Origin of the sequence: Paenibacillus amylolyticus, from assembly GCF_051136285.1 — a bacterium.
GTDB classification, from domain to species: Bacteria; Bacillota; Bacilli; order Paenibacillales; family Paenibacillaceae; genus Paenibacillus; species Paenibacillus amylolyticus_F.
The window spans coordinates 2,651,443-2,709,113 of sequence record NZ_CP194938.1 but is presented as its reverse complement, the minus strand read 5'-3'; the positions used below and the strand labels follow the sequence as shown (position 1 = coordinate 2,709,113).

The window sequence follows — 57,671 nt, the reverse complement described above, 5'->3', positions numbered from 1 at the left end:
TCCGTGGATGAGCAGGGCCAAGGCATGTTGTTCCATGATCGATTCGCTCATGCGGACGGAAAGGCTACGTTTACTCTGGGATCAAGCCAGGGCTGGGATGATGTCTCGGACGCTTTTCCCCTGATTCTAACCAATGGCCGGATTCTTCCTCATTACCTAACCGGTGTGCAGACGCGCAGAAGTCCGGCGCTGGCGTCGCGGGAGTTAGAAAACTTCGTTGAGATTCACCCGTCAACGGCAGCCCGTCATCGCATTCGTGAAGGTGAGTGGGTAGAGGTTCAGTCGGCCTATGGCAGCTTTACTGTTCGTTCACGAATCAAAACATCCATTCGGGAGGATACGTTGTTTGTGCCTATGCACTGGGGTGGAATCCAGAATGTGAACCGGGCGACAAGACCTGATCTGGACCCCTTCTGCCGAATGCCTGGATTCAAGACAGCGGCGGTAAAGATTCAGCCTTTACGACTGGTCTAATAAATTATATTTACGTATCATTTAAACATGGAATAGCTGCACATCTCATGATGTTTCGTGGGGTGGAGCGGCTTTTTGCGTTATATGTGCAAATGGGCTTTAGTTCGCTGGTTCGATGGAAACATGAACATTGGCCCATGAAAGAGACGAACAATTTAGTTATGATGTTCATCAGGGGTACATATGTACGTATTTGGTTTGTTTTGCAATCTAACACTTTCGGGTATTAACTCTTGATTGATTAGGATTTAGACATTTGTAATAAATTGTTTTTTTATGGATGGAGCTATGAATGAAGCAACGAAAGGAGGCACGATGCATTGAATGTATGGATTACGGTGAAAAGTCTGGGCAAACGTAAGCCGGCTCTCGCCAAACAAGCAGCGGAACTTCCGGAAACAACCCGCACGCTTCGGCTGCTTATCGAGAATATGGTTGTACAGCAGGTGCAAGCTTTTCGAGAGAGGAAAGATGCGGCGGCGATGCTTGTTTATCTTATGCCCGAAGATATCGACGCGCAGGGGGCTGCGGGAAAAGTGGGTTTTGGCACGGTGCATGGCGAGGGCATCCCCGATCTGAGAGAGGCGAAGGAAGCTGCGATACTTGCCTATGAGGACGGGCTGTACAAAGTATTCCTGAATGATGAAGAGCTGGCAGATCTGGATAATGCGATAAGTATTGAGGACGGAGCTCATGTGATATTTATCCGCTTCACAATGTTAGCCGGACGTCTGTGGTAGGGAGAAGCAGGATGATGAGGAGGAGAACAGGATGAATCAGGAAGATCAGGTACAAGCGTATATTGAGGGATTGCAGGAGAGCGCAGGTACGCTTACAGGCACTAAGCTGGAAATAGCGAAATACATGGTAACATTGGCAGAATCAACCTACTTGCGTGGGGATGAAGGGGACTATTTTAATATAGAAAGACAGCTTATCAGCCTTGCGTTGGAGACGCAGCAACCATTATTCCAGCCGATTATTGAGGTGCTTCAGCACCTGACTTCTGACGGGTTTGTTGCCAGATTCCGCTATATTGCTGAAGGTGCGACGCTTTACCCTTATAGTACAAGCTATGAACGTAGACCTTTCCGGACATCCGATCCAAGGCAACATGTCGTTCATGTGCTGCGCAAACTGCTCGGTTTATTCCGAATGGAGGCCAGAGGGTTTAGTTTGAAGGAGTATTTGACCGTTCGTGAGCCTAATATGCTTCATCAGCATGAATTCCGCTCGGTACTGCCGGACTGTATCGCCTATGAACTGGATCATTCGAACGTTGAAGTCAGGCAGGCGCTGCACGATATTATCTATGGGGATAATCAGGTTGCGTTACTTACTAACGAGATGATTAAAGGGATTTTTATGAGTGAACAAGCGGATGCATATCATATGATTGGAGAGCTGCTGATTGCTGCAAGACTGCAGGAAGGTCTTCGTCAGAGCATTGTAGAACGAATGGACGAGGGCACGCTTGAAGCGTATATTTACATATTAAAAATTATCCTGGACAACAATCTGATTCGGTTCAGTTCGGTTGTAAGAGCCTTGGGGGTATGGACAGGGATCGGGATTGAAGCGGCTAACCAGCGTGTGGCGACACAATTAATTGAACAGGCCTATGAGGCCCTCGTGAATGAGGATGTTCGTGAGGCGTGGCAACAGGAGAAGAATGCCAATAAACTCTACATTAGCCTGTGGGCAACAGCGGTAATTGAAGAAAATGATTTGCAGCATAAAATTGTAGAGATTATGGATCAGGGTGAGTTGTATCAGCAGATTGTAGCCCAGTACGTTCTGGCAAACAGTCAGTATCTGGGGCTTCGTCTTGCAATGGCGCGCAATCATCTGGGTGTGCAACATCCGGAATTGATGCACTGGGTTGTGCAAAATTATACGGCGGCATATGCGCATAATTGGAGTTTTGAAGAGGGGGAGCACCAACGAAGTGTCTATGTGCCTCGCTGGGATGTGCTTGAAGATAAACAGGCACGCCGTCATGACTTTGATCAATTTAAACAGATGCTCGATTTCATTCCAAAGGGCGGTTCAGGCGGGCCTTCAAGTGTACTGGATTTCGTGCAGTATCGGATCGACGGTGATGACGTCATTAAAAAAATGTTATATTTGGCCGCTTATGATATGGATGCCGAATGGATTAGTGAAGTGATCGCTTTCAAAGATCGCTTAAGCCCGGAGCTGCGCGGGGAGCTATTGTCCCAGTTTGTGCAAGAGCCGGATCACGAGGTACAACGTCAGTTTGTGTTTGAAAGTTTATCTGACAAAAGCATGAGTAACCGTGAAAGTGCTCTGCAAAAAGTGAAGAAGTTGACGTTAACCGCAGATGAGCTGCAACAGTTGGAAGTGCTGCTGAAACTCAAAACGGGTTCGCTCCGGCAAAAGGTAATTCAAGTCCTGTTGCTACAGCCGGTTGAGAAGTTGAAGGATTCAGTTCAGCGTTTGCTGAAGTCCAAGAGTGAGCTACAGCGTCTGGGCGCGCTTGAACTGTTAACGGAGATCAAAACGGATGCAGAACGAGCAGAGCAGCTGGAACACCTCAAGCCATTCGCAGAAGAACTGGAGAAGCCTACAGCCAAGGAACAGAAGCTGCTGGACAAACTGCTGGATGAAGGAAGCCGTTACACTTCCGTTAATGGATATGGTTTATTTGATCCGAATCAACGGCAACCGCTGTTGGATGAAGAACGCGATCTTACTGGGAACAAGCCAAAGGATATATTCCAATTAACTCTGGATAAGATCAATGTTTTTCTGCAAGGATTGAATGAACTGGTTCATGAGCACAGGGATCATGAATATGTTGTGGAGTATTATGCAGGTTTCAAAGATACGCTGCTTGTGGGGACAAGTCTTCGTTCCAAAGTTCCTTATGGAGAGCGGTCAAACATGAAACAGCTGGATCAATTTCCACTGCATGAAGTATGGAAGCAATATTTCGAGCAGAGCGGACTTAGCGGTGTTGAACTGATGCAGCTGTCTGTTGAACTGCAATTAGGTAGGCTGAACGGCAAACTGGATGAACATTACTCTTTTTATCGAGAGCAGTACGAATACGATGAATTAAGAAAGATTCCGTTACTGGAGGGTTGGCGCAAAACATTTGCCCAACAAACCTATCCGTTGAAAGACATAGTGAAGCTGCATGAGATGATGCAGGCCCTTCCTTATAAGGATCAGGTTCATGCTTTGATCTCGGCTGCTTTCCTGGATTGTGATTCGGCTGAAATCTTCGAGGCTGCAGAGAAGGCATGGGCTTCAATTATTTTAAGTATGCCAGCAGAGCAGATGGAGAAGGAAACGGGTATGCTTCAGATTCTTACAGATCCGTGGAAATATGTTGTCCAGAATGCGGTGTATGACAATGAGAGCTTCAAGCGATATTTCCAGACAGCATATCAATTCTCTCATCTTGTGGAGCCTTATCTTCCGCTGTCTCTCCTGTCACTGGATGATTTCTTGCGAGCCTATCAATTAGACCTGATTAATGATCAGGAGATTTACCGTCAACTGATGGTTGGACAGTATCGTTATCTGTTTATCCGTGATATGACATCGGCCCGTACAGAGCGAATTAAAGATGATCCTAAGCTGATTCATATGCGGGACACGGTCGTGGATCGTATTCTGGAGATTGAGCTGACCCGGGGAGAGTTGTCCACCGAAGTTAGTACGTTATCCATGAAGCTGGAACGAATTGAGGGCATGGAACATTGGGTGCATCTGGTCTCTGCCATGGATCAGGATACTTTTGTAAGAGGTTATATCTATAGCTATGGTGAAGGCAACACGACCCGTAAAGAAACGTTTAGCTATCTAATTAAGCATTGTCATCCTCGGGCCCAGGAGGATGAACAGCTGCTGGCAGAGTTGCTCCAGAAGTATCCGGTCAAGGAGAAAAAGCTGCTGGAGGCCGCAATGTATGCGCCGCAATGGATGGAACTTGTGGCGAAGAATTTGGGCTGGGAAGGGCTTCGTAGTGCTGCGTGGTACTTCCATGCACATATCAATGAACAGTTCAGTGCGGAGAAAGAAACCATTGTTGCGCACTACTCCCCAATTACACCGCAGGACTTTAATGATGGAGCCTTTGATATCGCTTGGTTCGAGGAGGCTTATGCTGCGGTTGGAGAAGAACGATTCAACCTGCTGTATGATTGTGCCAAGTACATCTCCGGTGGAGCCAATCATCGAAGATCACAATTGTTTGCTGATGCGGCACTTGGCAAACTCAGTCTGAAGGAAATGTATGATTCGGTTGCAGATAAGCGCAACAAGGATCATTTATTGACCTACAGTCTGATTCCACTGGCAGAGGAACGGGATCAGGATGTAAGAGAACGGTATGACTTTATCCAGAAGTTCCAGCTTCAGAGCAAGCAGTTTGGAGCGCAGCGACGTGCTAGTGAAGGACTAGCATCCCAGATTGCACTGGGTAATCTTGCACGGAATGCAGGGTATGCTGATGTAACCCGTCTGATGTGGGACATGGAGGCGCGCAAGCTGGATGAGGTGAAATCCTATTTCGAACCACATGCACTGGATGAAGATACGACGGCTCATCTTGTGATTGATGAGGAGGGGCAGTCCGATCTGGTTATTGTCAGCAAAGGCAAAGTGCTGAAATCAGTACCAGCTCGTTTCAAAAAGGACGGATATATTGCAGAGTTGAAAGAGTTGAAATCCGATCTAGTGGATCAGTATCGACGGGCCAGACAGGAATTGGAGCGCTCCATGATCGCAGGCACGGCATTCACACGTCAGGAGATTGCTAGTCTGATGAACAATCCGGTTATCCGTCCGTTGTTGAACACATTGATTTTCAAATCGGGTGAACAGCTGGGAAGATTCGATGCCGCATCCGGTGGATTGATTGCTCCGGGAGCTGAAGAAGTTATTTACGCCTTGAAGGAAGAGGATCAGCTGCTGATTGCACACCCGCTGCATCTGTATCAGAGTGGCAAGTGGAGCGAATTTCAGCGGGATCTGTTCAATCGTCAGGAGCGTCAGCCGTTCAAGCAGGTTTTCCGCGAACTGTATCTACCTAATGAGGATGAGCTTGCTCAGGGTACGGTATCACGCCGTTACGCAGGCTACCAGATTCAACCGAATAAAACGGTAAGCTTGCTGAAAGGCCGTCAGTGGACGGTAAGTTATGAAGAGGGACTGCAAAAGGTGAGTTATGAACATAACTTAATAGCCAATCTGTATGCGATGGCTGACTGGTTCTCTCCGGCGGATACCGAAGCACCTACGCTGGAGACGGTTCAATTCTATGATCGTCGTACCTATAAACCAGTGGAATTGAAGGATGTACCGGAAGTGTTCTTCTCCGAAGTCATGCGTGATGTTGATCTGGTGGTTAGCATTGCCCACGTGGGCGGAGTTGACCCAGAGGCAAGTCTTACAACCATAGAGATGCGACATGTTATTGTGAAGGAGTCACTGCGTTTGCTCAAAATCGATAATGTGCGGCTGGATGGGAATTACGCACGAATTGATGGTGAACTAGGTGAATATGCCGTTCATTTGGGAAGCGGCAATGTCTTCAAGCAGGCCGCTGGTGCGCTGTATATTGTGCCCGTGCATAGCCAGCATCGTGGACGGATCTTCCTGCCGTTCCTGGATGAAGATCCAAGAACCGCCGAGATTCTGTCCAAGATTGCACTGCTAGCTGAGGATAAGAAAATCAAAGACCCACAGATTCTCGCACAGTTGCAGCACTAACGATACATGTAGAGGAGTCAGAGGCCGTCTCATTAGGGACGGCCTCTTGAGTATTACGTTGAGTTATATGAGCCAGACGGTATGATCGGAGGATTAGCCAACCATGTACTGACATTGGTACGTTGATGCCTGTGGAAGCTGCACATGTTAAGATATACACAGGATTATCAGGTGTAACCTGCTCCGTACATTAGAACGGATCAGGAATTTGCACCCACATCAGGTTTTCTGGCAAAGGAGAGTGCATAAGATATGTTAATGATACCTTATCGGGATCAGGATCACGCGAAGTTGGTCGCGATCTGGGAGCGTGCTGTTCGAGCGACACATACATTTCTGGAGGAGCATCACATTTTATTTTATAAAAAGATGGTCAGTGAAGCTTTGGAATCCAAGCAAGTTGAGGTATGGGAAGTGCTGGATATCGAACAGGAGCCGATTGGCTTCATTGGTTTGGATCATAGCTTTATCGAGATGTTGTTTGTGGACGAGCACTTTCAGGGACAAGGCGTCGGCCGATTTCTGATCCATCAAACGATGAAAATCAAAGGCACAGAACTTAGAGTAGATGTGAATGAGCAGAATGAGGATGCAGCGCGGTTTTATAAAAAGCTGGGTTTTGTGCAGACCGGACGATCTGAACTGGACAGTTCGGGCAATCCTTTTCCGTTGCTGCATCTGGAGATGAAGCGAGCAGGGACTTAATTAGGAGAGGCGTTATTATCTCTAGAATGACAACAGGTAAACTAAAACCCCCGGTGGTATCTCCAGAGTATGGGAGATGTTGCCGGGGGTTTTGGGTTGCCCCTTACCGTAGACCTCTGTCGTTAGACTGGGCAGGAAGGGGGGCTTTTTTGGGAAAATTAATGTGTTTCTTCATCCAGGAATGGTTTGTTGACTGCATGATACATAAAGCCCATCAACAATACGCCACCTACCAGATTGCCTAAAGTTACTGGTACCAGGTTGTGAATCACGCCGCCAAAGGAGATCGTGCCTGGGTGATTTAATACAAGCGCGATGGCAAACGTACACATATTCGCAATGCTGTGCTCGTATCCCGAGATGAAAAAGCAGAACACAAAGAGCATCATGGCAAACATTTTGGCACCATTTTCCTTCATAAACATTGGAACGAAGAACGCCAGGCACACGAGCCAGTTACAGAGAATGCCGCGGAAAAAGAGTTGCATCGCTGGAGCTTCCATTTTGTGCTCGACCACACTCAGCAGAAAACCGTTTACCTGTGCCGAATCGAACAGCCCCGTCAGATAGATCAGCAGGGCAAATACCGCCGCGCCCATCAAGTTTCCACTGTAGCTCGCAATCCAGAGCTTAACCACTTCAAACCAACGCAGCTTTTTGCGTAATGCCGCATAGGTGTAATAGAAGGTATTACCTGTAAACAGGTCACCGCCGCCATAGGCAATCAGAATAATTGCCGCACCGAACGTAATGGCTGCCATAGGGTATGTAAACGGGGAATCTTCCATGTAGAAGAAATTACCTGTCTTAAATGCCACAATTACGCCGAAGCCAATGAACATGCTCGCTAGCATGGAACGCGCCAGATATCGAATCAGGCTCTGTTTGTAGATTTTATGTTTCTTGAGAGCAAGCTGCTCGACACCGCGTAAACCTTCCGTTTCCATAATTCTCCTCCTGTATGCAATGGATCTACCAACTTTTCTACATTATACCTGTAATTTGCTTCAATAGTTGACCGAAATGAAAGAATTTAAACTATACATCATAAGTTATTCGAGAATACGTGGGAGCCAGCGTATGTATGATCTGCAGAAAAATTCAACAAGGAAAGCTTAACGAGGAAAACTGATAACAAGGGATGCCCTTCGTTAAGGTAGAACTTTGATTATTTCGGATCAGAGTCTTGTTTGTATGGGTCTACGGGAAAAGGGAACATTCAACTCTGCCAAATTTCATTCAGCTGTGCTTCTGTCCGTTCATGTGGAACATGCTCTTCGGCGTAAGAGCGCTCTAGCTTTTCACGCATAAATGCTTCTGCATGAGGATTAGGGCGAGAGTGGAACTGTTTGGAAAACTCGCCGTTAATGTCTGCTTCTCTCAGCTTGCTAAGAGTACTATTTAATAAAGGACTGCCCGCATACAACAAAGAGGCGGTCTCTTCGCATTCAAATTTGAGAAAAAGCAGGGCCTTCTGAATGGCATGAATCTCACCTTGAGTAAGATGCACCGCCTGGGTAGTTTTCTCGGTTAAATGTTCACCAGCTTGTTCTGGTGAGTACTGTTCATCGTTTGAGCTCATTGATGTTCACGTCCTGATCCGGATTGAAGTTCCCGTTTGGCCGAAGTACCGAACTCGGGATGTGTTTGCAGGGATTCCAGCGAAAGTACAGCTCCGGGAAGTTTTTTGTTTGCTTTTAAAATAGCGAAAGCGGCACTCTGCACCAGTATGTAGGCGTCCGATTCAATCACATCCTGAGCCAGCTGGATTTCAGCTTCGGTAACGGGGAGCAGGCTTAGCGCCTGTAAAGCATAAATTTGCACATCCTCGTCTTCTTCCGAATTGCGTACAAGTTGTGCTGCTGCTTCAAGAATTTCGTTCAGAAGTGGGGAAGTTCCCGCCATACCGAGAGCTCGCCAAGCTTCAATACGTACCAAATCGTGCTCCTGTGCGTTCATACCAAGAGCAAGGATTTGCTGAGTTAATTCTGCGTCATGTAAGTCGATGATCTGGCGGAGCGCTTCCTGTTTTTCCTCTGAAGTGGCTGAGGAGAAATCAAGAGCCTCCATTTGATAATCTTTTTCTTCATTAGACATGTATATTATGTACCTCCTGAATAAGTTCAAGATTGGGGCGGGAGCTGTATTGGGCGGGCTTGAAGTGCTTCTTCTACGATCTGCTCCGCAGTTAACTCACGTTCATCCCAGAAAATCAGATTACTGACCTCCGCATAAGGAAGAGCCTTCTGCACTTCTGTCAACATATCATCCAACTCTTGCTCAGTTCCTTCCGCGTTCATAATTTTGCGAACGAATAAGACGAGATGTTCATGATTGGACATTACTGTACCTCCTGAATAATGATTTGAACAAATAAGGTGATGCAGGCCCGTTAGTCTGACATGGGCTGATCCCATGGATCATATTTTACGAATATGGGTAGCATTTTTGGTGTTAATGTGAGCCCTGTCCCATCTCCTTTTGACGTCGAATAAGAGACGGTATAGTCTCCAAAGTGCGGCTCATATTCAAAATGTTCAAATGTGATCGTTTGATCTGGATATTTGACAGCTACGTATAAAGTTGTAGCTCCTCTAGCCAGCAATTCCTTCACCACAGGGATCTGAGCAGCAAGCAAAAATACAATCAACACAATGATAGCGAGTTTCATGTGACGTTTAAGAAACCGATTCAAGACAAATCCCCCTATCTGATGACCATGTCTAAGCATTAGTCTATCATTGATAAGGGGAAAGTTCATGGTAAAAAGGTCGTTGTTTACTTTACCTGAATAGCAATATTGCCGAACTGTTCGCCATTTTTCATACGCTCAAATGCCTGTACCGTATCTCGCAATGAATAAATGCTGTCTACCACAGGATGAATCTGATGTTTCTCCACCCATTCCAACATCTGTACAAACTCTTCACGGCTGCCCATGGACGTGCCAGTCAAGCTGATTTGCGGAAAAAAGATCGAACGAATCGGCAGATGCAGGTCATCGCCTGAACTTGCACCAAACATCACAATTCGCCCTCCAGGTCTGATGATCTCCTCGTATTTGGGAAACATCACTTGTCCAATGCTGTCCAGAATGATATCTATAGGCTCATGACTATTCATCGTGCTCTTCCAATTGGCATGACTGTCCAAAGCTTGATAAGCCCCGAGACGTAAAGCCTCAGCTCGTTTAACCTCACTTCTGGATGTTACGGTGACCTTCGCTCCTGCAGCTACAGCCATAAGCAGGGCATACGTTGCGACACCACCTCCGATTCCAGGAATCAGAAGATGTTCGCCTGCTCTCAGCCCGCCACGAGTGAACAAGGCCCGATAAGCTGTCAGCGCGGAAAGTGATAACACACCAGCTTCGATCCAGGAGAGATGAGTGGGCTTGGGCAGCACATTGCTTGCAGGCAGTGCGATATATTGTGCGAGTGTTCCATCCGAAGGACCGCCAACAATGCCCGGAACCACTGGCACATCTGCGGTATGTTCCCAGCCGAGCGTAGGATGGATAATTACCTCGTCACCTGCGGAAATATGATGCACACCTTCCCCAACCTCTACCACAATGCCTGCGCCATCCGATCCGGGAATGAGAGGAGTGTCTTGAGGCGTTCGATCTGACATAATGAAGAGATCACGATGATTAAGCCCGGCGGCGCTAAGCTCTATAACAACGTGGCCTTGTTCTGCACCAGGCAACGTACAGGTTGAATATTGGAGACCTTCAAGGTCGCTATGACCCGAATGTATGATGGCGTTCATGGTTTTGGTTACGTACATGGATGTTACCTCCCTGTATAATATAGGTTAAGTTGTCATCGTAGTGTTCTTGTGAAATAGATAGACTACGTATTACCGAGTCATTGTACAGGTGAGATGGAAACACGTAAAATAAACAAAAATGAAGGTCAGTATCATGAATAATGATAGATAAGAATAGGTGAAGAATTGAAGAGCATTTAGCTTGATGTACGACATCTCAATAGGGCATAAAGCTTTCATATAACGAATAAGCAGGTGAAGATTTTGGATGCTGGTGATTTGAAAATATTTCAGGCGGTTGCCCGCGAAGGCAGTATCAGCAAAGCTGCAACTGTACTTAATTATGTGCAGTCCAACGTAACTACACGGATCAAACAACTGGAAGCCCAGTTGCAGGTGCCTCTGTTTCATCGCTCCAATCGGGGGATGTTACTCACTCCGGCAGGGGAGAATCTGCTAGGATATGCAGATAGAATATTGGAATTATTATCTGAAGCAGAGCAGGCTGCACAGGATGGAAGTCCACCAGCTGGCAATCTTCGTATAGGCTCAATCGAGACAGCAGCTTCCCGTTTCCTGACACCACTTCTGGCGGAGTATTGTGCCAGTTATCCGAAGGTACATTATTCCCTTGTTACAGGGGGGACTCACGAGCTGAATCAGAAAGTTATCGAGCATGAATTACATGGTGCTCTGGTCTATGGCCCGGTCGAACATGCGAAGTTGAATTATATGAAAATGTACGACGATGAACTGGTTCTCATTGTTAAGCCGGGCGAACATGACATGTCTGTGTTGCTTAACAGACCGATGTTGTTTTTTGAGGTTGGATGCACGCATCGAACTCAGGCGGAGGAATTTTTGAAAACCCAAGGGGTGCGTTCATTAAACGTCATGGAATATGGAACATTGGGCACGATTATCGATGGAGTTACTGCCGGTTTAGGCGTGTCCTTGCTGCCTCGTTCCTCGGTGGCTCAAGCTGCATCCAGAGGTGAGGTAGACATTGTATCACTGCCTGATCCGTATTCTCGTCTGGAAGTAGGATTTGTATATGCTCACGGTGAACATAGTTCTAACGCACTTCGGGCGTTGGTGGAGATCATGACCGTACTGGAATAATTAAAGGAGTGATTGGTTTTGTATAAACGTACAGGCACTCAAAAAGATAATGATGTAGAACAAAATAACAAAGTATCACTTGCCGACGCATTCAATCAGGCAACGTACATTATAGGCGGTCACGGCAGCCGCAAAGTGAAAGTGCTACAGGAGGTGCTGGAGCAGATTGATGCAGAGACGTTCAGTGACCACTACGGGAATGGCTCAATCATTGATGAATTTCAGCAGGAGATGGCAGAGGCGTTAGGTAAAGAATCAGCCGTATTTTTTCCAAGCGGCACGATGGCACAGCAGATTGCTCTTCGCATCTGGTGCGATCGGGCAGGTATCAAGCGAGTAGCGTATCATCCGTTGGCTCATCTGGAGATTCATGAGGAAGACGGGTTAAAAGAGCTGCATCAGATCGAAAGTATTTTGTTGGGTGAAGTGGATCGGTTGATCACTCTTGACGATGTTAGAGGGATCAAGGAGAAATACGCCTGTCTGTTACTTGAGCTGCCACAGCGAGAGATAGGTGGGCAATTGCCGGCTTATGAGGAACTGGAGGCGATCTCGGCATACTGCCGTGAGCGCGGGATCAAGCTGCATCTGGACGGAGCACGCCTGTTTGAGATCACCCCTTATTACAAGAAAACACCAGCGGAGATCTGCGGTTTGTTTGATAGTGTGTACATCTCTTTTTACAAAGGCATTGGCGGCATTGCAGGTGCGATTCTGGCTGGGGATACGGACATGATGCAGGAATCCAAGGTATGGAAACGGCGGCATGGCGGTGATCTCATTGGGCTGTACCCTTACATTCTCAGCTCCCGGTATTATTACAATGAACGTGTTGGCAAAATGGGACATTATTACGAGCAGGCCAAGGAACTGGCCTCACTGTTTAATGCATGCCACGGGATTCGCACGGTTCCCGAAATTCCCGTGTCCAATATGTTTCACGTTCACTTTGCACTCGCAGCTTCCGAGGTTGAACCCTTGCTCGTGCAAATGGCGCAGAAGTTTGATATCGCCATTACATCGTATCTGAACAAAACCGGAGGCAACAGCTGCTCATTCGAAATGTCGACAGGGGATCGATACGATACGGTGCCGCAGGACAAGCTGCGAGATGCACTGACTTGGCTGGACGGGGGGTTGCAAAACAGATGAAATCTACGGAACTGGAGCCAATTCGGGATTTGTTGGTGCAGGCATATGGTACAACAATGGGGAGTGGCAGTAAACCTGAAACCGTGCAGGATATCGAGAGTTTCGAGCAAAAATACCAAGTGAAGCTTCCAGCGGTATATCGCGCGCTGCTGCTTGAATTTGGAGCATGTAACTTCGGTGATCCTGCCTTATTTTCTGCTAAAGAGCTGGACTGGGCGTATCCCGAGTTTATGGATGCATATCGAGAGTACGAGCAAGAATACGACATGCAAGGCGGGCTTCAGCTTTTTCCAATCGGTGGATTCGGTGAGGGCAGCATAGCCGTTCTGGATGAGACCTCTGGCAAAGTGATGATTCTCATTCATGACGACGCGAGTGATCTTCCTTTGCGTGAGCTAGAGCCAGACTTTTATGCATTGATGATGTTACTGGCAGAGTCCGCAATCTGGGTGGAGGAGCAGATGAAGTAACGGGGAGAGGGGAGTGGGAGGTGTATCAGGTGTAATGGATATTCGAAAGTTACGCTACTTTATCGCCGTTGCAGAGGAACTGCATTTCCATCGTGCGGCCGAAAGATTAAATATGACTCAGCCGCCGCTGAGTCAACAGATTCAAAATTTGGAAGAAGAACTTGGCGTAAAGCTGTTGGAACGTACGAAAAAGATGGTTAGGCTAACACCTGCGGGAGCCGTATTTCTAGATCAGGCAAGATTGATTTTGGCTCAGCTTGAACGATCTATCCATCTCACACAGAAGGTTGACCAAGGCATCGTTGGTCAAATAACGGTAGCTTTTGTGGATTCGGCTTCAGGTAGTATGATGGTCGATGTGTTAAGGCGATTTCGAGCAGCGTACCCACAGATCGAAATTACACTGCGTGAGATGACATCTTCTGAACAGCTGCAGGCACTGCAAGATGGACAAATCCATATTGGATTTTTACGATATCAGGAGCATACGCCAAATGTATCCTTCCAGGTCTTCCAGGAAGAAACGTTAATGGTGGTGGTTCCAGACGATCACCCTTTGGCAGAGCAGATTCAAGTGTCGATTACTGACTTGGCGGAAGAGGATTTTATTTTGTTCCCTAGCCATCTGGGCTCACCGTTTCATCGTCTCGTTCGGGAGTACTGCAGGGAGCATGGGGTAGAACCGCGAATTACGCAGGAAGCAATCCAGATGTATACGATTGTGAACCTCGTTGCTGCAGGTATGGGAGTTTCCATTGTTCCTTCTTCGGTGGAGGTGTTTCAGCGCAGAGGTGTGGTATTTTTACCTTTAATAGAAAAACCGCCCTCCGTACCCTTATACATGGCATGGCGGACGGACATTAATCAGGGTGTGATCACCCGTTTTATAGACATGGACAAGAGCGACTAATCTACATTAACCTGTCAGGACAGGATTCCTCTCAATCCATTTTCCTAATATTTCATCAATTCGAGTGAGGATATCCTGATCCAGTTTCACACCGGAAGCTTTTACATTTTCCAGTACTTGTTCTGGCCCGGATGCCCCAATAATCACTGAGCTGACATAAGGATGATGAAGAACCCAGGCAACAGCGAGTTGAGGAAGAGTCAGACCTAGTTCCTCCGCTAGAGGAAGAAGCTGTTGTACAGCAGTCAGCACATCATCGTGCAACCAACGACCGGCGAGCTTGTTGAAGAATGGTTTCCCTGCTTGGGCTGATGCCCGCGATCCGGGTGGCACTGCTGAATACGGAAGGTATTTACCCGATAGTATGCCTTGAGCGAGTGGAGACCATGTAATCTGTCCCAGACCTGCCTGTACACTTGCGGGCACAACTTCTTGCTCAATTACACGCCATAACATCGAATACTGCGGCTGACTCGCGATGAAAGGTACACGCAACTTTTTAGCTAGTGCGGAGCCTTGCTCAATCTGAGCAGCTGTCCATTCACTAACCCCAATATAATGAACCTTGCCTTGACGAACAAGATCAGCAAACGCAAGGAATGTCTCTTCCAGTGGAGTGTGTGTATCATAGCGGTGAGCGTAATAGACATCGATATAATCCGTTTGCAATCGTTGTAATGAAGCACTGCAGGCTTCCATAATATGTTTGCGGGAAAGTCCTCTGTTATTGTGACCTGGGCCGGTTGGATGACAGACTTTGGTGCATAGTTCAATACTCTCTCTTGGTACTCCCTTGAGAGCCTGTCCCAGCACAGTTTCCGCCTTGGTATCCGAATATACGTCTGCCGTATCAAATGTCGTAATACCTGCCTCCAATGCAGCTTGGACACAAGCTTGTGCTGTTGGATCATCAACTTGTGCTCCATGTGTAATCCAGTTGCCCAGCGAAATCTCACTGACGGTTAAACCGCTGTTTCCCAATTTGCGATATTCCATTTCTCATGCCTCCTTACTCATCTGGACTCCATTGTAGCAAGTGCAGATGATCAGGTGAAATATCTATTAAGCGCATGATTGATATGAAAAACATATCACAGGTTAATCAGCTCTCCTGAATATATTTACGATAGAGAGCAGGCGTGATTTCTTCGAACTTTTTGAAAATTTTAATAAAATACCCGGCTTCATTAAAACCCAGCTCATCGCTGATCTGTGAAACGGGCATGTCCGTCACCTCTAGCAGCTGCTTGGCCCACTTGACTTTGAGCTTGGCGAGATAGGTGGTGAAGTTTTCACCTGTCTCCCGGGCGAATAACCTGCTGAAGTAGCTTGGACTCAGATGGCACAGATCTGCTGCTTGTTTTAGCGATACTTGTTCGCTCTTGTGGCTATGAATATATTCAAAAGCAGGCTGGAGTACGGGATTCACAGTTTCCGTATCACTTGGGCTATTTTTGAGATAGGCATCTGCGATAGCATTGGTCATTTCCTTTTTAATCGACTCGATGTTGCGAATAGAGTAACCGGGCAAAATCGTAGACAAGTTCACCGACTCCTGATTGCCGGAAGCCTTCTCAAACATCTCAACTAGCAGATTTTTATTCAAAGCTTCTTCTACAATATAGTTGCACAGTAGCGACAACATATTCGAAATTTTTACAATCTCCTCATAGGTCATGACGGGCAATTGATCATAATCTGCCTGTAACTCCTTCATTTTTGCATCATGCAGAGGTACATTTTTGGACGTTACGATCTGCTCCAGTTCGCTTCCCTTTTCGGGATCAGCGAGCTTGACTTGTCCAGCCATGACTGCGCCAATATATTTTCCATCAATCGTAATTGGAATTGCTATATCAATGATATTGAAATGACAGAGATAAACGTAAGGTTCATTAAGGCGAACAGCCTCCAAACCGCCGCGAGAATCACACTTTTGGCAGTAGGGAAGAAGCTCGGGATCTTTGCGAACGTTCTGGCAGAATGCCTGACAGCTGCTATGGCTGGTCACGGGTATACCTTTATAATCAACGGTAAGAATGGCAAGTTTGGTAACGGTGGCAAGGGAATCTTGAAGGCGTTTCCACTTGTCCAGATCCAGTATTTTATTGATGTGCAGATATTCTTTAATCATGTGATTATCCTCCGTTGCAGACTGAATTCATAGATCGGAGAGTCGTTAAAAAGTTGAAAGTTGTACATATTAAGACGTGAACACAGCGGGTAATGGAAAATGGGAGGTCAAAATTCAACCATCTCATGACAATAACATACCACGATTATGCGAAAAAGCAAAAAATTACGATTGCAAATTATAATAATTTGTTATCAAAGTCCACTGTAAACCTCTTGGTTCTGCGTTATATTTAGGTCAATTGCAACAATTAAAATTTGATGTAACAAGGTGCAAGGTACCTTCACATCTGAATGTCAGTCAACAAGGACAAGCGTTGATACGCACACTATTCTACCGAATCTACTTTTAGGAGGCATATCATATTATGAGAAAAGCATTTATCAGCCCAACCAAGTACGTGCAAGGCGAAGACGAATTGTTGAACCTCGGGTATTTCGTAAAATCCTTCGGAGATTCTGCATTGCTGATTGCACACCCGGATGATGTACAGCGTGTAAAGGCAAAGCTGGATGCAACGGCAGCCAAATTTAACATCACTTTTGTTGAAAGCGGTTTTAGAGGCGAATGTTCACGTGAGGAAGTTGCTCGTTTGCAAGAGATTGCCAAAGAAAAAGGCTGCACATGCACCATCGGCCTCGGTGGTGGTAAAGCTATTGACGCCGCGAAATGTGTTGCTGAAGGTGATGCACTGATCATCTGCCCAACGATTGCAGCAACAGATGCACCGACAAGTCACTCTGCGGTATTGTACACACCAGAAGGTTCTTTTGACGATTATGCATACTTCAAACAAAGCCCAAGCGTGGTGCTCGTAGATACAACCGTTATTGCTAATGCACCAACTCGTTTCCTCGTATCCGGTATGGGAGATGCACTGTCTACTTACTTCGAGGCAAGAGCAACAGCGAAATCCTATTCCCGTGTGAATGCAAGTCTGCCAATGGGCTCCCGTGAGGGGTACACGCCTTCGGCTGTAGGAACCAACGCAGCACTGGCTCTTGCTAAATTATGTTACGAGATGTTGCTGACGGACGGTGCCAAAGCGAAAGTAGCCAGTGATAGCAATGTAGTAACTCAAGCCCTGGAAAACATCGTTGAAACGAACATTCTGTTGTCCGGACTTGGATTCGAAAGCGGAGGTTTGGCTGCAGCTCACGCCATCCACAACGGTCTGACGGTTCTGGAAGGCACACACCACTATTTCCACGGTGAAAAAGTATCCTTCGGTACGATTGCACAGCTCGTTCTTGAAAATGCACCAACCGAAGAGCTGCATCAGGTTATGGACTTCTGTCTCTCCGTTGGATTGCCTGTAAGTCTGGCAGATATCGGTGTAGAAACAATTACACAAGAAGAACTGCTGAAGGTGGCAGAGATCGCTTGTATCCCGGAAGAATCCATTCACGCGATGCCATTCCCGATTACAGTTCCTGAAGTGGCAGCAGCCATTGCGGCAGCAGACCGAATTGGACGGGAGTACAAAGCTCGCCAGGAGGCAAAATAAATGAAAAAAATAATCAACCAAGCTGAACATGTTGTCATGGAAATGTGCAACGGGATTGCGCTTGCGCACCCGGAGCTGGAATTCCTGAAAAAATATAAAGTGATCAAGCGCAGAGAGATTCAGGCAGATAAAGTCAGCCTGATTAGCGGCGGAGGTAGCGGTCACGAGCCAGCACATGCAGGTTATGTGGGTAAAGGTATGCTGGATGCGGCTGTGTGCGGAGATGTATTTGCATCGCCTTCCCAAATTCAGGTGTATCAAGCGATCAAAGCCACGGCTAGCAACAAGGGTACACTGCTTATTATCAAAAACTACAGCGGCGACATGATGAACTTCAAAAACGCCGCGCATCTGGCTGAGGAAGATGGCATCAACGTACAGTATGTACGTGTTGAGGATGACATCGCTGTGCAAGACAGTCTCTATACTGTAGGACGCCGTGGTGTGGCTGGAACGGTTCTTGTTCATAAAATTGCCGGTGCAGCAGCGGAAGAGGGACGTAGTCTGGAAGAAGTGAAGTCTGTTGCCGAAAAAGCAGCACAGAACGTGCGCAGCATCGGTTTTGGATTCACGTCCTGTACGGTTCCTGCCAAAGGAACACCGACTTTTGAGATTGCAGAAGACGAGATGGAGTTTGGGGTAGGTATCCACGGTGAGCCAGGCATTCGTCGTGAGAAAATCGTATCTGCAGACGAACTTGCAGGGCGTATGGTTTCCGCTTTGCTCAAAGATATGAAGCTGGATCAGGATGCGTCTGCCGAGATTGCTGTGCTTGTGAACGGTTTTGGTGCGACACCTCTGCAAGAGCTCTACTTGCTGAACAACTCGGTTCAACGTGAGCTGGCAGGACATGCAGGTCTGAATGTGGCCACAACATTTGTAGGCAACTACATGACCAGTATCGACATGGCGGGTGCATCGGTGACGATTCTGAAGCTGGATGAGGAACTAAAAACGTTGTTGTTCAAGGAAAGTGACACGCCAGCATTTAAAGTGTCCGGCCCTCCAGTGGCACAAGTTGCTTATTCCGAAGCGCTCGAAGCAGTTGTAACGGAGGATGTTCCGGTATCCTACGAGGTGCAAACGGATGCTTCAGCGGCTGTAATTAACAACAATCAGTTCACGCTGGACAACGTAGTCTACCTGATCGATAAAATGGGCGAGATCATCATCAAGAACGAAGTACCGTTCTGTGAACTTGATTCCCATGCCGGTGATGGCGACTTCGGGATGAGCGTAGCCAAAGGCTTCCGCCAATTGAAGCGTGAATGGAACCATATCATGAATGATGAGAAAAAAGATATCGGTTCATTCCTGGACGCATGCTCTCTCGTCATTATGGAATATTGCGGCGGAGCATCCGGCCCAATATGGGGTTCAGCTTTCCGCGCGGCTGGCAAAGCAGTAGGCGAGAAACAGAACTTGAACGTAGCTGAGTTTGCTGAAATGTTGCAGGCAGCCGTGCAAGGCATTCAATCAACAGGTGAGCGCTCCTTCGGACGTGGTGCTGTTGTAGGTGACAAAACGCTGATCGATGCACTCGTACCATGCGCAGATGCTTGGGTGCAAAGTGCGGATTCTGGGGAAGACTTCAAAACCGCATTTGCGAAAGGTGCAGCAGCAGCGGTGGACGGTGCGAAGAAAACGGAAGATATCGTCGCGCGTATGGGTCGTGCGGGTACGGTCGGTGACCGTAGTCTGGGATATCCGGATGCTGGCGCGTATGCACTGGGTGTTATTTTCACAGAACTGTCCGAGTCATTGAAGTAGGATAGAATTTATTGAAATTTGCTTGGATGACGATATAGATGTACAGGACTATACAGATATGAACTGACACAGGTGACGGCGTCGGAGTCCGGCGTCGTTATGTGTGCTTTTTTTAGGCCATATTGAGTCAAAATTTACATGTACTCATTTACACTGAATTTGAATAATTAAAAACAGATCTATGGTTTGGCTTGTATTGTTAGCTGCATTATGACATGCTGTTTTGCTCATTTCCTTGAGGGAAGCGTATGCATAGTGATATCTATCTATCTATATAATTTGAACTATTAAAGGAGCCAACCAATGAGAACAGTCACATCATTCTTGAAAAAACCACAGGGGTTGCTGGTTTTATCACTCGTTCTGGTCATTTTCGGCAGCTTGTTTGCCGGTATGTTCAACACATCCTTCTATTCCGTCAAGGTAAAAGAGATCAAATTCCAGGCCGACCACGGAACGCTGTCGGGTCTGCTGTACATGCCAAAGGGAGCGGGTGCTGATGACAAAAGACCGGTTATTATTACAACGCATGGTTATTTGAACACCAAAGAAATGCAGGATGCACCTGCCATTGAAATGTCCAGACGTGGTTACATCGTGCTGGCGCTCGATATGTATGATCACGGGGACTCCCGCTGGAGTGCACCTATTCCGGTGAAAGATATGTTCGGCACATTCTGGATTTATTCTCAATTCGATGCAGCTAAATATATTTATGATCAGGATTTCACCAAAAAAGATGATAAAGGCAATGCATACGTTGCTGTGAGCGGTCACTCCATGGGTGGATTCTCAACGCTGCTCTCCATGTACATGGATGAGATGACTTCGTTGCAAACAGGACATCGTATGATCTATACAGGAATCTCTGTAGGGGCAGATTATTCGTATGCCGCTGCGGTAGCTCCGCAGGATCAGCTGCAAGCTGCTTTTGGTAGCCGTACAGTAGGTATGATTGCGGGTAAGTATGACGAGTTTTTCTTCAATAAATCCGACGAAGAGAAGACAGCCGCTGAAAAAGAAATCAAAGGTACCGTGATGCGTAAGGATTTTGCTGCAACGATTTCAGGTAAAGCATTCCTCGGACTGGCGGCAGACGCGCCAAGAGCGGAAACGGACAAGTTCACAGAAGTACCGTCCGGTGACCTGATGGTTGATGGCAAAGTGGTACGCCCTTCGCAGACGGGTGAGCACATTATGTTCACACCGAATCAGACTCACCCGTGGAACCATTTCTCGCCAACCACGACAGGACATCTGATCGACTTTTACGCACATGCTTTCAATGGTGTAACGTCACCAAACCAGACGAATGTGGATCTGGGATCGGGCAATCAAATCTGGTGGGCGAAGGAAGCTTTTAACTTCGTAGCATTGATCGGTTTCTTCCTGATGATCGTGCCTTTGATTACGTTGTTACTCAGACTGCCATTGCTTCGTAAGGCGGTTAGCAACGAGATTGCAACAGTATCCGCAGCCGTAAGCGGCAAGCAAAAAACGATCTACTGGCTCGCGATTGCGTTCAGCACGTTGATCCCGGCTATTCTTTTCCCAACGCTGATGGATAAATCGGCTGACGGACTGAATGTATTGCGTATCATTGCTCTGATCCTGTTGATCGCAAGTGTGCTTGGTGCAGTGATTGGATTTGTCTTGGCTGGAAGCAAAAAGAATGATTATGCGGCAAGCCGCCGGATGAAAAACATGGGCGTAGGCAGCGTATTACTGGCTGTTGTATCCCTGGTGATGTGGATTGTGTTCAACTATGCAAGCAAAATTGTTGTTACAGGCACATATTTCAATGAACCAACCACGAACCAGATTGTATACTGGGCGCTGGTATCGGCGTTGATTATGATTCTGGTGACCTTTGCTTTCCACTATTTCTCCAAAAAAGATGCGGGTACCCGTTTCAGTGATTACGGTATTAGTTTGAATATCGGAACGATTATTGCCAGCCTTGTAACAGCTGTACTCGCTATTGTCATCGGGTATGCACTGTTGTTCGCGGTGCAGGCCATCTTCGGAACGGACTTCCGAATCTGGACGTTTGCGGTACGTACGTTTGAACAGGAGCATTTCGTGACTGCACTGCGTTATGCACCACTTTTCCTGATCTATTACTTCGTGAGTGCTGTTGCCCTGAATGCAAATACCCGCGGCAAACGCGGCGGTATGTTCCTTGCCATCGTCTTGAACGTTGGTGGCTTGGTATTGTGGATGCTGGCACAGTATGGCAAAGACTTTATGACAGGTGTGGCGCTGTATCCAACTCAAGCACTGAACGGCATCCTGTTGTTTGCGCTGGTACCATGTCTGATCATCGCTGCGGTGTACGCACGCAAATTGTTTGAAAAAACAAACAATGTATGGCTTGCGGCATTTGTAAATACGTTGCTGTTTACGATGGTGACGGTGGCGAATACGGTGCTGTTTTGGAACTTGGTTTAATTTTTAAAAAAAGATATGGCCGTGGCTGATGGATTACACTGACCACTCCGATGACTGACTATGCTTTCGATCGCTGTTATCCCCCAATTTTTATTGAACTTTTTCCTTAGGGGAAAATCGGGTGATAAAGGCGAGCGCTCCGCTTCTCCAGCATTAGTCTGTCATCTCCGTTCCGGTGTAATCTATCGGGACGTCCATATCCAACGTTTGTTACATCAAACGTTGGATAGAATATAGACCGCTCTGTAGGCTGTGGCTTACAGAGCGGTCTTTTTATATTGGGGCGTGCCCAGCAAAGCACGCATCTTCTAGCCGGTGAAAGTCCGGTCGCAGGAGGGGCCAAGCCCCTGCGTAGCTAGGATACTTGCGTATGGCGAAATCTGTACGTAAAAGCGTATCGACAAAAGTACCTGTCAGAGACAGGGCGAGCGACATGCCAGGCCGTAACATCAAGTGAATTCTGCCGCGTCGTCAAAAAGGCCTCGCAAGAGGGACAAGAGGAAGCCGAGTCGCGCTCATATCGACGAAGGCCAAGGAAACTGTTTGGAACTTGGAGCGACAGCGAAGAATCCTCCGGCGTAAAGGGAGCGGCATGGTCTGAAAGAGGATGCAGTGAACTGGGGAGACCCTCCCCCACACGGGATTTTTTTTTTTAAACCCCCGTAAAGAGACGCTCTATAAGTCCAAAAGACGAAGTGAAACGTCTGTGGGAAGGGAGTCCGAGGGGCTCATAGTACCGAAGAACCCAAGGACAACATAACCTTGGGGAGGGAAGGGGCTCTGCTTTGTTTATGCTTTTGGAGGAGGTACGAGTGAGTGAATGCCAACCGGCTAACAACACCAAAGGAAAAAGTTCAACAACTCCAAGAAAAGCTAGGTCATGTGGCCAAGGAGAACAAGAAGCGTAAATTTCATGCTCTGTACGACAAAGTCTACCGCTGGGATGTGCTGTGTGAAGCCTGGAAACGGGTGAAAGCGAACAAGGGAACTGCGGGAGTAGATGAGGTGACGTTCGCACAGATTGAGGAGCAAGGAGAGACACGTTTCCTTGCGGAATGTGAGCGAGAACTGAAAGAAGGCAAATATCATCCGCAGGCTGTAAGGCGGCACTATATCCCGAAGAAAGATGGGAAGCAAAGACCGCTAGGCATCCCCACCGTGCGCGATCGAGTCATACAAATGGCAACCAAGCTCGTGATTGAACCGATCTTTGAAGCAGATTTCGAGGAAGTATCCTTCGGATTTCGTCCGAAACGAAGTGCAAAAGGAGCGCTAGAACGAATTCGGAAAGCCTGCAACCGCAAAGGAAATTGGGTAGTCGACGTCGATATCCAAGGCTACTTCGACAATATAAATCAAGAGAAGCTCATGAAACTGGTGGAAATGCGTATCAATGACAGGCGAATCTTGAAATTAATACGGAAGTGGCTTCAAGCGGGAGTGATGGAAGAAGGAAAGGTGAGGCGATCCGACTTAGGAACACCGCAAGGTGGCGTGATTTCACCGCTTCTAGCGAATATCTATCTGAACTACTTTGAACGGCTATGGGAGAAACACGGAAGTGGGTTGGGAGAAATGACAAGGTATGCAGACGATTTTGTCGTGGTCTGTAAAACCAAAAAGGATGCGGAACATGCATTTGAACTTATACGCAGAATCATGGAACGTCTGGAGCTCACGTTACACCCGACCAAAACCCGGATTGTCGGTCTATGGACAGGAGCCGAAGGATTCGACTTTCTAGGAATGCACCACCGCAAAACGAAAGCAGAAACGTCGCAAGGGAAGGTATATTACACCACGCAGCAATGGCTAACCAAAAAGGCGGAAGAACGTATTCGTGGAGTCATTAAAGAGCGATTATTCCCACCGAGTATGCGATCCAGATCATTTGCGGAACAAGTGAAATGGCTCAATCCGAAGATTCAAGGGTGGAGAAAATATTACTACACGAGCTACAGCCAAAAGAGATTAGCGAAGCTGGACTGGTATATGTTGCAACGGTTAACCCGGTGGTACGCGAAGAAGAGACAACGCAGAAAATGGATAGGTTCAATAGCCGAGGTGAAGTACATCGCCAGTCAATATGAATTAAAAACGCTATTGTAAAATCTGCACGCCCATGAATGACAAACATCGGAAAGCCGTATGAGGGAAAACCTCACGTACGGTTTGATGAGGAGAGGCTGGGTTTTGCCCAGCCTTTTACTCTAGTAGACCGGAACTGATATCTCAGTCAGAGAACCTAGTCCATCGCTTATTATTTGCAGGATGATCTCAATTGCATAAAAATGAAGATCGAAGTGGCAATATTGGCGTTAGCTATGGGAAATAGTGTAATCTGATAATAGAACTAACCACTTGAACGAGAAGGGAACGAATCATTCCAATGACTCAAAAACTCTACTATGACTCTGCGTACACACGCGAGTGGAATACACATATTACAAACCGCATAAGCAGGGAGGATGGCGTATACGTTACGCTGGCCGAGACAGCATTTTATCCGCATGGAGGCGGGCAGCCGTGTGATTTGGGGCAGATTGGCGGCATTGCTGTTCTGGATGTGAATCTGGAAGACGGAGAGGTATGGCACAAATTAGAGCGTTCCCCGGAACAGGATGAAGTGCAATGTGAACTGGACTGGGAGCGAAGGTTCGACCACATGCAGCAGCATACGGGCCAGCATTTGTTATCGGCAATTACACTAAAATTGAGGGATGCCATGACACTCAGTTTTCACTTGGGCACGGACTACGCAACAATTGATGTAGCTGCGGAGACCCTCAGCGCGGAACAGCTCACAGGGATTGAACAAGAGGTAAATCGGCAGATTGTTCACAACGCAGCGGTTCGTACTTCATGGGTTACGGCGGAAGAAGCGGCGCGTTTGCCTTTGGTGAAGCAACCGACGGTGACAGAGGACATTCGCATCGTGGAGATTGAAGGTGTGGAGTACAATGCCTGCGGCGGCACACATGTGGCGGCAATGGGCGAGATTGGCATCATCAAGCTGCTGAAAACCGAAAAGGTCAAGGGCGGCACCCGGATTTATTTTAAATGCGGCACAAGAGCCTTGAACGAATTCAAGGAAGCACAGGAAGTACTGAATGGTATTACGACCAAATTAAAGACAAGCCGCGACGAACTTCTGGAGCGTATTGAGAAAATGGAACAGGAGCAGAAGCAGCTGCAAAGCGAGCTGAATGCGCTAAAAGCAACGAATGACGCTTACTACGCCGAGGAACTGCTCGCCGCACGGGAAGGGCTGGTCATTGCCCGGATCTTTGAGGACAAATCACTCAAGGACATGCAAAGCCTCGCGACCAAGCTTACCGCAGAGCATGAAGGTTTAGTGCTGTTTGCCAGCATCTCGGAAGCGAAGGTTGTGCTGGCACAGAACGGACAGCCGCCGGAATGGGCGTGCGGGCCATTTTTCAAAGGCAATCTGGGAGCTTATCAGGGTAAAGGCGGTGGCAGTGAGAAATTGGCTCAGGCGGGTTTTACTAACCGTGAGGACGCGCTTGCATTCTACGAATTCACCAAGGAACAGCTCGGACATCATTCATAACTCGTGAGGAGGCTGAAGCATGTCAGAACGTATTCCGTGTGTACGTGAAGGATGCGACCATATGATCTTACCAGCGACAGCAGCCAAAACGGGCGGGTACTGTATGCCTTGCAAGCAGGAGATGGAACGTGAGGCACACCAGCGTTACATTGAAGCGAATCGGCGCGATGTGGATCTGTATGCGGGGATTACGGATGCGGTGAAGATTTTGAAAATCATGCATGAACCCCGCACATATGATGAACTTATTCGGTATGTACCGTATAAAAACTCCATGGAACAGGTGTATCTGTCCCTATCAGCAGAGCAGCAACAGGAGATAAAGCAATACGCGATGGAACTGATTCGCTCCGATGATGAGGACACGGGCAAGGACATTTTGCAGTACCTTGTGTGTTATCATGATCTGCCCCTGACTGCGGAGATTCCGGAGCTTTTGGAGCGGGAGATCGTTTATCCAGCGGTTTTGTTCAAAAGCGCCTCTGTTGAGACGCGAGATCATCTGTTACAACAGGTGAATACGGATGATGAGAATCGCAACCATATCCTGATCATGCTGGCTTATATCGGTGACGAAGTTGTTGTACAACAGTTCTGGCGGTGGAAGCAATCTCCGCCCGAGTGGGCTAACGAGCTGTATGTCACACCTGAGCGTTACACGTTGCAGGCGGGTTGGGAGTTAACCGAAGAAGGTCAACCCAGAGAATTGTTTATCACCCCGAGTTATTCACTATATGAAGTAGGGGAAAGGAACGTGGCGGGAAGAGAGATGGAAAACCTTGATGGTGCTCCGGTTTCTTTGCTTGTACCAAGCTCCAGTCTTTGTCCATGGTGTAGTAGTTCATTAATCAGCTTAATGAATTTACAAGTGAAACATCCGGCGCTTCAGTCTGTTCTCTGGAACTCTCCACAACTTGATGTGCAGACTTGTCTGGTTTGCAGCAGTTACAGCGTAGTGTACATGGAGATGGATGCAACAGGGAATCCGATCTGGAGTAGACATAATGTGAAACCAGATGGATTTGATGGTATTGATATGGAAGAGATGCGAGTAGATGTTTCAGGAGTTAGTTCAAGCACCTTAGATGTAGGTAGCCTTGCTGGCGAGGGAGAAAGGACAGAAGTGGCGCGGGAGCAGGTACAGCGGCGTTTGTTCCGTATCGCGTCGGAACCGCGTCAGCCTTTTCATGGTAGTGAGTGGGCGATGGAACCTTCCATATCTCAGGTTGGGGGTCACCCCGGCTGGGTGCAGGATGCAGATTATCCAGCATGCCCTGCGTGCTCTGCTACGATGAAGGCAATTGGTCAACTGGACGGTGAGTTGATTCAGGAAAATGGTGAAGGTGTGTATTACATGTTTGCTTGTGAGCCATGCCAGATGACGGCTGTATCGTATCAGCAGTCATGATGTTCAATGTGAACTAAGCTGCATAGCGCTGAAATGAATGAATTAATTCATTTGAAAAGAACGTACCGCTCCTGTTGTCATAAAACCTCACATCGTTGTAAAATAAATTCATTGATGATCTTCGTATAGATTTATAATTTACAAAATGTCGGCAGGAGTGGGGACGATGGAAATAAGAGTGGATGATCTGAGTGGGGTTCAGGTAAAGGCGTTGATCGCGGAGCATTTGCTAGGTATGGCAGCGGATTCGCCGCCGGAAAGTATACATGCACTGAATCTGGATGGACTGAAGAAACCCGAGATTACGTTCTGGTGTGCATGGGACGGAGATGAACTGCTCGGTTGCGGGGCGATCAAGGAACTGAACGCGGAGCATGGTGAACTGAAATCGATGCGTACGGCTTCCGCCCACTTGCGCAAAGGGGTAGCTCGCCGAATCCTGGCTCATATTATGGAAGAGGCAACATCTCGCGGATATCAGCGCATCAGTCTGGAGACAGGTTCGATGGACTCGTTCATCCCGGCACGTAAGCTATATGAAGACTTTGGTTTTGAATATTGCGAGCCATTTGCAGATTATGTTCTAGACCCAAATAGTACCTTTATGACTAAAGTTATTGGATAACATCATAGATAATGAATCTGGTTGAAAGCCAGTCTCTCTAGTAAAGGGAGGCTGGTTTTTTGACGTTTATTTATGCGTTGAAGTGTTTAGGGTTTTGGAGAAAAAATGAAACATTTGATACAGTTCATACAGCGCAAAAAGTGGTAAACTAAAATGCGGGATTTGAACGCTGTGACGCATCAGAGAATGCGCCAATCTGGATGCATGGCTGCTGTACGGGGTAGGATATAGTTTGGTAACATGGGCAACGTACCGATTACTTTGTACACTTAAAGGGTATAAATCATAGGCATGTCATATGTTTGGGATGAATTGGCCATACAGAATGGGTGGGCTGTTTCATCTTTGATAGGGTATACTGGACATGATTATAGGTTGAAAAAATAGACAAGGATTACAGACGTTATGTACCTCAGGAGGATTTCAATTGGCTCAGACTCAGACGGAAGAATCATTACAGAAAAAATTAAAACCCAGACACATCACATTTATGGCGATGGGTGGTGTCATTGGGACAGGCATTTTTAAAGGCAGTGCAGGTACGATTGGGCTTGCAGGCCCAGGTGTCGTTGTGACGTACATTTTTGCCGGATTATTATTGCTTGTGGTTATGGCTGCCATGGCAGAGATGGCTACGGTGTACAAAAATAGAAATATGAAAGATTTTGTACAGGAAGCGTTTGGAAGCAGAGTTTCGTTTATTATGGGATGGATGTACTGCTTCTTGTGGTTATCGGTGTGTGTCATCGAGGTCATCGCGGCGGGCAGTTTCCTGCAATATTGGTTTGCCGACGTACCGTTATGGATGCTCAGTCTGGCGTGTGCGGCATTCATTATACTGGTGAATCTGCTCAGCGTGGGTGTATTTGGGGAATTCGAGTTTTGGTTAGCCGGGATCAAAATTGCCATGATCATTATTTTTATTGTGCTCGGGGCAGGACTGATCTTTGGTATTATTCCAAGTGATAACACACCTTACCTGCAAAACTATACACAATCTGGCGGGTTCTTCCCGAACGGATTGACGTCGATCTTCTCGGCGCTGCTGGTGGTTATGTTCTCGTATGGGGGATCGGAGCTAATCGGCCTGACCTTGACGGAGACAGAAAATGCAGAGAAAGTGATGCCCAAGATCGTGGGCAATTTCATGTTCAGAATTATTTTATTTTTCACATTACCGATTCTGATCATCTGTGGTCTTATTCCTTGGAATGAGATTGGGCCGGAAAGCAGCCCGTTTGTTCAGGTATTAGCATCCACCGGATTGCCGGGCGCTGCACATATTATGAACTTTATCTTGGTGACTGCGGTGCTGTCCGCGGCGAACTCGGGTATCTACGGAGCATCTCGTATGATGCATTCCATGGCTGTCGGCGGGGAGGCACCTAAAGCACTCGCCAAAACCAACCGCAACGGCAGCCCGATCAACACCTTGCTGGTGTGTACCGTTGTTCTGCTGGCAGGTTCTATGTTAGGACTGTTTGCACAAGATCAATTGTTTAGAGTGTTGCTGGCTGTTCCAGGGTTTGTCGTAATTCTGGTCTGGATCTGCATCGCCGCTTCACAGCTCAAATTGCGCAGGAAATACCCGGTTCAGCCTACATTTAAGGTATGGGGATTCCCTTACATCACCGGAGTGGTTGTTCTGATACTCAGTGTCATTGCTCTGATGTTTGTATTCGATGAGGGAAATCGATTCAGTATCAGCATCTGTCTCGGCGTACTTGCATTCCTGACGATCTGGTCCTTGATTCGATTCCGCAAGATGAATAGAAAATCAGCTTAAAGAGCTTAGTACGAAAAGAAGGTACGGAATATCTCAGATTGATGAGATGTCTGTACCTTCTTTGATAAGCGTATGCATGCTGTTTCTTAGAGTAAGATGATGTCTGATTGTACCGCGGACTTTAACGGATTTATTATTTATTTATTTATTTATTTATTTGCCTACATGCTTATCCATGAAGCGGTCTACTCTTGCAAAATATTCCGTTGGATAATGATTAATAGCATCGATATGTTCCGTATTGGCTGGATACCATACCTCTGCATTCGGGTTATCCTTCAAGTTCTCATAGATCTTTTCTGAATTTGTATAACTGATCTGTTGATCTCCAGTACCGTGAATGAGCATAACCGGTTTATTTTGCATCTTTTTAACTGCATCCATAGGGGACACAGAATCAAGATCAACGTCGAAGGCCCAATTAGCCATCCATGTGGAAGTATAACCGAATGGGAATGCAGGCAAACCGGAGAATACAGGCAAACCTTCTCTTAAAAATAAACCGGCATTACGAAACGGACTATCTGCCACGACAGCTTCGATATCATCGCTTTCACTTGTAGCGAGTAGAGACGTAGCAGCCCCCATAGAGAAGCCAATGACTCCAATGTGCTCGCCTTCCACACCTCTGGATTTCATATACTCAACAGCTGCAAGCAGGTCATATTTCTCACGTAGTCCGAGTGTAATCATCTCACCATCGGATTTACCTTGTGCGCTAAGGTCAAAGGCTAATATATTATAACCTTTCGGGATGAAATGCTCTGCCAACTTTGGCGTACGTCCTTTGACGAGGCGATTACTTGTATACCCATGTACAACAATAAGTGTTTTGTTACTTGCTTTGCCGGACACGTTTGCCGGGAAGAAGGTTCCACGTATCGTATTGTCGTTTTTCAGACTTTTAAATTGGACTTCTTCATAAGGTGTTTTCTCTATGTTCAATTCATAGCTTACATTGGTATCTCGTGGATGGTGTAACAGGATGTCTACGACTTTATAAGATATGAAGAACACAACAGTTAAGATAAGTACGAGTGCAATTCCCAGGCTCCATAATAGTTTCGTATGTTTTTTAATGCGATCTTTAAATGTCGAATCGAGTTCGATCGATGTTTGTGGTTGACTCATTTTAGTTCCTCCAGTGTTAGTTCTTGCTGTGTTGTACGGGGGCAAACAAATAATAGGCATGTGCCTTCAGGTTTTCCCATTCCGGATGATGAACAATAGCTTCTCCAAGCGTCAGTGCTACTCCATTCAAGAATGAGATGTAACTCCGTGAGATCATGGCCGGTGAGAAAGCGGGGTTGAATTCTCCTATGGATTGCCCCTTTGCATAAACGGATTCAATCGTATCTGTCATTACTTTTATACTGTCCAGAACCTGCTGAGTAAGCTCCGGGAATCGGATTCGTTGTCCCAGGACAGACTGGACCAGTCGTAACTCATTGGTGTAAGAGTAAATATGGTTGAATTGTTCTTCTACCATGTTCTTAATCAATATTGCTGGTGATTCATCTTGTTGGAGTAAAGCAAGGGATTTCATCTGGATATCTTCAAGGGGTTCCAGGACAGCCGCATGAAACAAAGCTTCTTTAGTTGGAAAGTATTGAAATATGGTTCCAGAGGTCACACCGATTTTCTTTGCGATAAGAGCCGTTGTGGTGTTCGAATACCCATTTTCAGCAAACAAGACGACAGCTTCTTCCAAGATGCGCTTACGTCGCTCAAGCCTTTTCTCTTCATTAACAGTTCTGGCCACAAAAATTCTCCTTTCTTTTATCTGCACATTAATTAATTAACTGATCAATTAATTAATAATATAGATGAATTCATATCAAAATGGCAATAGAAAGTTTTGATTTTGATATACTTATGTCGGTCAGCCGTATGTCAGAGGGGTAACGTTGGGCGCTGTAGTGGATAAATAATAAGTTTATCTGGTCGGTACTGTTCAGAATCATCTCTTGATCAACAGAATAGTTACATTGAAGAATGAAGGATCTCGGCGCTTGCGTCGGGATTTTTTTTATGGATAGGGAGTGTGGCTACAGCTAGGTAACAAAGACTGTTACAAATAGGACATACTCGGGGTAATAGGAACTAAAAGATTAAGCCGCATAATCTATTGACCTCGTCAGGAGGCGGTACCAAGGTTAGTGCGTTTAATCGTTCGATGGAGACGGCTAATCTGGATTATAAGGAATGGGCAGATATGCCCGTAAGTGGACAGCTTAAACTTGCACCTAATGGTCAAAGAATAATAAGCGTTCGTGAATTAAAACGATTTACAAAAGATATGAAGGAACAGAATATTAAGGTGGTTATTGATGGGAAGGGGAAGATCTTGCCCGAATATGTAGCAGGTGGATTTGATCCTAAAAATGGTCAAATTGTATTGAAAAAAGAGCCCACATATTTAAGTGCAATGCATGGGTCCTATCATGCCAAACATTGGATAGAAATTGGGAAAGAGGAATAGCTGAAACTATCCGTATTAGAAAGAGAAGGGCATGTATATAATCAGATCATGAAAAATAAAGAGTTATACACTTTTGAAGAAATTTTATTTTCACAAAGGTATATGTATAAATTAAAGAATAGTGAGTGGCCTCCACCTGAGTGGAGCGGATTCGAATGATGAATGGAGGCGGAGGTATGAGTCCTAATTTAACATTAAATATGGTTTTAGATATTGCTCAACAATATAAAATAAATATGAATTGTCAGGTGATATTTCGGAAAATCTGGAGCGTACTATTAGGTTTTATCATGAGTTCGATAAGGTCAATGGTGCTGTTTGGTTAGTCACTGTAAATATAGATTCAAACGATTTTTATGCAGAAAATGAATATACAATTGTTATCTCAGATAGAGAGGCGAGCGCCAAATATATCATAGATCCTAATGGTCATGCACATTCTCCTGAATTGAAAAGTAAATAAAGAAACTTCTGAACTGAATTTATTTATAGCTAGAGAGCACCTCGCTCCACAACCCTTTTCAAAGTACCAAATACCAAAGCTAACACATCAATGATAGCGTTTTTATGTGAATCCAATATTTTCTTGCGTATTTCGACATATTCATATACTATTTTCCCATACTTAGTGCTTTAAACATATGTTTTTTGGGTACGGCCTAGTCAAAAAGGCTTGGGTTCGTGGGGAGGAAGAGGGAGCAGATGATCGGTTTTTTCAGGAAACGTCTGGTTGTGCGCATTGCGGCTATTGTTACACTGGTGATTACGATTATAGCAGCGGGAAGTATGCTGACGCAGATTGCTAATGTGAAGCTAGCTGCGCAGGGGGCTATCACGAGTTACAATATTCAGATTGCCGAGAGTTATGTGAAGCAGCTGGATACAGCAGCATATGCTAAGTTTGCCAAGGACCCCAAGGAAAATGAGGAATATCTCCGCATTCGGGATGAATTGGACGATTTCCGTGAACGTATCGGTGCGATGTATGTGTATTTCGTCAAAATCGACGATAAAGGAAGCCCCCTCATGGTGGTAGACGGCATGAAGGACGCGAATAAAGCTTCATCAATCAACGAAGTGACGGATATTCCTGCTGATGCCGTGCAGAAGTTGCTGCAAGGGGAGACAGCAAGTTCACCGATCATTAATAACGAAGAGTATGGCGACTATATTTCTTCCTATGCTCCCATTCTGGATAACAACGGTGCTCTTGCAGGTGTGATTGGCATTGATACAGGAATATCTGTTATCGAAGGTATTGAAACAGATATTTTGAAATCAAGTCTTCCGTTGTATGTGATCCTGCTGGTCGCTACACTGGTAGGTATTGCTATAGTGATGTGGTTTATCGTTAGAGGACTGCGCCCTCTACATCCGCTGAAATCGAGTGTGGAAAAGATGGCACAGGGCGAGCTGGCCGAAGCTAATCGCATTTTGACGGCATATCGTTTGAAGAGCAAAGATGAGATCGGCACGACATATCAAGCGATGATACATATGTCAGAGAATTTGAACAAAATTGTAAGTGATATGGTTGGAGGAGTGGCTTCAACGACAGACTTGTTATCCGAATCCACCAAAGAGTTTAACCGAAGTACCGAAGAGATGCTTGCTATGAGTCAAAAGGTAGATCGTGCTGTCGAGGAGATCAGACAAGGTGCCCATACCCAGAAGCAAAGTGCAAGCGATAGTGCACATGCCATGGAAGAGATTGCAAAAGGCATTAACGATATATCTGAATCCTCCAATGTGGTGTCAGATGCAGCAACAACGGCACTGGCTACGGCGGAATCCGGGCAGCAGCGCATGACGGTGATGAAGAAACAGATGGAAAACATCTCGACAGTATCTGGAGAGGTTACCACGATGGTGCAGGTGCTGAACAACTATTCTACTGAGATCGGTGGTGCACTGCATACGGTACGTGACTTCGCAAGTCAAACTAAACTGCTCGCACTGAATGCTTCCATTGAGGCGGCACATGCGGGTGAACATGGGAAGGGCTTTGCCGTTGTTGCGGAAGAAGTGGGAAAATTGGCTGAAGCCTCCAGTACATCTATGGAACGAATTTCCGACTTATTACTTCGTATTGAACAAGAGTCACAGCAGATTGGTTCCCGAATGGGTGTTACTGCTCAGGAGATCGGCCAGGGTGTCCTATTTACAATGGAAGCAGAGCAGGCATTCTCACAAGTTGTGGATGCGTTCCAACTGGTCACCCAGCGCATTCAGGAAGTTTCTGCTGCGGCTGAAGAGATTACGGCCGGATCGGAAGAGGCGGCAGCTTCGGTCAACACCATCTCACAGATTTCCGCAGGTGTGTCGGATCATTCGGATGAGATTTATCGTTTGATGCAGGATCAATCGTTGATGTTCCGGAAGGTGGCGGAAACGTCTACGATGCTGGAACAGCAGACGAACGAGATGAGTGAGGCTGTAAAACAAGTGAAGGTGTAAAAAGAAATACAAAAAAGGAACGAAACAAGAAAAAGTGCTCTGCCCAAGTGGTGGAACACTTTTTTTGCTTAGTGTAGATAGTAATATCGCAGAGACAGCAGTTTATGGGGAATAGTCGTTAGTCACAGATCACAGATGACCCAGTTCAATCGCTTGTTTGAAGCGCCGGGCAAATTGTTCTGCCGCAGCCGCAGCCTCTCTGGATTCTGTCTGCACGAAGCCAATTTGCATCTTCGGTTGCTGGATCTCGGTGATCTCGACCATTTTGATCAATCCTTCTTTCGAGAGCGGATGCTGGTGAAAGGAAAAGTCATGCCCGATGGTCGCAGCAATATTATTCTTTAAAACGGTGCTAATAGCTTCTGAATTATTGGTCTTGAATAAGATAGAAAGTGAACCATATTCGTAGGAGAACTCCTGCAGGAAATCCTCAATGAAACCGTCCCGATATAATGCGAGCTTATGGTCTTTTAATTGTTCAGGGGCGATGCGTGTGTACTTTGCCAGTTCGGAAAGTTGATGCGTGCATACAACAAGTTTGCTTGAATACATCGGTGTAAAATGTAGCCCATCCAATTCGCGTAGCTGTTTCGCATAGATAGCAATAAAACCCAAGTGTGTTTTGTTCATACGAATATCTTCGATGATCTCCATGGAACCTTTCTCTTCAATCGATAACATCAGTTGCGGATGATCACGTTTCATGTCGGCAGCCGATTGCACCAAGTAAGGCATAACACTCGGGAAAGTAGCCACATGAAGATCACCGGTCAGCGTAGAGGTGGCTGCATTTAAGGATTTCAATTCATCAATTCGTTGTAAAATGTCCAGCGCTTTGGCGATAAATTGTTTGCCCTCCGTTGTAGGATGAGTCCCTTGTCTGGATCGCTCGAATAGAACCAGCCCCAGCTCTTTTTCCAGGCGCTGAACCGACTGGCTAATCGCGGATTGAGTGACATGGAGATGCTCTGATGCAGCGGAAAAGGATTGAGTTTTAGCGATTTCGACGACGTATTCAAGTTGTTCCAGATTCATACGATCCTCCCTGTTAACATTAGTTTAAGTAATGTTAACATAAGCATCTATAAATATGAATAATAAGTGAACAGCGATATAATATATAGACAAGCGGGACATTCTTGTATTAACAGTTTAAATAAAAGGGGATGTACAGGATGAAGGCAGCAGTATGGTATGGTCATAAAGACGTGCGTGTGGAAGATCGAGAGGTTCCTGTTGCAGAGTCAGGACAGGTTCAGATTAAAGTGGAGTATGCCGGAATTTGCGGTAGTGACTTACATGCGTATCATCATGGTATAGGTATCCAAGAGGGAGAAAATCACCCGCTCTCAGGACAAAAAGCACCACTGACACTAGGACATGAGTTTGCAGGAACAGTAAGTGCTCTAGGTGATCATGTAAGCGGCATCAATATTGGTGATCGCGTGGTGGTGGAGCCTCTCTACCACTGTGGGACTTGTGAGTACTGTATTCAAGGTAAATATAATCAATGTACACAATTTGGATTTGTCGGATTGAACGGGGATGGCGGTTTTGCCGAATATGTAGTGGTCGAGGCTTATATGGTACACCCGATTCCAGATCAAGTATCTTTTGAAGAAGGGGCGCTCGTAGAGCCGACCGCCGTTGCTTTCCATGCGGTGCGTCATAGTAAGTTAAAAGTCGGAAATAAGGTAGCCGTATACGGAGCAGGGCCGATTGGTTTGCTAACGATCTTGTCGGCAAAAGCAGCCGGAGCTTCCGAGATATACGCCGTTGATGTATTCGAAGATCGTCTTCAATTGGCAGCCAAACTTGGCGCAATTCCGGTCAATAGCAGTAAGGTGGATGCAACACAGGTCATTACGCAGCAATCAGGTGGAATTGATATTGCATACGAAGCAGCAGGCGTGCAACCGACGATGGACAGTGCTGTGTCAGTGATCAAAAAAGGTGGGGAGGTTGTGGTGATTGCCGCAATTCCGAACCCGCTTCATGTGAATTTCTTCGATATGCTAGTGAAAGAAGCGAATCTGACCGCTACACTGGCGTATCGACACATCTTCCCTGAGGTCATCGCTCTGATCGCCAAAGGTACCCTGAATGTAAAACAGGTTATTACGAAGAAAATTAAGCTGGATGATGTTGTGCAGGATGGACTTGAGCTGCTGATGAGTGACAAGAGCCATGCGAAGATTCTGATTGAGATTGGCGGTTAATTTAGGTCTAGGACGCAAATAATGCTAGATTGAACCTTTAGGTCTAAACGAGAGGGCTGTTCCCCTTGTCATCTACAAGATGGCAGGGGGACAGCCCTTTGTTTTTTTATGGATATAAAGAGATAGACACAGAATTCTCCAGAATTCACGATTTCTTTTGCTAGGGTGGTAAATTCGTAGTATATGTCGTCCAGTAAAACTTCCTATCTTATCTCGTAACGATAACAGATCGCTTGGCCTTCACCCGCCACGGAACTGAATTCGGGATCTTCGATAAAGCCAAAACGCTCATATAACCGGATGGCATTCGACATCTGACCGCCGGTGTAAAGATACACTATATTTTTCCCCAGCTGTTTAGTCGATTCCACACACCGCTGAAGAAGTTCGCGCGCAATACCGTGTCCTCTCCATGCGGGATCAACGCCCAGCAGACGAATAAATGGATAATCAATCGGCAATTCGAAGTTGGGGTAGGCGTTATGTGCAGTTTCAAACAACTGAACGGTGCCGACAATCCGGTCTTCGATCTTGGCTATCCATAGTTCAGTCAGGTACGGATTGTCCAGAGATTCCCGGATGTCTTTCAGATAAGCTTCCCATCGATCCGATTGCTCAAACGAATGCTGGTATTCCGCATAACTGGCGACCAAAATATCAACAATTTCAGCATGATCAGCTGGGGAAGCAAGGTGAATCGTAATGGAAGCCGTTGTCATATTTTAATTCTCCTTATCTTATGAGTAAAGTAAGAAATGATGTTTCTTTGCATTATAACACAGTGGATTCAAACCAATATATTGGAATGTTCTATAAGAACTTTGAACATTTCTATACCTTGATATGAGGTATCTAAGGATAAGGACGTTTGATCTGTTGCTAGAATAAAGCAGAAGAGAGGAGGGGGAAAAGTGATAAAAAAAATCTAACGATCTCCACAGATGCTATTTGCCGCTTTTTAGGCAGCAAGAAATTTTAACGATCCCCAGAGAGCTTATTTTGGGAAAAATCGGCCCTTTTTCACCTGCAAAGACTGTTTTTAGACCAAATAACGTTCCTGGTGATCGTTAGATTTTCAATCTATCTAGTTTGGGCTTCATCTCGATACAGTGCCTAAAAAAGATTCAACTGTGTGCTGTACAGGTGATTGCGATATTCGGTGGGCGTACTGCCCTCGTGTTGTTTGAATGTGCGCAAAAACAGTTTGTAATCTGCGAAGCCGCACTGTGCCGAGATCTCCTTCACACTGGCGTTGGTGTTTAGCAACAGTTGTTTAGCTCGGCGCATGCGTTCGGTGAGGATGTATGCTTTGAGTCCGATCCCTTTCTCTCGCTTCACCATTTTGGAAATATAGTCCTTGTTAAAATTAAAGTTCTCCGCAATCTCACTCACCGTAATATTCAGATGCAGATGGATATCGACCCATTTACAGATGTGATCCACCACGGCATTATGCGGGCGATAATCGGTGCGCAGATTACGTTCTATTTCTTTGAAAAGCAATAAAGCAGCGGCATCCGCCTCTTCCGAAGAGAAGGAGGATACGTGTAACAGCTGTTTGAACAGCTGATTGGCCATGGAAGGAACTTGAATGGTCGAATGGGTTGGGAAATCACAGAATAGGCCAGGCGTTGCCCCGTAATGTATCCAATAGAAGCTGACAGGTCTGTCACTGATCCGGTAACCGTAGTGAGTCTGTCCGGCCTTTAGAAATAACAGATCATGCGCGCGAACAATGTACTTTTCCTCTTCCTCCGCGATGTACATCTCACCTTCCAGCATCAAAATCAGCTCATGAACGGGCATGCTGCGCCGCATATGGCTCCAGTTACCTTCCGATATGAATTTTCCGCACAGGTAATGTTCAAGTGGCTTTGACATAGGACGGATTTATCCACCTTTTCTTGGATTCTGGGTCTGATATAACTGTAGTTTATTTGATAATATGAGGACATTCAAGGGTGTCAATGAGAAGGCGGAGATAAGTCTTGGCCTGAGTGGAACACGGATTTTACCCTTTATTGCTGAATCCAGCCCAAGTCCTATCTGAAAAAGAAACCATTACATATGTCAAAGGAGCGAGCCACTTGATCGATACGACAAAAGGATTTTTAGGCCCCGCACATGTTGATTTGCTAGAAGGGCCGTTTCAAACATCACAGCATACCGGAGAACGCTACTTGTTATCTCTGGATATGGACCGTTTTTTGGCTCCCTGTTATGAAGCCCACGGGTTAACACCTCGCAAGGAACGGTATGCAGGCTGGGAAGCACGCTCGATCAGCGGACATTCTCTGGGACACTATATGTCGGCTCTCGCCGTGACGTATCAGGCGACGGGTAATTCCACCTTAAAGCAGACGCTTGATCATGCTGTGAGTGAACTGGCAGCAATTCAACAAACGACGGGCAGCGGGTATATCGGAGGTTTGTCCGAGGAAGCTTTCCGCATCGCTTTTCGTGCAGAGCATATCGGCGGATTTAACATCGGCGAATACTGGGTTCCCTGGTACAGTGTGCACAAAATCTATCGTGGTCTGATCGATGCCTATCAATTGACGGGCAATGAGCAGGCGCTTGATGTGGTTACACGTTTTGCGGATTGGGCAGTGGAGGGACTGAACACCATGACCGAGGAGCAGATCCAGACGATGCTGCTGTGTGAGCATGGCGGGATGAACGAAGTGTTTGCCCAACTGTTCGGGATCACAGGAAACTCAGCTTATCTGAAGGCTGCCCGTCAATTCACACATCAACTCATTCTGGAGCCGCTGGAGCAGGAGCGGGATGAGCTGCAAGGAAGGCATGCCAACACCCAGATTCCCAAAGTGATTGGTGCAGCCGAAATCTACAACCAAGACCCTGCACAGACATCGTACCGGACAGCGGCACAATTTTTCTGGGATACAACCGTGAAGCAGCGTTCTTATGTCTTTGGCGCAACGAGTATATCCGAGCATTATGAGGCAAAAGGCATGGAAAGCCTTGGCATCAAAACCGGAGAGAGCTGCTGTACCCACAACATGATGCATCTGACGAAGCAGCTGTTTGCCTGGAACCCGGACAGTGCTTACATGGACTATTATGAGAACGCGATCTATAACCATATCCTTGGCACGCAAGATCCGGATACAGGCAACAAAACGTATTTTGCTTCCACCCTGCAAGGGCACTACAAAATCTACGGTACACGCGATACCGCCTGGTGGTGCTGCACAGGATCAGGTATGGAGAACCCCGGAAAGTATGCTGAGGCGATCTATTATGAGGATGAGCAAGACTTATATGTGAACCTGTACATTGCCTCGGAGCTGGATTGGGCATCACGGGGACTGGCACTGAGACTGGAAACTGATTTCCCCTATTCGGAAAAAGGTACCCTGACAATCACCGAAGGCAGCGCCTCGGCTTGTCTAAGACTACGTGTGCCGTCCTGGCTTCAGGAGCCGATGACGGCAACCGTAAACGGGGATACGTCCCAGTCGTATACCCGCCTGGAACCCGGCTACTTGTCTATCGACCGCACATGGTCAGCGGGTGATATCATCACCATTACGCTGCCGATGGCCCTGCGTAAATATACAGCCAGGGATGATGCTCACAAGGTGGCATTCCAGTATGGCCCGATTGTGCTTGCTGGTGCACTAGGTAACGAAGGGCTTCCCGAGGATACCATTATCGACGAAACTGCACTGAACCCGAAGACGGCTCCGGTGCCCGTTATCCGAACGGAAGAAGAGGATGTGAACCAGTGGATCAGGGTTGTTGATAAAGAGACGCTTACGTTTGAACTTAGCGAGGAAGTGACGTCCACCGGGGAAGCTGTGAAGCTGATTCCGTTCTATGATGTGCATCATGAATTCTACACCGTGTATTGGGCGTTGAACGATGAAGGGGATGCAGTGGAGAAAGCGCTGAACGATATCACCATCGACAGCGTGCAGCCAGATGGTCAGCAGGATGAGATCGGGCATCAGCTGGAGAGTAACTGCCGCGGAGAGCAGTACAATGGTTCCAGTACAGACGGCCGTAACAGATTGTATATGTGGCGTGAGGCATACGGGGGGAAAGAAGCAGCATTCAGCTACCATTTGGCTGTAGAGCCGGACGCTTTGAATCATTTGTGCGTAGCCTATTGGGGCGGGGATTACCTGCATTTTGACCGAGAGGGAATCCGGTATGAGCGGCAGTTTAACATTTTAGTGGAAGATGTTGTTGTCGGGGAACAGCGCATTCACATGAATAAGATCGGTGAGGTATTCCGTGTCAGCTATGAGATTCCGGGAGAGATCACGAGAGGCAAAGAGAGTGTAAAGGTAACATTCCAGGCGAGCGGGGACAACAGTTGTGCCGGGAAAGTGACGGAGGTTCGCACCACACGCGGAAGACCGGATTTTTTCGTGTGAGCGTCCAGTAACCATCATCTGTTCGATGATCGATATGAAATACCGTTATTGCAGTGATATAATGGATGCAGTGCATGTGCATACCATGAGTTACAAAACAAAAGGTTTACTAAGCAAATATTAAAGGAGGTGGGGTTGTGTCAAAACCTGATAATACTGGCGTTTACCGCTTTGAGGACTGGTAAGGATTTTAATGAAAAATTTAATCTATATCAGAACTATGGCGTGAATGAATATTGGATTGTTGATCCAGGGAATCAGACGGTTCACGTGTATACATTGGAGGATGGGCGATATCAGACGCGTCACTTGTTCTCTGAAAAAGAAACCATGCAGTCCGTATTATATCCTGACCTGAGCATTTCGCTGGATGTACTCTTCAAACTTGGATAAGTCATGTTGGTCATATTAGGACGAAATGGGAGGTATTCGCCGTTTCGTCTTTTTGGAATGTCCTCCTTCTCGCATCTCATCCCACTTCAGCCTGCCAAGACAAGTCTTATATAAAAAATGACACGTAACCTCATTTTCCACGTATTACCGGATAACATTTCATTTACCACGAACGCGCCTCTGTAATTCCTGGTTGCACAGCAGTTCTTCTGATCCACTAAGTTGCAAAGCTCGTTCTGTGTTGTCCCTGAAAATGATAATGGGATAAGCTCAAGTCACGTATATTACTATTACGACTACTGCTCCGACATCCATAACCTATGGAATACCCATAACAGCGCGAGGTTTTACTCAAAAACCAATCAAGAATTGATCATACACCAGTCAAAGATCACACAACCATCATTTCAATCTAATCCAATAACCATTCTAATATTAACGTAAAATACCTTATCCATTTTCCCATCCTATCCACCTGAGAGCGTTCACATCATGTACAATAACAATAAGGATGACAGGAAATAAACGACAGGAAGTTCTATTATCTAACATTGAAAGGAGGCCTTAGAATCGACCATGACCAGGTACATACAATTCTTTGGACTCATCCTCGGCATCGTAGCGGTGAATGTTCTGGCCTTCTCACCTGGTTTTGCCGGAATGGGATTTGGAGAGAGTGCATTCCAGACAGCGCTTTCTGTCACCGTGCTCTTTGGTAGCGTGCTTGCACTCTTCTATGGCAGTTACAATTTATTGTTCAAACAGCCGGTGGTTTTACCTGTGAGACAGATCGAAACCCACGAAGATTATGTTGAGGCTTTATCTTTTTACAGACGCATCAAAATCCTTGAAGAAGATATTACGCTCGGCTTGTCCCAACTGAACCGGATGAAAAAGAAGAAAGAGACCCTGATGAACGTGCTTCATCAACGGTTTGATCCCGGCGAGCTGAGCTTTAAGAAATTCGCTATGGTCACGGAAGAGGTTGAGAAGCTGTTATATCTGAACATCCGCAGCATATTGAATCGACTGAACGTCTTTGATGAAGCCGATTATGCCAGCATGTTGAAAGCCAAATCCTCCACGATTCCGCAGAAGCTTTTTCAGGAAAAAACGAAAGTCTACAACGATTACCTGACCTATGTGAAGGAATCCCTTCACACGAATGAAGAGATTTTACTTAAGCTGGATCAACTATTGCTGGAGATTTCGCGCCTGGATAGTTTTGAAGCCGGAGATATTGAACAGATGCCTTGTATGCAGGAGATTGACGAGTTAATCAAGCACACCAAATTATATAGACAGTGAGGGGTTGCACTTATGGCAAAGAAAGGAAAGTTTTTTCTCATATCGATCATCATGCTGGTACTTGTGTTTGGTCTCGTTTATGCAGGAATCACACTGACATCGAACTTTGGCAAGTCTACCACACAGGTCACGACCGAAAATGCAGGTAAGGAACTTGGAAAATTGTACGCGGACATTGCACCAGCTACAGCAGAACCCGTCAAAGGACAGATTGACCTCGATCCCGTAGATGTCGCAGAATCCTTGCCAGATATATCAAAATTTCTGGTTGCAGTGGAGAATACCACCAATGATTTCGTTGAAATCTTTTCCTCCACCGAGAAATCAGGCAGCGGAGTGGATGGATGGTTAACCGAGGTCGCAGAGGCATTTAACCAAGCAAAGATCACAGCCGGCGGCAAACAAATATCGGTCAAAATCCGCAACATTGCTTCTGGTACAGCCACGGATTACATCAAGTCCGGCAAATATGTTCCAGATGCTTTCACACCTTCCAATGAACTGTGGGGCGAGATGGTGGAAGCCAGTGGAGTGAAGACCAAGCTCATTTCGAAGCGGCTCGTGGGCAACGTACCGGGCATCGTCATCTCCAAAGCCAAATATGATGCACTTGTGAACACCTACGGTTCCGTGAATGTGAAAACCATAACCGAGGCCATTGCTAATAACGAGCTTACGATGGGATATACCGACCCTTTTGCCAGTTCCACAGGACTGAACTTCCTGGTTACCGCATTAAATACGTATGATAGTACTAATCCGCTGGGCGACAAAGCCATTCAAGGCTTTGAGAAATTCCAGGCGAATGTGCCATTCACAGCGTCCACCACGATTCAGATGCGGGAAGCGGCCAAGTCGGGCAGACTGGATGCTTTTGTACTGGAGTATCAGACCTATGTGAATACGGCCGATCTGAAGAGCGGATATGTGTTTACCCCATTTGGCGTAAGGCATGACAGCCCGCTGTATGCCCTTGGTCAATTGCCGCAGAACAAACAGGAGATTATCCAGAAGTTTGCCGACTTTGTCACGCAGGATCAGTATCAGAAAAAGGCAGTGGAATTTGGATTTAACGGTCTGCAAGATTACAAATCCGAGCTGGCTACGGTGGATGGCAATACATTACTGTCTGCGCAGAAAGTTTGGAAAGAGAAGAAAAACGGGAATAATCCAATCGCCGCGGTATTTGTTACGGACGTATCCGGAAGTATGGCGGGGGAACCACTCAACCGTCTTAAAGAATCTTTGCGTAAAGGCCAGAAGTATCTTGGTACCGATAACAGCATCGGCTTGGTTTCTTACTCCAGCGACGTGACGGTGAATCTGCCGATTGCAAAATATGATACGAACCAGCAATCCATGTTTGTCGGAACGGTGGATAGCCTGCAAGCTAGCGGGGGGACAGCGACATTTGACGGCATTGTGGTTGCGATGAAGATGCTGGAGGATTACAAAGCGGCGAACCCTAACGTGAAACCGCTGATCTTTGTCCTGAGTGATGGCGAGACGAACGAAGGACATTCGCTTAAGGATATTCGAGACTTGGTGGAAACGTACAAAGTACCGATCTACACGATTGGATATAACGCCGACATCAAAGCGCTGGAGAGCATCTCCAGCATTAACGAGGCAGCCAGCATTAATGCGGACACCGACGATGTCGTCTACAAAATTGGAAACCTGTTTAACGTTCAGATGTAAGCATGCACGGATGTAACTAAAAGGGGGAACAGCGGATGTCATTTACGATGGAAATACCGAGCCAGAAGGAAATTCAAAAGGTCATTGAAGAAGAGATCAAACCGGTGCCGGCCGAGGTAGCAGAATTACAACAGGTAGCGACTTCGAATGTGGATATGATCATGAACCTGGACCTCGAATCCCTGGAGAAGCGCAAAGAAATTTTGCAATCCATTGACGGCTTTGGCATGAACACGATGCGGTCCTCTTCCGAGAAAAACGCGTTGCTTCAAGTCTCCGTTGGACATCTGTCCAAGACCGGAGACGAGGGCGGTCAGGTCGCCAAAGGGTTGACCGAGCTGCACATGCAACTGAAGGATCTCGACCCGAGCGTGGTCGATTTCGCCAAAACAGGCTTTCTGGGCAAGCTGTTCAATCCGCTGCGCGCGTACTTCCTGAAGTACCAGAAAGCCGACGTTGTCATCGCCGATATTGTCGTTTCACTCGACAAGGGCCGCACCACGCTGCGCAATGACAACACCACGCTTGAGATCGAGCAGCAGAGCCTGCGCGAACTGACCAAGCGGCTGCAGAAGGAGATTCAGCTCGGCATGTTGATGGATGAATCCATCGACACACAGATTGAGACAGCCAAGGTCCGCGGTGAGGACCCCGAGAAGGTTCGTTTTATTACCGAAGAAGTGTTGTTCCCACTGCGTCAGCGAGTCATGGATTTGCAGCAGATGCTGGTCGTAAACCAGCAGGGGATTATGGCTATTGAAGTGGTCATTCGCAACAACAAGGAACTCATCCGCGGTGTGGATCGGGCGAAAAATGTGACGATCTCCGCGCTGAAGATTGCGGTTACCGTTGCCAGTGCATTATACAACCAGAAGATTGTTTTGCAGAAGATTGAAATGCTCAACCGTACCACCAATGAGCTTATTGCTGGTACTTCCAAGATGTTGAAGGATCAGGGGGCGGCAATCCAGAAGCAGGCTTACGAGGCAAGTATCTCGGTAGATACGATGAAGCAAGCTTTTACGGATGTGCTGTCCGCACTGGACTCGATCTCGGTCTACAAACAGGAGGCCTTGCCAAGAATGCGAGAGACGATCGGTCAGTTCCGTGAACTGGCAGAGACCGGGGAACAGCAGATTCAGCGGCTGGAAAAAGGTCAGAAGCTTGGTTTATAGTTATCATTATGTATATTAGAGAACTCAAAAAACGGTTGACCCGCAGATTCGGGGTCAACCGTTTTTTGTACGCTGCATATAGACTATATAGGGGATAACCAGGACGAGAAACAACAGAGCCGCAAGGAGCGACAGGAACAGACCGCCATAGGCAAGCATCAAGGCGCCCAGTGCCGCTCCAATGACAAAAATAAACCAGGATAGTGCGAGTACGGCCTACTCGGCTGCGTTCACATGCCAGTGAAGTTCACGCATGCCGCCTGGTTCCAGGCGCATGGACACTCCAGCGATACCGATGGATGCGGGGAAGTCATGAACCTAGGCTCCGCGAGTGATGCCGCCGGGACCGGTACGGGGTTCCTTTTGCTCAAGACGATACTTGAAAGATTTCATCTTCATTCCTCCTGCTTCAAATTTGAATTCACGAGACAATGTGTAAATAGTTGAATAATAACTCTTTTTTTATACCCATATTTTGAGAAAATATTAAAATTTTTAATCATTTTGAGGGCGTGTAATGAATAATTTTGAACAACTCTTCCGCCATATAGGTAGGACTGTGTTTGAAATCCTGTCTGATCCACTCCATGATCATGCCAAATATGGCATGAGACTGATAACTTGCGAGCAGCTCCGGGTTAATATGCGGAGGGAATACATGATTCAGGTCCTGCAAAGATAGATCACGTAGTACATCACAGATCATACGCTGAAAGCTGGATGAAGCTTCGGACTGCACAACGAGTGTGTAGAATTGGGCGTGCTGATGCACATGTTCGAAGATCGTAATGGCGGAAGAGGGCATCTGCCCCACCTGGAATTCTTGCATCCCCTCGTACGGCTTGCGGAATGAGGACACCAGATCCTGAGTCACATCATGCAGGATTTCGTTGAACAGGTCTTCCCTGTATTGATAATGTCTGTAAAAGGTTCCCCGATTCAGGTCAGCTTGCTGCACAATATCCGAGATGGAGATTTCCTTGAAATTACGTTTCTGCATCAAATGAAGGAGAGCATCCTTCAGCGCAGCTTTGGATTTGCGGATTCTTCGATCCATCGCGTCCGATGTTTCGGGCATTGGAATTCCTCCCTGATAATTTTTATAAAAGATAACGTACAAACAGGTGAGAGCCTGTTGTTTAACGTACAATTGGCAAGGTTTTTACTGATTGTATCGAAAAGCTATGACTTATTATACTAAGGATAAGAGATAATAAACATTTGTTTGTTATCTTTATGTAAACGAATACATCGAAGGAGGCGTAAATCAATGAAACTTCAAAATAAAGTGGCCATTGTCACAGGTGCAGGATCGGGAATGGGGAAAGCCATTGCCACATTGTACGCGCAAGAAGGAGCCAAAGTCGTTGTTTCCGATATCAACGAAGAAGCTGCTCGGGCAGTCGTTCAAGAGATAGAGGCAAAGGGTGGGGAAGCATTCGTTCTTCTGGCTAATGTAGCGAAAGAGGAAGACGTCCAGCAACTTATTGATCAAACGGTGAGTAAATACGGTACAGTAGACATTCTAGTCAACAATGCGGGGATTATGGATGGGATGGAGCCAGCTGCGGATATTAGCGATGAGCGGTGGGACAAGGTTTTTGCGGTGAACACAACAAGTGTTATGCGCACAACACGCAAAGTACTGCCAATTTTCCTGGAGAAACAGCAAGGTGTTATTGTAAATATTGCTTCAGCAGGTGGCTTGCACGGTGGACGGGCAGGGGCCGCATATACGGCTTCCAAACACGCTGTGGTGGGCTTTACCAAAAATACAGGATACATGTATGCCGAGCAAGGCATTCGTTGTAATGCGATTGCACCAGGAGCGGTTGCAACCAACATCGGGGCATCCATGACAGGTATTAACCCGTTCGGTGCAGGACGACAGCAACAGGGGATGGCAATCAACCCACGGGTAGGAACGAGTGAAGAGATTGCCAAAGTGGCTTTGTTCCTCGGATCGGACGAATCCAGTTTTGTAAATGGTACCGTAATTACGGCTGACGCAGGCTGGAGCTCTTACTAATTTGCTTTTTTTTCTGATTAAACCGACCAAGCGGAGGATGATTCGTGAGTCGTCAATATAAGATAACCAAAGAAGCCGTATGATTACGGCTTCTTTGTCATTGTCATTGGTAATGTCATCGCCATTCTTATTATCTCTGGCATACGCTCAAGGATTCCTTTTACAACATTCAAGTTCTGAAGAAAGGGCGTTTAGACAAACGTTTGCATTTTCAAAAGATAAGGTAGAGCGCTTAACTCAGGAAAGGCTTAACCTTCGAATATAGGGATGATTCACGTACGATCAGGCGATGCGGAATAATAACAGGGTTCTGAGCGAGAGGCTCGTTGCCGAGAATTTTTAACAGAACCTGAACTGCGGTATACCCGAGCTGATAAGTTCCAATATCAATGGAACTGAGCGGAGGCGAAGCAAGTTCGGACAAAGCGATATTGTTAAAACTAACTACACTGATATCCTCGGGCACTCGATATCCAAGCTCTGCAAGTGCTCTTAACACACCAAAAGCCACGTTATCATCAATAACGACGATGGCGGTAGGCCTGTCGGGTAGCGACATGAACAGGGACATAGCGCGGAAGCCACTTTCCTGCAGAAATTCACCCTCCACGATCCAGTCGTTATTGGCGGTTAGCCCGGATTCATCAAGAGCCTTCCGATATCCGCGCATGCGATCATGCGATAACGTAATATCCGGCGGGCCGCTTACAAATCCGATGCGAGTATGACCTTGAGCGATAAGATGCTGGGTTGCATCATAAGCGGTCTGTACATTATCGTTGTCCACCATCGGAGCATTTGGATGGGTTTCACTTCGGCCAATCAGCACAAAGGGGAATTTTTCCTCTTCCAGAAAAGAGATGATCGGGTCGTCTCGTTTGGAACCTAGCAGCAAGATACCATCGACCCTTCGCCCGTGCACAAGACGGGAAATAGCCTGTAACTCATCATCGGAGGACGTCTCGGTAGACAGCAGTAATTCATAGTTGTTACGAGTCGCATAGGTAATGATACCGCGCAGCAATTCTCCAAAGAAATAATTTTGGAAAAGTTCCTCCGCAGGACGAGGCAGCATAATTCCAAGCGTTTGCGTTGTTTTGGACACAAGGCTCTTTGCCATCATATTGGGATGATAATTGAGCTCTTTCATAATTTGTTTAACTTTAAGAGATGTTTCCGTGCTGATTCTGGGATGACCCGAAATCACCCGTGACACTGTAGAAGGGGAAACACCCGCCAATTTGGCAATATCCTTGATCGTAATCATGTAAAAAACCCCTTCTGATTCAATCATTTCAACATTCTCCTATGGTAATGCAAAGGGTACTGGAAATCAATTGTTTACTAAATAACCCAGAATGCAAGTGGAGCAAAATAAAGGAAGAAAGAGGTAGATCAAGGAAACAGGAAATTACTGTGAGTAAAATTCAGGATATGGTTAAATTTGAAGGAATACAGCTTGTGCAAACGTTTGTACAAAGAAAGTTCAGTGTTGTATGATGTGGAAGATATTATAGCGCTTACATCGTTGTAAATACTTCCTCATTGGCTTGTTTTCCCCTACATACTGGATATCGCAGCGATCTTGTCTTCCATTTTGAGCAAACGTTTGTACAGTAATTCACATGGAATACAAACTCCTGACAATCTACACATTTTATAGGGTGAAAAGCGCGAAAATTGAGTTGCATCACGCAGAGGGAAAGGGGACATTTTACATGAAAAAATGGCAAGGCGCAGTATTGTCCATCGGAATGGCGTTTACATTGGCTGCATGCTCGACTGGGGGAGGTGGCAGTTCTTCTCCGGCAACGCCAAGTGATAATCCGGAGGATACGGTACAGCTAACCGCAGAGAATCTCCAGCCCGAGGAGGGTGCAACACTGGTGATTTGGGAAGATAAAAACCAGAGCAGTTTTATCGAGCAGCGAGTCAAAAAATTCGAAGAAAAATATGGTGTCACGGTCAAAATGGAGGAACTTCCGCCAACAGACCAGGTAACCAAGCTAACGACGGATGGCCCCGCCGGGCTTGCCGCGGACGTTGTTGTGTTCCCGCATGACAAGATTGGCAGCGCCTCGGAAGCAGGACTTATTTTGCCCAATGATATCTTTGAAGCCGAAACTACAGCCAATACCAGCGAGAATGCGCTGAAGGCGGTAACGTTCAAAGACATTTTATACGGATATCCATACAGCGTCGAAACATACGCCCTCTTTTACAACAAAACATTGTACCCCGAAGCACCGAAAAACTTTGATGAAATTATCGATTTCGCCAAAACGTTCAATAATACCAAGTCTAATCAGTATGCACTGATGTGGGAGCTCCAGCAATTCTATTATAACTATGCCTTCCTGGCTTCCCATGGTGGATATATATTCGGCGACAACGGGATGGATCGTAGTGATCTCGGTCTGAACAACGAAGGGGCCCAGAAGGGTGGGGAATTTCTTCAAAAGCTGAAGGCTGAGGTGCTACCGCTCAAGATGGGCGATGTGAACTATGATATCAAAAAAGGACTGTTCTCCAGCGGCAAACTGGCGATGGATATTAACGGACCTTGGACCATTGCCGACTATCGCAACGCCGGAATTGATTTTGGAGTCGCTCCGCTTCCAGTTATTGATGGTAAACCAATGACCTCTTTCTCAGGTGTAAAAGCCTATTACGTCAATGCATTTACCCAGTACCCGAATGCTTCCAAGCTGCTGGCTGCGTTCCTCTCGAACGAAGAAGCCCAGATGGAGAACTTTGATATGAACGGCACGCTTCCAGCGAACAAAAATGTGGCAGCGGACGCCAAAGTACAGGAAGATCCGATCAACAAAGCTTTCCTTGAACAATTCAACAACTCGACACCGATGCCTTCGCTTCCAGCCATGGACAGTGTTTGGGGACCGATTTCGTCAGCCATTACCGACATTTGGGATAGTGGCAAGGATGTAAAAGCTTCACTCGACAATGCTGTTAAGCAGATTAAGGAGAGTCTGGCAACCGTGCAATAACAACGAATCAACGAAACAATGATGAAGCGACGAATCATACCAAATGGAGAGGAGAGAGCATATGCAACAACAGCATGTGCCGGTATCTGCCCATCCGAACAGGGAAAAGCAGCACCGGATGACAGCAGCCATATGCTCCATCATACTGCAAGGTCTTGGACAGTTATACAATCGGCAATGGATTAAAGGGATTGTTCTGTTGCTACTGGAGGGAGCAGGGCTTGCATACCTGCTTCCACGGCTATCCCATGCAGTATGGGGAATATGGACACTGGGGGAGAATACACAGCGGTTTGTGAAAGTGAATGGTTCAACGGTGCTTCAAAAGGGCGACCATTCCATCTTTTTGCTACTGGACGGAATTATTGTGCTGTTGGTTTTTTTTGTGTTTGTACTTGTGTACATCCTGAACATTCGGGATGCGTATCTGACCGGGCTTGCAAGAGAACAGGGGAAACCAACGCTTGGAGCTGCGGCGACGATACGTAATGTCATGGACAAAAACTTTCCGTATCTGTTCTTGTCGATCCCGGCAATCGGTATTCTGTTTTTTACCATCATGCCGATTTTGTTCACCGTTACGATTGCGTTTACCAACTATTCTGCACCGGATCATATCCCACCAGCGAAACTGGTGGACTGGGTAGGATTCAAAACATTTACGGATTTGATCCAGCTCAAATCGTGGAGTCAGACGTTCTACGGCGTGCTGACCTGGACAGTCATCTGGGCCATTTTGGCGACCGTCACCACTTATTTTGGCGGGGTATTGGTGGCTTTGCTGATCGAACAGCAGGGCATTCGTTTCAAAAAGCTGTGGCGCACGATTTTTATTTTACCTTATGCCATTCCACAGATTATCTCGCTGCTACTGATGCGTAACCTGTTCAACGGTCAGTTTGGACCGATTAATACGTATATGCGAGCATTCGGACTTGAAGGATTACCGTGGCTGACAGACCCGTTCTGGGCTAAGGTTACTGTCATTGTCGTTAACATGTGGATTGGTATCCCGGTCAGCATGGTGTTAATCTTGGGTGTGCTTACAGCTATTCCGCGTGATCTGTATGAGGCAGCCGAAGTAGATGGCGCTTCTGCATTCCAGAAGTTCAAGATTATTACGATGCCGTTCATTTTATTTGCCACAACGCCGGTGCTGATTATGCAGTTTGCCGGAAACTTCAACAACTTCAACGTGATTTTCCTGTTAACGAACGGTAACCCGCTTCGCGGCGACTACCAGTACGCAGGGGCAACGGATTTGCTGGTGACCTGGCTCTACAAGCTCACGCTCGACAATAACAAATTCAATATGGCCTCCGCGGTAGGTATCATCATCTTCCTGATTATCGCCACCTTCTCCATCTGGAACTTCCGCCGCTCCAAATCATTCAAGGAGGAGGACATGATCCAATGAAGAAACGCAACAATCCGATTCGTTTGACGCTTAGTTACGTGCTTTTGCTAATTATTGCTGTTGTATCTGTCTATCCGGTATTGTGGATTTTTCTATCGTCTTTGCGTCCTGGCGCCGCATTGTTCAGTGAACGCTTATGGCCGGAAAGTTTCACGCTGTCCCATTATGGAGAGCTGTTTAACAATCCGTCTTTTATGTATGGCAGATGGTATATGAATACACTGAAGATCGCCTTCTTTACGATGATTTTTTCGACATTAATGGTGACGCTGGGGATGTATGCATTGTCGCGGTTCCGTTTTCGGGGGCGTAAAACGATTCTGTCCACCATGCTCATTCTGGGCATGTTTCCAAGCTTCATGAGCATGATTGCCATCTATATTATTTTGCTGCAAATCAAACTGCTCGACACGCATGCTGCGCTTATTCTGGTCTATTCCTCAGGCGCAGTGCTGGGCGGATTCATCGTCAAAGGTTTCTTTGACACCATCCCGCGCAGCCTGGATGAAGCGGCTCGCATCGATGGTGCAAGCCATCTGCGTGTGTTTACAAGCATCATTCTGCCATTATCCAAACCGATGCTGACGTACGTCGCATTAACCAGTTTCACGGGGGCATGGATGGATTTTATTTTTGCCCGGCTGGTGCTGCGTACCAAGGAGAACTGGACTCTGGCCGTGGGTATGTGGGATCTGGTCAATCGGTATCAGGACAGTAACTTCACAATGTTTGCTGCGGGAGCTGTATTAATCGCCATTCCTATTACTCTACTGTTTGTATTCCTGCAGCGATTCCTCGTGCAGGGCCTGACGACAGGTGCATCGAAAGGTTAACATCACTTTGTGGCATCATTAGAGTAAAGTCACTCCGTGCCGTCAACAACATGGTCAGTCGCAGTATGGGAGAGATGAGCCACACTTGCGCTACTTCAAGCAGGCACTTCCGCAACGTCATGTCTTTGTTGACTGGCAATGCTTCGGAAGTGCCTGCTTGTGCTTACAGGGTTAGGGCTTCTAATGAAGAAAAAGGAGGAACGTGTTGTATGGGGATGAACCCTTCCAGTGAACCTGAGGCTGCAGCCTATCCAGGGGGACAAGCTGTTTTGCAAAGCAGTGAAGCACCTGGAACCCTGTGGCGTAACAAGACGTTTCGGAGAATCCTGTATGGGTATGGCATATCTGTCTTTGGCGACTGCTTTAATAGCATTGCCATCAGTCTATGGGTACTTCAGACGACTGGCAGCGCCAAGAGCATGGCTGCTGTGCAGATCTGTAATATGGCAGTCAGCTTTTTATTTGGATCGGTAGCGGGCACGGTAGCCGATCGGTTTGATCGAAGGAAGCTAATGTTGGCTTCGGACGTGTTTCGTGGTGTCATCGCTCTGATGATTGCAGTTAGTCTATTCAGTTGGCAAGCGCCTTTTCCTGTTTTGCTGTTATTACTCTCTTTATCCATGTTTTCAAGTCTTTTTCAAGCACCCGCATTTCACGCTTCCGTTGCGAGCATGGTTGGCAAGCAGCACATCCAACAGGCAACGGGTACCATTCATCTGGTGGACAATCTGGCTCGTATCAGTGGTTTGGCTGCTGCCGGGGTCGCTGTAGCTGCGTTTGGCGGTTTTGTCGCCATCCTGATTACGGGGGCAACTTTCCTATTGTCTGCAGTCTGTGTGTTACTGGCAGGGCGTTTTCCGCAGGTGATGCGTGCCAGTGGTGACTCGAAATCTTTTGCACAGGCGTGGCGCAGTTCATTTGCTTACATCTATCGCAGTCCGCTCATTCGTTCGATTGTATTGCTCAATCCGCTCTTGTTGCTGTTTTTCATGTCAGCCATGATGCTCATTCAGGTGATGGCTGTTAACGTATGGAAGGCGAATCCGGTTCAATTTGGTTTGATTGAAATGTGTATTCCTCTTGGATATATGATTGGATCAGGGGTGTTGATCGCTTCGGGGAAAAGACTGAAACATCGCGGGAGATGGGTCTTTATTGGTCTGCTGGTGTTGGGGCCAGTCTATATGCTTCTAGCCAATGTATCCTCGCCTGTTATGGCCTTGCCACTTATCATAGGCGGAGGAGCCATGTTTGCCTGCTGCACGATGCTGACCCAGATTATGTTACGCACCGCCGTACCCGATGAGATGCAGGGGAGCGTTTACGGTGTTGTTGGAACGATTACAAGTACAGCGCCGATCCTTGGCCTGACAGTGGTCTCGATCTTTGCCGATCAATGGGGGGCCGCTACGGTTTTGGAAAGCGTAGGTGTCTTACTCCTTGCAACGGGGGTCGTTGCAATCACAACCTTGAAGTCCATTCGAACCTATACTTAGGTTTTCATACAAAAGAAGATGGGATCGTTCAATACGGATGTGGCGAAATATCCTTTGTCACTGAGCTACAATGAGTTTGGCGTATCCGGATGGACAAGCATGGAGATAAGCACATAGCTAAACATATAGCTAAGGCTCCGATCTTGTCCGTCACACAGCAAACCACGGGTCTTACGACAAAATCCGGATCGCACAGCAAAACCCGGAATATACGCTGCATTTGCGTATTCCGGGTTAGCTTGTGTATCCGTGATATGAAGCTCTTACTGCCAGTTTACCGTAACGGTAGCTGTTCCGCTCGCTGGTGTGGTAAATGTGTGGTTGGAACCGCCTTCCCATGTAATCGTTGAGCCGTTTTTCTTGAAAAACTTGAACTCCAGCTGTTTGCCTGCCGGTACGCTGACATCATAGTACCAGGTTGGATACGCATGAATCACTTGGTTAAACACGGGTCCGATGGCGGTCGATCCGGTGCTCCAGTTGCCAAGCTCTGCTACGTTGCCTGTCAGATAAAGGTTCTGTCCAAGTGTTGTGGAGGCATTGTTTACAACGAAGCGAACCGTAACCTGATCGCCAGTCAGGATGGTGAAGTTGTTATACGCATTGCTGTTTACCCCATTTGCAGTAACTTTGACCGCATAGTTGCCAGCGGCAACGGAAGGGATGGTTACTTTAATCTGTGTATCTTCCCATGATGTGATCGCTGCTCCAGTAACGGCTGTAGTGCCGAAGTATACAGTGCCGTTCGTGGAGCCAAATCCGCGGCCGTCAATCGTGACGACATTCCCTGGTTTACCCATGACCGGACCGACATGACCGATGGTAGGTGTCGTTTCGGCTGTGGTATATTGCCACACTGCCGTTGCGCCCGCAGCAAGGGTGAAGGTGTTGATGCTGCCGTTACTAGACGTGATGTTGTTTCCATTCAACACGCCGCCAAGTACATCCGTGTATGAGCCTGTAGGCAGCGAAGTGCTCAATCCTGTAATGCTTGCTGATGTGGAAAGATTGCGATTTACAGCAACAACGGCTACACTCTTGCCGAATTTGCGCTCATAAACATATACATCATTGTTAATCCAGCGCTGTTGTGTGGAACCGTAGGCAATGGCCGGATTGGATTTGCGCAGAGGAGCCAGTTTGCTGATCACGTTAAATGCTGTTGTAGTTTTGGAGAACGAAGGCATTTTGGCCCGGTTATCCGGATCGCCATTTCCCGTTAGATACTGTTCCGTACCGTAGTAGATGGCAGGCACACCACGTGAAGTCAATGTAAAGGCCAAAGCCTGTTCCAGGCGGCGATTGTTAACTGCATTTGTTTTGAAACGATCCATATCATGGTTGTCGATGAACGTCACCTGATCGCCCACTTGATTGTAATCTGTAGCGGTACTGTTAATCATGGAATCCAGCGCATACATGTTGGATGTGTTATCTCGGAACACATTACGCACAGCGGAGTTAAAGCGGAAGTCAAGCAGACTCATACCAGATTTGTTGGCAAAATCTGTGTTATCTGCATCGGATGCAGCCGATCCCAGGAACCATTCACCAAAAGTGAATACCGGTTTGTGTGCATAAATGGAGGACATCCAGCTCTTTTGCCAACCGAGAGGCATATGCTTCACCGCATCCACCCGAATGCCGTCAACGCCCATATCAAGCCACAGTTTGATCGCATCTTTGAAGTATTTGTCGATGGTCGCGTTATTGTGGTTGAAATCCGCTAGGTCATACAGGTTTTTGTAGATGCCGTTCTCCAGGGAAGAGAAGTCGGAGCCACCATTGTGATGGAAATACCCGTTGGTATCATTGGTATAACCGCCCACCAGCGTACCGTTATCGTACAACCTGCCATTTTCGGCAAAAGATGTGTCCGTTTCCATCGCTGGAGAGGTGTGGTTCGGTGCAAAGTCAATGACAATCTTGATGCCTTTGGCATGGGCCGTCGTAATCAGGTTTTGAAAATCGGCTATCGTGCCGAAGTATGGATTGGTCTTTTTGAAGTCCCGAGCCCAGTAGCCGTGGTAGGCTGTATTGGTTACACCACTGTAGTTGATTGTTGCAAAAATATTTTCGACAGGCTGGGAAATCCACAGAGCTGTGACACCCAGGTCACTGAAATAGTTATCGTTGATTTTGTTGATTAACCCTTGCCAGTCTCCGCCGCAGTAGAGCTTCAAATTGCTGCATGTGGCATCATAAGCGGCTCCGGTAGGGTTGTTGGAGGGATTGCCGTCCAAAAAGCGATCCGTAAACACTTGGTAGATCACATCTGTACTGAAGCTCTGTTTGTTGGTTACAGCGGTATCCGGATCGGCGTAAACAGCAGAAGCTGGCAAGAACGGCAGGGCGCTGCCGGCAAGCAAGCCGAGGGTCAGTGTGGTGCTGAGGATTGCGCGTTTGGCCATTTGAAACATGGTGATCCACCCTTCGTGAATGTAGTAGTTAAGATAAACAACCATCTAGCTTTGAATTATAGCGCTTACAATAGTGCAGGTTAATTCACTCAATTGTTTGGATTCCTCCTTCCAGGCGCAAACGCCAACAACCCCGGTATCTCCTTGGGGAGTTACCGGGGTTGTCCTAAACCGCTGGGGTTTAAAAGCATAGCCCTCGAGTTATGATCACATCGCTATCTTAAGAAAATTTGGGTTTTGTGTCAATAACTTTTTTCTAAGCATTTTTTTTCTATTTTTATATTTACAAAAGTATGCCACTCGATTTAAACTATTCGCAGATTCAATCAAATTAAGGGCTATGCATCCCGGATCAGCTTGCCATTCGGCTGACTTATCCGGGACAACCCCGTCTCTCCTGAGGCGGGGTTGTTTGTTGTCACCTGCGATCCACAGCAGGATCGGGGGAAGTTTGCTTATTTAGTTTGTTGGATGAAAAGAAAGGCGGTTGATGGCATTGAGATCAGGATCGGTTATGGAGTGTCTGGAAAACATTCAGGCATCGCAGCTCGGCAACAGGCGCAACATCTACGTATATCTTCCGCCAGGTTATGAGGAGCAGACTGAACGGTATTACCCGGTGCTGTACGTTCATGCAGGACAACGGGTTTTTGGGCCATCCCGTCTGGGGAACGAAACGTGGCAGATTGATCTAGCGGCAGATGAACTTATCTCTGCTGGCCGGAT

At 46.8% G+C, this 57,671-nt stretch carries 45 protein-coding genes and 2 pseudogenes (2 of these 47 only partly in view); 30 read left to right on the top strand and 17 right to left on the bottom strand.

Annotated features, from left to right (window positions below; genetic code table 11):
• The 4 genes from nasC to ACR8BL_RS11940 all read left to right on the top strand — a co-directional run.
• Window positions 1–474: the final stretch of an assimilatory nitrate reductase catalytic subunit NasC gene (nasC, locus tag ACR8BL_RS11955; protein ID WP_434752812.1), read on the top strand. Its footprint begins 1,656 nt before the window's first position; the window shows 474 of its 2,130 coding nt (coding positions 1,657–2,130); its start codon lies off the left edge, out of view; it ends in the stop codon at window positions 472–474.
• Between the two features lie 320 nt (window positions 475–794).
• Complete coding sequence (locus tag ACR8BL_RS11950; RefSeq protein ID WP_434752811.1) at window positions 795–1,214, top strand: hypothetical protein; 420 nt, start codon at window positions 795–797, stop codon at window positions 1,212–1,214.
• Between the two features lie 31 nt (window positions 1,215–1,245).
• Window positions 1,246–6,219 carry a DUF4132 domain-containing protein gene (locus ACR8BL_RS11945; RefSeq protein ID WP_434752810.1) on the top strand — a complete coding sequence of 1,658 codons (4,974 nt, stop codon included), beginning with the start codon at window positions 1,246–1,248 and terminating at the stop codon, window positions 6,217–6,219.
• A 252-nt stretch (window positions 6,220–6,471) separates the two neighbouring features.
• Entirely contained in the window at window positions 6,472–6,924 is a 453-nt protein-coding gene (locus ACR8BL_RS11940; RefSeq protein WP_434752809.1) for a GNAT family N-acetyltransferase, read from the top strand.
• Window positions 6,925–7,082: 158 nt separating this feature from the next.
• Here ACR8BL_RS11940 and ACR8BL_RS11935 read toward each other — a convergent pair whose 3' ends face one another.
• From ACR8BL_RS11935 to ACR8BL_RS11910, 6 genes are all read right to left on the bottom strand, one after another.
• Window positions 7,083–7,871 (bottom strand): formate/nitrite transporter family protein, encoded by a 789-nt coding sequence (locus ACR8BL_RS11935; RefSeq protein ID WP_434752808.1) that lies wholly within the window; start codon window positions 7,869–7,871, stop codon window positions 7,083–7,085.
• A 272-nt stretch (window positions 7,872–8,143) separates the two neighbouring features.
• Window positions 8,144–8,506 carry a hypothetical protein gene (locus ACR8BL_RS11930; RefSeq protein WP_434752807.1) on the bottom strand — a complete coding sequence of 121 codons (363 nt, stop codon included), beginning with the start codon at window positions 8,504–8,506 and terminating at the stop codon, window positions 8,144–8,146.
• Window positions 8,503–9,021 carry a hypothetical protein gene (locus tag ACR8BL_RS11925; protein WP_434752806.1) on the bottom strand — a complete coding sequence of 173 codons (519 nt, stop codon included), beginning with the start codon at window positions 9,019–9,021 and terminating at the stop codon, window positions 8,503–8,505. Before ACR8BL_RS11925 ends, ACR8BL_RS11930 begins: the two co-directional genes overlap by 4 nt.
• A gap of 26 nt (window positions 9,022–9,047) precedes the next feature.
• Window positions 9,048–9,266, bottom strand: a complete 219-nt coding sequence (locus ACR8BL_RS11920) for a bacteriocin immunity protein (protein ID WP_434752805.1) — start codon at window positions 9,264–9,266, stop codon at window positions 9,048–9,050.
• 50 nt (window positions 9,267–9,316) lie between these two features.
• Entirely contained in the window at window positions 9,317–9,619 is a 303-nt protein-coding gene (locus ACR8BL_RS11915) for a hypothetical protein (RefSeq protein WP_434752804.1), read from the bottom strand.
• Window positions 9,620–9,702: 83 nt separating this feature from the next.
• Entirely contained in the window at window positions 9,703–10,695 is a 993-nt protein-coding gene (locus ACR8BL_RS11910) for a zinc-binding dehydrogenase (protein ID WP_434753098.1), read from the bottom strand.
• 264 nt (window positions 10,696–10,959) lie between these two features.
• On the opposite strand from ACR8BL_RS11910, the gene ACR8BL_RS11905 reads away from it, so the two are divergent.
• Genes ACR8BL_RS11905 through ACR8BL_RS11890 form a run of 4 tightly spaced genes read left to right on the top strand, consistent with a single transcriptional unit; the run spans window position 10,960 to window position 14,349 of the window.
• Window positions 10,960–11,817: a LysR family transcriptional regulator gene (locus ACR8BL_RS11905; RefSeq protein ID WP_434753097.1), complete on the top strand. Its 858-nt coding sequence runs from the start codon at window positions 10,960–10,962 to the stop codon at window positions 11,815–11,817.
• A gap of 18 nt (window positions 11,818–11,835) precedes the next feature.
• The gene (locus ACR8BL_RS11900) at window positions 11,836–12,969 is read left to right on the top strand and encodes a threonine aldolase family protein (RefSeq protein WP_434752803.1); all 1,134 of its coding nucleotides are present in this window, start codon (window positions 11,836–11,838) and stop codon (window positions 12,967–12,969) included.
• Window positions 12,966–13,439, top strand: coding sequence for an SMI1/KNR4 family protein (locus ACR8BL_RS11895; protein ID WP_434752802.1), 474 nt, complete (start codon window positions 12,966–12,968; stop codon window positions 13,437–13,439). The genes ACR8BL_RS11900 and ACR8BL_RS11895 overlap by 4 nt, the downstream gene beginning before the upstream one ends.
• A gap of 34 nt (window positions 13,440–13,473) precedes the next feature.
• On the top strand, window positions 13,474–14,349 hold the full coding sequence (locus tag ACR8BL_RS11890) for a LysR family transcriptional regulator (protein ID WP_434752801.1): 876 nt from the start codon (window positions 13,474–13,476) through the stop codon (window positions 14,347–14,349).
• Between the two features lie 6 nt (window positions 14,350–14,355).
• On the opposite strand, the gene ACR8BL_RS11885 is transcribed toward ACR8BL_RS11890, so the two are convergent.
• Together ACR8BL_RS11885 and ACR8BL_RS11880 are read right to left on the bottom strand one after the other, a co-directional pair.
• Complete coding sequence (locus tag ACR8BL_RS11885) at window positions 14,356–15,345, bottom strand: aldo/keto reductase family protein (RefSeq protein ID WP_434752800.1); 990 nt, start codon at window positions 15,343–15,345, stop codon at window positions 14,356–14,358.
• A 106-nt stretch (window positions 15,346–15,451) separates the two neighbouring features.
• Window positions 15,452–16,483, bottom strand: coding sequence for a PocR ligand-binding domain-containing protein (locus ACR8BL_RS11880; protein ID WP_434752799.1), 1,032 nt, complete (start codon window positions 16,481–16,483; stop codon window positions 15,452–15,454).
• Window positions 16,484–16,850: 367 nt separating this feature from the next.
• On the opposite strand from ACR8BL_RS11880, the gene ACR8BL_RS11875 reads away from it, so the two are divergent.
• The 8 genes from ACR8BL_RS11875 (at window position 16,851) to ACR8BL_RS11840 (ending at window position 29,601) form a co-directional block, all read left to right on the top strand.
• Window positions 16,851–17,990, top strand: coding sequence for a glycerol dehydrogenase (locus ACR8BL_RS11875; RefSeq protein WP_434752798.1), 1,140 nt, complete (start codon window positions 16,851–16,853; stop codon window positions 17,988–17,990).
• Window positions 17,991–19,760 (top strand): dihydroxyacetone kinase subunit DhaK, encoded by a 1,770-nt coding sequence (gene dhaK / locus ACR8BL_RS11870; protein ID WP_434752797.1) that lies wholly within the window; start codon window positions 17,991–17,993, stop codon window positions 19,758–19,760.
• Between the two features lie 303 nt (window positions 19,761–20,063).
• Window positions 20,064–22,211: an alpha/beta hydrolase family protein gene (locus ACR8BL_RS11865; protein WP_434752796.1), complete on the top strand. Its 2,148-nt coding sequence runs from the start codon at window positions 20,064–20,066 to the stop codon at window positions 22,209–22,211.
• A gap of 816 nt (window positions 22,212–23,027) precedes the next feature.
• Window positions 23,028–24,320, top strand: a complete 1,293-nt coding sequence (ltrA, locus tag ACR8BL_RS11860; RefSeq protein WP_434752795.1) for a group II intron reverse transcriptase/maturase — start codon at window positions 23,028–23,030, stop codon at window positions 24,318–24,320.
• A 280-nt stretch (window positions 24,321–24,600) separates the two neighbouring features.
• A complete protein-coding gene (locus ACR8BL_RS11855; RefSeq protein ID WP_434752794.1) occupies window positions 24,601–25,782 on the top strand; it encodes an alanyl-tRNA editing protein in 1,182 nt (393 codons plus the stop codon).
• Between the two features lie 19 nt (window positions 25,783–25,801).
• Window positions 25,802–27,190 carry a DUF1963 domain-containing protein gene (locus tag ACR8BL_RS11850; protein WP_434752793.1) on the top strand — a complete coding sequence of 463 codons (1,389 nt, stop codon included), beginning with the start codon at window positions 25,802–25,804 and terminating at the stop codon, window positions 27,188–27,190.
• A gap of 166 nt (window positions 27,191–27,356) precedes the next feature.
• Window positions 27,357–27,815, top strand: a complete 459-nt coding sequence (locus tag ACR8BL_RS11845) for a GNAT family N-acetyltransferase (protein WP_434752792.1) — start codon at window positions 27,357–27,359, stop codon at window positions 27,813–27,815.
• A 427-nt stretch (window positions 27,816–28,242) separates the two neighbouring features.
• Window positions 28,243–29,601, top strand: a complete 1,359-nt coding sequence (locus ACR8BL_RS11840; RefSeq protein WP_434752791.1) for an amino acid permease — start codon at window positions 28,243–28,245, stop codon at window positions 29,599–29,601.
• Between the two features lie 153 nt (window positions 29,602–29,754).
• On the opposite strand, the gene ACR8BL_RS11835 is transcribed toward ACR8BL_RS11840, so the two are convergent.
• Both ACR8BL_RS11835 and ACR8BL_RS11830 read right to left on the bottom strand, forming a co-directional pair.
• Window positions 29,755–30,732: an alpha/beta hydrolase gene (locus tag ACR8BL_RS11835; protein ID WP_434752790.1), complete on the bottom strand. Its 978-nt coding sequence runs from the start codon at window positions 30,730–30,732 to the stop codon at window positions 29,755–29,757.
• A 16-nt stretch (window positions 30,733–30,748) separates the two neighbouring features.
• Window positions 30,749–31,363 (bottom strand): TetR/AcrR family transcriptional regulator, encoded by a 615-nt coding sequence (locus ACR8BL_RS11830; protein ID WP_434752789.1) that lies wholly within the window; start codon window positions 31,361–31,363, stop codon window positions 30,749–30,751.
• Between the two features lie 414 nt (window positions 31,364–31,777).
• Here ACR8BL_RS11830 and ACR8BL_RS11825 point away from each other — a divergent pair.
• Both ACR8BL_RS11825 and ACR8BL_RS11820 read left to right on the top strand, forming a co-directional pair.
• Window positions 31,778–32,242, top strand: a pseudogene (locus tag ACR8BL_RS11825) (zincin-like metallopeptidase toxin domain-containing protein).
• A gap of 543 nt (window positions 32,243–32,785) precedes the next feature.
• Window positions 32,786–34,540, top strand: coding sequence for a methyl-accepting chemotaxis protein (locus ACR8BL_RS11820; RefSeq protein WP_434752788.1), 1,755 nt, complete (start codon window positions 32,786–32,788; stop codon window positions 34,538–34,540).
• Window positions 34,541–34,669: 129 nt separating this feature from the next.
• On the opposite strand, the gene ACR8BL_RS11815 is transcribed toward ACR8BL_RS11820, so the two are convergent.
• The gene (locus tag ACR8BL_RS11815; protein ID WP_434752787.1) at window positions 34,670–35,575 is read right to left on the bottom strand and encodes a LysR family transcriptional regulator; all 906 of its coding nucleotides are present in this window, start codon (window positions 35,573–35,575) and stop codon (window positions 34,670–34,672) included.
• A gap of 140 nt (window positions 35,576–35,715) precedes the next feature.
• Between ACR8BL_RS11815 and ACR8BL_RS11810 the strand changes: the two genes are divergently transcribed.
• Entirely contained in the window at window positions 35,716–36,759 is a 1,044-nt protein-coding gene (locus tag ACR8BL_RS11810; RefSeq protein WP_434752786.1) for a 2,3-butanediol dehydrogenase, read from the top strand.
• A gap of 203 nt (window positions 36,760–36,962) precedes the next feature.
• Here the strand turns inward: ACR8BL_RS11810 and ACR8BL_RS11805 are convergent, their stop codons facing one another.
• Window positions 36,963–37,478 carry a GNAT family N-acetyltransferase gene (locus ACR8BL_RS11805; protein ID WP_434752785.1) on the bottom strand — a complete coding sequence of 172 codons (516 nt, stop codon included), beginning with the start codon at window positions 37,476–37,478 and terminating at the stop codon, window positions 36,963–36,965.
• A 394-nt stretch (window positions 37,479–37,872) separates the two neighbouring features.
• Window positions 37,873–38,640 carry an AraC family transcriptional regulator gene (locus ACR8BL_RS11800; protein WP_434752784.1) on the bottom strand — a complete coding sequence of 256 codons (768 nt, stop codon included), beginning with the start codon at window positions 38,638–38,640 and terminating at the stop codon, window positions 37,873–37,875.
• A gap of 206 nt (window positions 38,641–38,846) precedes the next feature.
• On the opposite strand from ACR8BL_RS11800, the gene ACR8BL_RS11795 reads away from it, so the two are divergent.
• From ACR8BL_RS11795 to ACR8BL_RS11775, 5 genes are all read left to right on the top strand, one after another.
• Complete coding sequence (locus ACR8BL_RS11795; RefSeq protein ID WP_434752783.1) at window positions 38,847–41,165, top strand: beta-L-arabinofuranosidase domain-containing protein; 2,319 nt, start codon at window positions 38,847–38,849, stop codon at window positions 41,163–41,165.
• 135 nt (window positions 41,166–41,300) lie between these two features.
• A complete protein-coding gene (locus tag ACR8BL_RS11790; protein WP_434752782.1) occupies window positions 41,301–41,558 on the top strand; it encodes a Uma2 family endonuclease in 258 nt (85 codons plus the stop codon).
• Window positions 41,559–42,134: 576 nt separating this feature from the next.
• Complete coding sequence (locus ACR8BL_RS11785) at window positions 42,135–42,866, top strand: hypothetical protein (protein ID WP_434752781.1); 732 nt, start codon at window positions 42,135–42,137, stop codon at window positions 42,864–42,866.
• A gap of 12 nt (window positions 42,867–42,878) precedes the next feature.
• Window positions 42,879–44,567 carry a VWA domain-containing protein gene (locus tag ACR8BL_RS11780; RefSeq protein WP_434752780.1) on the top strand — a complete coding sequence of 563 codons (1,689 nt, stop codon included), beginning with the start codon at window positions 42,879–42,881 and terminating at the stop codon, window positions 44,565–44,567.
• Between the two features lie 35 nt (window positions 44,568–44,602).
• Window positions 44,603–45,742 carry a toxic anion resistance protein gene (locus tag ACR8BL_RS11775; protein WP_434752779.1) on the top strand — a complete coding sequence of 380 codons (1,140 nt, stop codon included), beginning with the start codon at window positions 44,603–44,605 and terminating at the stop codon, window positions 45,740–45,742.
• Between the two features lie 216 nt (window positions 45,743–45,958).
• Here the strand turns inward: ACR8BL_RS11775 and ACR8BL_RS11770 are convergent.
• Both ACR8BL_RS11770 and ACR8BL_RS11765 read right to left on the bottom strand, forming a co-directional pair.
• A pseudogene (locus ACR8BL_RS11770) lies at window positions 45,959–46,045 on the bottom strand (cupin domain-containing protein); the annotation flags it as partial.
• Between the two features lie 196 nt (window positions 46,046–46,241).
• Complete coding sequence (locus tag ACR8BL_RS11765; RefSeq protein WP_434752778.1) at window positions 46,242–46,820, bottom strand: TetR/AcrR family transcriptional regulator; 579 nt, start codon at window positions 46,818–46,820, stop codon at window positions 46,242–46,244.
• Window positions 46,821–47,012: 192 nt separating this feature from the next.
• Here ACR8BL_RS11765 and ACR8BL_RS11760 point away from each other — a divergent pair, with 192 nt between their 5' ends.
• A complete protein-coding gene (locus ACR8BL_RS11760; protein WP_434752777.1) occupies window positions 47,013–47,771 on the top strand; it encodes an SDR family oxidoreductase in 759 nt (252 codons plus the stop codon).
• Between the two features lie 232 nt (window positions 47,772–48,003).
• On the opposite strand, the gene ACR8BL_RS11755 is transcribed toward ACR8BL_RS11760, so the two are convergent.
• Window positions 48,004–49,038 carry a LacI family DNA-binding transcriptional regulator gene (locus ACR8BL_RS11755; protein ID WP_434753096.1) on the bottom strand — a complete coding sequence of 345 codons (1,035 nt, stop codon included), beginning with the start codon at window positions 49,036–49,038 and terminating at the stop codon, window positions 48,004–48,006.
• A 451-nt stretch (window positions 49,039–49,489) separates the two neighbouring features.
• Here ACR8BL_RS11755 and ACR8BL_RS11750 point away from each other — a divergent pair, with 451 nt between their 5' ends.
• The 4 genes from ACR8BL_RS11750 (at window position 49,490) to ACR8BL_RS11735 (ending at window position 54,525) form a co-directional block, all read left to right on the top strand.
• A complete protein-coding gene (locus ACR8BL_RS11750; protein WP_434752776.1) occupies window positions 49,490–50,779 on the top strand; it encodes a sugar ABC transporter substrate-binding protein in 1,290 nt (429 codons plus the stop codon).
• 61 nt (window positions 50,780–50,840) lie between these two features.
• On the top strand, window positions 50,841–52,196 hold the full coding sequence (locus ACR8BL_RS11745) for a carbohydrate ABC transporter permease (protein ID WP_434752775.1): 1,356 nt from the start codon (window positions 50,841–50,843) through the stop codon (window positions 52,194–52,196).
• On the top strand, window positions 52,193–53,029 hold the full coding sequence (locus ACR8BL_RS11740; RefSeq protein ID WP_145332988.1) for a sugar ABC transporter permease: 837 nt from the start codon (window positions 52,193–52,195) through the stop codon (window positions 53,027–53,029). Before ACR8BL_RS11745 ends, ACR8BL_RS11740 begins: the two co-directional genes overlap by 4 nt.
• A 209-nt stretch (window positions 53,030–53,238) precedes the next feature.
• Window positions 53,239–54,525 (top strand): MFS transporter, encoded by a 1,287-nt coding sequence (locus tag ACR8BL_RS11735; RefSeq protein WP_434752774.1) that lies wholly within the window; start codon window positions 53,239–53,241, stop codon window positions 54,523–54,525.
• A gap of 263 nt (window positions 54,526–54,788) precedes the next feature.
• Here the strand turns inward: ACR8BL_RS11735 and ACR8BL_RS11730 are convergent, their stop codons facing one another.
• Window positions 54,789–56,945: an alpha-amylase family glycosyl hydrolase gene (locus ACR8BL_RS11730; protein WP_434752773.1), complete on the bottom strand. Its 2,157-nt coding sequence runs from the start codon at window positions 56,943–56,945 to the stop codon at window positions 54,789–54,791.
• A gap of 490 nt (window positions 56,946–57,435) precedes the next feature.
• On the opposite strand from ACR8BL_RS11730, the gene ACR8BL_RS11725 reads away from it, so the two are divergent.
• Window positions 57,436–57,671, top strand: the beginning of a protein-coding gene (locus ACR8BL_RS11725) for an alpha/beta hydrolase (RefSeq protein ID WP_434756683.1). The gene runs 1,162 nt beyond the window's last position; only the first 236 of its 1,398 coding nucleotides appear in the window; its start codon is at window positions 57,436–57,438; the stop codon falls past the right edge of the window.

Bases quoted from the DNA above. Each gene is read 5' to 3' on its own strand.
- ACR8BL_RS11910 (WP_434753098.1), bottom strand. From the start codon at position 10,695: ATGAACGCCATCATACATTCGGGTCATAGCGACCTTGAAGGTCTCCAA.
- ACR8BL_RS11875 (WP_434752798.1), top strand. From the start codon at position 16,851: ATGAGAAAAGCATTTATCAGCCCAACCAAGTACGTGCAAGGCGAAGAC.
- ACR8BL_RS11805 (WP_434752785.1), bottom strand. From the start codon at position 37,478: ATGACAACGGCTTCCATTACGATTCACCTTGCTTCCCCAGCTGATCAT.
- ACR8BL_RS11835 (WP_434752790.1), bottom strand. From the start codon at position 30,732: ATGAGTCAACCACAAACATCGATCGAACTCGATTCGACATTTAAAGAT.
- ACR8BL_RS11745 (WP_434752775.1), top strand. From the start codon at position 50,841: ATGCAACAACAGCATGTGCCGGTATCTGCCCATCCGAACAGGGAAAAG.
- ACR8BL_RS11735 (WP_434752774.1), top strand. From the start codon at position 53,239: ATGGGGATGAACCCTTCCAGTGAACCTGAGGCTGCAGCCTATCCAGGG.
- ACR8BL_RS11855 (WP_434752794.1), top strand. From the start codon at position 24,601: ATGACTCAAAAACTCTACTATGACTCTGCGTACACACGCGAGTGGAAT.
- ACR8BL_RS11890 (WP_434752801.1), top strand. From the start codon at position 13,474: ATGGATATTCGAAAGTTACGCTACTTTATCGCCGTTGCAGAGGAACTG.
- ACR8BL_RS11765 (WP_434752778.1), bottom strand. From the start codon at position 46,820: ATGCCCGAAACATCGGACGCGATGGATCGAAGAATCCGCAAATCCAAA.
- ACR8BL_RS11820 (WP_434752788.1), top strand. From the start codon at position 32,786: ATGATCGGTTTTTTCAGGAAACGTCTGGTTGTGCGCATTGCGGCTATT.
- ACR8BL_RS11935 (WP_434752808.1), bottom strand. From the start codon at position 7,871: ATGGAAACGGAAGGTTTACGCGGTGTCGAGCAGCTTGCTCTCAAGAAA.
- ACR8BL_RS11920 (WP_434752805.1), bottom strand. From the start codon at position 9,266: ATGTCCAATCATGAACATCTCGTCTTATTCGTTCGCAAAATTATGAAC.
- ACR8BL_RS11800 (WP_434752784.1), bottom strand. From the start codon at position 38,640: ATGTCAAAGCCACTTGAACATTACCTGTGCGGAAAATTCATATCGGAA.
- ACR8BL_RS11945 (WP_434752810.1), top strand. From the start codon at position 1,246: ATGAATCAGGAAGATCAGGTACAAGCGTATATTGAGGGATTGCAGGAG.
- ACR8BL_RS11775 (WP_434752779.1), top strand. From the start codon at position 44,603: ATGTCATTTACGATGGAAATACCGAGCCAGAAGGAAATTCAAAAGGTC.
- ACR8BL_RS11740 (WP_145332988.1), top strand. From the start codon at position 52,193: ATGAAGAAACGCAACAATCCGATTCGTTTGACGCTTAGTTACGTGCTT.
- ACR8BL_RS11815 (WP_434752787.1), bottom strand. From the start codon at position 35,575: ATGAATCTGGAACAACTTGAATACGTCGTCGAAATCGCTAAAACTCAA.
- dhaK (WP_434752797.1), top strand. From the start codon at position 17,991: ATGAAAAAAATAATCAACCAAGCTGAACATGTTGTCATGGAAATGTGC.
- ACR8BL_RS11865 (WP_434752796.1), top strand. From the start codon at position 20,064: ATGAGAACAGTCACATCATTCTTGAAAAAACCACAGGGGTTGCTGGTT.
- ACR8BL_RS11780 (WP_434752780.1), top strand. From the start codon at position 42,879: ATGGCAAAGAAAGGAAAGTTTTTTCTCATATCGATCATCATGCTGGTA.
- ACR8BL_RS11755 (WP_434753096.1), bottom strand. From the start codon at position 49,038: ATGATTACGATCAAGGATATTGCCAAATTGGCGGGTGTTTCCCCTTCT.
- ACR8BL_RS11845 (WP_434752792.1), top strand. From the start codon at position 27,357: ATGGAAATAAGAGTGGATGATCTGAGTGGGGTTCAGGTAAAGGCGTTG.
- ACR8BL_RS11885 (WP_434752800.1), bottom strand. From the start codon at position 15,345: ATGGAATATCGCAAATTGGGAAACAGCGGTTTAACCGTCAGTGAGATT.
- ACR8BL_RS11925 (WP_434752806.1), bottom strand. From the start codon at position 9,021: ATGTCTAATGAAGAAAAAGATTATCAAATGGAGGCTCTTGATTTCTCC.
- ACR8BL_RS11880 (WP_434752799.1), bottom strand. From the start codon at position 16,483: ATGATTAAAGAATATCTGCACATCAATAAAATACTGGATCTGGACAAG.
- ACR8BL_RS11850 (WP_434752793.1), top strand. From the start codon at position 25,802: ATGTCAGAACGTATTCCGTGTGTACGTGAAGGATGCGACCATATGATC.
- ACR8BL_RS11785 (WP_434752781.1), top strand. From the start codon at position 42,135: ATGACCAGGTACATACAATTCTTTGGACTCATCCTCGGCATCGTAGCG.
- ACR8BL_RS11940 (WP_434752809.1), top strand. From the start codon at position 6,472: ATGTTAATGATACCTTATCGGGATCAGGATCACGCGAAGTTGGTCGCG.
- ACR8BL_RS11895 (WP_434752802.1), top strand. From the start codon at position 12,966: ATGAAATCTACGGAACTGGAGCCAATTCGGGATTTGTTGGTGCAGGCA.
- ACR8BL_RS11930 (WP_434752807.1), bottom strand. From the start codon at position 8,506: ATGAGCTCAAACGATGAACAGTACTCACCAGAACAAGCTGGTGAACAT.
- ACR8BL_RS11760 (WP_434752777.1), top strand. From the start codon at position 47,013: ATGAAACTTCAAAATAAAGTGGCCATTGTCACAGGTGCAGGATCGGGA.
- ACR8BL_RS11730 (WP_434752773.1), bottom strand. From the start codon at position 56,945: ATGTTTCAAATGGCCAAACGCGCAATCCTCAGCACCACACTGACCCTC.
- ACR8BL_RS11750 (WP_434752776.1), top strand. From the start codon at position 49,490: ATGAAAAAATGGCAAGGCGCAGTATTGTCCATCGGAATGGCGTTTACA.
- ACR8BL_RS11810 (WP_434752786.1), top strand. From the start codon at position 35,716: ATGAAGGCAGCAGTATGGTATGGTCATAAAGACGTGCGTGTGGAAGAT.